The following is a 41,530-nucleotide window of genomic DNA, read 5'->3' as shown; positions in this document are numbered from 1 at the left end:
CGAGGAGATCAGGATGTCCCGGTTGTAGACGTGGCTGAGCTCATGGCCGATGACACCGCGCAGCTCGCGCTCGTCCAGCAGGCGCAGGATGCCCTCGGTGCAGCACACGGCCGCGTTGCGCGGGTTGCGGCCCGTGGCGAAGGCGTTGGGGGCCTCAGTGGGCGAGATGTACAGGCGGGGCATGGGCTGACGGGCCTGCGTGGACAGCTCGCGGACCATGCGGTACAGCGCCGGGGCCTCGAACTCGCTGACCGGGCGGGCGCGCATCGCGCGGAGCGCCAGCTTGTCGCTGTTCCAGTACGCGTACGCGTTCGTGCCGAGGGCGACCAGGACGGCGACGACCAGGCCGCCGCGACCGAAGAAGCTGCCGATGACGATGATGAGTGCGGACAGTCCCCCGAGGAGTACTGCGGTCCTGAGCCCGTTGTGCCGGCGGTGCACCGTACGCCCTCCAAGTCGTGCAGCTGGGGAACACTTTGGTCCAGTGGACCCTCCCGCTTGTGACAACGCCAGGCGGCGGCCACGAGTTCCCTGTTGCCTGCACGGGCGCCGGTCGGCCGTACGGGTGACGTGCTCGTTCGCGCTCACGCGCGCGTGGCGGCACGGGTGCGCTACGCGCGCGAGGCGGCTTCTCGCAATGGTCCGGTGTTGTTCTCGGAGCGGGCTCAGAACAAGCCGGTGGCCGCGAAGCGCAGGACCAGCTGGGGTGCTCCGGACAGGGCGACGCCGAGTACGCCGGTGAGGGCGAGGGCGGCCGTGAGGGGGGCGGGGACGCGGTGCCGGGCGGGTTCGCCCTCGGGGGCGCGGAACAGCAGGGCCGTCCACTGCAGGTAGTAGAAGAGGGCGATCACCACGTTGACGGCCATGACGACGGCGAGCCAGCCGAGGCCCGCGTCGACGGCTGCCGAGAACACGGTGACCTTGGCGAACAGCCCGATCACGCCCGGCGGCAGCCCGGCCAGGCACAGCAGGAAGAACGCCAGCAGAAGCGCGGTGAGCGGGTTGGTGGCGTACAGGCCCCGGTAGTCGGCGATCCGGTTGAGGGCCCGGCTACGGCCCACCAGGGCGGCCACCGCGAACGCGCCGAGGTTCACGGCGGCGTACATCAGCGCGTAGGCCACCGTGGAGCCGATCGCCTTCCGCGGGTCCTGGGCGTAGCCGGCGGCGGCGATCGGCACCAGCAGGTAGCCGGCCTGTCCGACGGAGGACCAGGCCAGCAGTCGTACCGCGCTGTACGCGCGCGTGGCCTGCTGGCGCAGGGCGCCGACGTTGCCGACGGTCATGGTGAGCGCGGCCAGCGCGGCGAGCGCAGGGCCCCAGACGTCGGCGTACGACGGGAACGCGACGACGGTGACGAGGATCAGGCCGGAGAAGCCGACCGCCTTGCCGACGACCGACAGGTACGCGGCGACGGGCAGCGGCGCGCCGACGTAGGTGTCGGGCACCCAGAAGTGGAAGGGGACGGCTGCCGTCTTGAAGGCGAAGCCGATCAGGGTGAGGACGACACCGGCCTGGGTGAGGGTGTGCAGCTGGCCGTCGACGTGTGTCAGACGCTGGGCGACCTGGGTGAGGTAGAGGGTGCCGGTGGAGGCGTAGACGAAGCTGACGCCCATCAGGCTGACCGCGGTGGCCGTCACCGAGGACAGGAAGAACTTCAGCGCGGCCTCGGAGGACCGCTTGTCGCCGTGCCGGATGCCGACGAGGGCGAAGGCCGGCAGGGAGGCGACCTCCAGGGCGACGATCAGGGTCGCCAGGTCGCGGGAGGCGGGCAGCAGGGCGGCGCCGGCCGCGGAGGACAGCAGCAGGAACCAGAACTCCCCCGGTGGGACGCGCGGCTGGTCGTCCTCGAGGTTCGTGACCGACAGCAGGGCTGCGAGCAGGGCGCCGCCGAGGACCAGGAACTGGATGACGAGCGTGAAGTGGTCGGCGGTGTAGCTGCACGCGCGCGTGGTGCCGGTCAGGCAGAAGGTGCTGCGGTCTCCGTCCAGGAGGGGCAGGAGCATCAGCGTGGCCGAGGCCAGTCCGGCGACCGAGATCCAGCCGAGGACGGGCTTGCGGGCCTCGGGCAGGAACAGGTCGGCGACCAGGACGACCAGTCCCACCGTGGCGGCGATGGTCGGCGGGGCGACGGCGAGCCAGTCGACGGACTGGACCAGCGACTCGGCGAGGGGCTGGGCGCTCATCGGGTGCCTCCTGCGAGGAGCTGGTGCACGGCCGGGTCGGTCAGGCCGAGCAGCGCCCTCGGCCACAGTCCGGCGACGACGGTGAGGGCGACGAGCGGGGTCCAGGCCGCGAACTCGTAGCCGTGGACGTCGGCGAGCTTCGGGACCTCGTGTTCGGCGCCGCCCATGCAGACGCGGCGGACCACGATCAGCATGTACGCGGCCGTCAGCAGGGTGCCGAACGCGCCGATCGCCATGAAGGTGAGGAACGCGGGCCGGCTGAGGTCGGCGGCGGGTTTGAACGCGCCGAACAGGGCCAGCATCTCGCCCCAGAACCCGGCAAGTCCGGGCAGGCCGAGCGAGGCGACGGCGCCGAAGGCGAGCAGTCCGCCGAGGCGCGGGGCCTTGCCGTAGAGGGCGGCTCCGGTCTCCTCGGCCAGGGTGTCCAGGTCGGTGCTGCCGGTGCGGTCCTTCAGCGCGCCGACCAGGAAGAAGAGCAGGCCGGTGATGAGGCCGTGGGCGATGTTGGCGAACAGGGCGCCGTTGACGCCGGTCGGGGTCATGGTGGCGATGCCCAGCAGGACGAAGCCCATGTGGCCGACGGAGGAGTAGGCGATCAGCCGCTTGAGGTCGCCCTTCGCACCCCGTTTGGCCAGGGCCAGGCAGGCCAGGGATCCGTAGATGATCCCGACCACGGCGAACGCGGCGAGGTACGGCGCGAAGGTGTGGAACCCGTGTGGCGCCACCGGCAGAAGGATGCGGACGAACCCGTACGTACCCATCTTGAGCAGGACACCGGCCAGCAGCACCGAGCCGACGGTCGGCGCCGCGGTGTGGGCGTCGGGCAGCCAGCTGTGCAGCGGCCACATCGGCGACTTGACCGCGAGCCCGATCCCGACCGCCAGAACGGCGATGACCTGCACGGATGTGGTCAGCGACCGGCCGTTGTCAGTGGCTAGTGCCACCATGTCGAACGTGCCCGCCTTGATTCCGATCAGGAGCAGGCCGAGCAGCATGACGACGGAGCCGAGCAGCGTGAACAGGATGAATTTCCACGCGGCCCGGGTCCGCCCCTCCCCGCCCCAGCGGGCGATGAGGAAGTACATCGGGATGAGCACCATCTCGAACGCGAGGAAGAACAGCAGCAGGTCGAGGACGGCGAAGGTCGCGAGGGTGCCGGACTCGAGCAGGAGCAGCAGCGCGACGAACGCCTTCGGGGAGCCGCCCGCGGGCGGCTTGAAGTAGGAGTACAGCGCGCAGAGGAAGGTCAGCAGCGCGGTCAGGACCAGAAGGGGGAGGGAAATGCCGTCGATGCCGAGGTGGATCCGCACGTCGAGCGCGGGGATCCAGCTGATGTCGGTCGTGGCCTGCATCTTCGACGGATGGTCGTGGTCGAAGCCGAGCGCCAGGGCGATCGCGGCGATGAGGATCGCGCCCGTCACGGTGACGCCGTGCCGCAGCACGGCCTGCTCGGGTGACTTCCCCTTCAGCCCGGGCGGGGCCGGGAGGAGAGCGGCGACGGCGCCGAGGAGCGGGCCGACGACGACGAATGCCAGAAGGAACTGCATCACGGACTCGTTGATATCGATCACGCCTGCTCACGCTCCCGTGGCGACGAGGACGACGGCGACCGCCAGGACGACGGTGCCGGCGAGCAGCGCGCTCACATAGGTCTGCACATTGCCGGTCTGCGCACGCCGCACGGCGGCCCCGAGCACTCGGGGCAGGGCGGCCGCGCCGGCTACGTAGGTCTCGACGACCTCGCGGTCGAGGAACCGGACGAGACTCGCTCCGGCCTGTACCGGGCGGACGAACAGCGCCGAGTACACGGCGTCCAGGTGGAAGCCGACGGCAGCGTGCCGGTACAGCGGGCCGAGCAGCATCCGCCCGGGATCGGCCAGGTCGGGCGCGTAGGCGATGTTGCCGTAGACCGGCTCGTGGCTGGCGATGGCCTCTGCCTCGACCAGCCCCGCGTCGCCCTCGGGATGCGCGGCGACCGCGCCCATCGGGATACGGGCGGCGAGTGCGCTGGTGCGTTGCCAGGCGCCGTAGGTGAGCAGCCCGCCGACCAGGGCGAGGCCCGTGCCGAGGATGGAGGTGAGCAGGGTCGGGGTCAGGTCGCGGCCGTCGAACCAGCCGGGCAGCGAGCGGTAGGCGAGCCCGCCGAAGGCCAGGGACGGCACGGCGAGGACCCACAGCACCACGGTCATCGTCAGGGGCTGGCGGCCGTGGTCGGGGGCCTCGGCGCCCCGGCCCCGGAAGGCCAGCAGCCACAGCCGGGCCGCGTAGGCGGCGGTGAGCAGCGCGGTGAGCAGACCGGCGACGAGGACGATCCAGCCGGCGGCGCCGGGGGCGTGGTCGGTGCTCCCGGTGGCGACGTGCTCGGCGGCGCCGAGGACGGACTCCTTGGAGAAGAAGCCGCTGAACGGCGGGATCGCGGCGAGCGCGAGGAGCGCCACGGTCATCGTCCAGTAGGCGTCCGGGACGCGGTCGCGCAGGCCGTTCATGCGGGACATCGCGGCCAGCGAGTTGGTGCCGGCGGCGTGGATGATCACGCCGGCCGCGAGGAACAGCAGCGCCTTGAAGGCGCCGTGCGACAGGAGGTGGAAGACGGCGGCACCGCGGTCGCCGACGGCGAGGGCGCCGGTCATGTAGCCGAGCTGGCCGATCGTCGAGTAGGCGAGGACGCGCTTGATGTCGTCCTGGGCGAGCGCGGCGAGCGCCGAGCCGACCATCGTGAGGGCGGCCATGACGGCCAGCACGGTCATCGCGGCCTGGGAGGCCTCGAACACCGGAAGGAGGCGGGCGATGAAGTAGACACCGGCGGCGACCATCGTCGCGGCGTGGATCAGCGCCGAGACAGGCGTCGGGCCCGCCATCGCGTCCGGGAGCCAGGTGTGCAGCGGGAACTGCGCCGACTTGCCCGCGACGCCCGCGAGGAGCAGCAGGGCGATCAGCGTCGGGTGGTGCAGATGGCCGCTCGCGACGGTGCCGAGGACACGGGTGATGCGGAAGGAGCCGGCGTCGGTGGCGAGGGCGAACAGGCCGATGAGGAACGGCACGTCGCCGAGCTTGGTGACCAGGAAGGCCTTCAGGGAGGCGGCGCGGGCCTCGGGGGTCTCCCAGTAGTGGCCGACCAGGAAGTAGGAGCAGATGCCCATGACTTCCCAGCCGACCAGCAGCACGATCAGGTCGCCGGAGTAGACGACCAGGAGCATCGCGGAGGTGAACAGGGAGACGAGGGCGGCGTAGGAGGGGTAGCGCGGGTCGTCGCGCAGATAGCCCGTCGAGTAGATCTGCACGCAGGCCGCGACGAACGCGACCAGGATCGCGACGAGCGCGGCGAAGCCGTCGATGTGCAGCGCCAGCTCGATCGGGACCGAGCCGGTGGGCGTCAGCTCGGTGTGGGCGTCGATGGCCTGGCCTCCGCCCTGGCGTACGGCGACCAGCGCGGCCAGGACGAGTGAGGCCAGCGGCGGCAGCACGGCGAGCGGCCGGACGAACCCGGGTGCGGTGCGGCCGAGGAGCAGTCCGGCGGCGGCGCCCAGGAACGGCAGGAGGGGGACGAGGGCGGCGAGGGTGGTCGTGGTCACGCGGTGGCCTCAGCCTTCTCGGCCGCGGAGGAGCCGGGGCTCCCGGAGTCGGGGCCCTCGGTGTCGGGGCCCTCGGCGGTGTCGCGGAGCTTGTCGATGTCGGAGGTGCCGCGGTTGCGGTAGACGGCGAGCACGATCGCCAGGCCGATGCCGATCTCGGCGGCGGCGATGGCGATGGTGAACAGGGTCAGCGCCTGGCCGGAGTGCAGCGTCTCCTTCGCGGCCCGGCTGAGCCAGACGTCGAAGGCGACCAGGTTGAGGTTGACGGCGTTGAGCATCAGCTCGACGGACATCAGCACCAGGATGGCGTTGCGGCGGGCGAGGACGCCGTACAGGCCGGTGCAGAAGAGGAGGGCCGAGAGTACGGCGGGGTAGGCGAGGTGCATCAGCGGGCGCCTTCCTGCTCGGCCGGGTGAATTCCGGAATCCGTGACGGAAGGGGAACTCTCGGTGACCGCCCGGGAGTTCACAGGGGGAGGGCTCGACTCCGCCTTCGCCTTGCGGGACAGGACGATCGCGCCGACCAGGGCCGCGAGGAGCAGCACGGACAGAGCCTCGAAGGGCAGCACCCAGTTCCGGAACAGGCTCGCGCCGGTGACCCGGGTACTGCCGGCGGCCGGGCCGCTCAGGTCGATCCAGGTGGTGCGGAAGGCGTCGACGACCACCCAGACCAGGGCGACGGCGGCGGCGACCGCGACGGTCAGCGCGGCCCAGCGGTTGCCGGAGTCGGCGTCCGGGGAGCGGCCGATGGGCGCCCTGGTGAGCATCAGACCGAACAGGAGGAGGACGACGACGGAACCGACGTAGATCAGGACCTGCACCCAGGCGATGAACTCGGCCGTGAGGAGGAGGTACTCCACGGCGAGACCCCCGAGGGCGACCACCAGCCACAGGGCGGCGTGCACCAGCTGGCGGGTGGTGACGGTGACCAGCGCGGCGCCGAAGGTGGCCAGGCCGACGAGGAGGAAGGCGATCTCGACACCGGTCGGGGACAGGAAGCCGGGATGGGCCGCGGCCAGAGGGGTGCCGTGCCCGGCGCCGGCGAGGCTCACCGCCGGGGCGAGGCCGAGGGTTGCGGTGGGGCTCACGATTCGCCTCCCTGCGGCTCCTGAGGCTCCTGCGGCTCGGCCTGCGCGGCCGCCAGCTTCTCGGCGGTCTTGCGGGCGGCGGCGATCTCCTTCGGCTCCTCCGCGGCGGGGTCCAGGGCCGGCGGGGCCGGGACGGTCCACATCCACTCGCGGAGCTTGTCCCGCTCGTGGGTGAGGTCGCGGATGTCGGTCTCGGCGTACTCGAACTCCGGGGACCAGAACAGCGCGTCGAAAGGACAGACCTCGATGCAGATACCGCAGTACATGCACAGGGAGAAGTCGATGGCGAACCGGTCGAGGACGTTGCGGCTGCGCTCGCGGCCACCGGGGGCGGCCGGCGGGACCGTCTCCTTGTGGGAGTCGATGTAGATGCACCAGTCCGGGCACTCACGGGCGCACAGCATGCAGACCGTGCAGTTCTCCTCGAACAGGCCGATCACTCCGCGGGTGCGGGGCGGCAGTTCGGGCTGGGCATCGGGGTACTGCTCGGTGACCGACTTCCTGGTCATCGTGCGCAGGGTGACGGCCAGGCCCTTGGCGAGGCCGGAGCCGGGGATGCCGGGCCGGGTGGGCGCGAGAGAACGGCGCCGGGAGGGCGGGGACGGCACAGCCATGGCTAGCTGATCACCACCTTGACAATGCCGGTGAGGGCGATCTGGGCGAGGGAGAGGGGGACGAGGAGGGTCCAGGAGAGCTTCTGGAGCTGGTCCTCGCGCAGGCGGGGATAGGTCACGCGGAGCCAGATGACGAGGAACGCGAGGATCGCCGTCTTCAGCAGGGTCCACAGCCAGCCCAGGCCGTCGTGGCCCCACGGTCCGTGCCAGCCGCCCAGGAAGAGGACGGTGGTCAGGCCGCACAGGACGACGATGCCGGCGTACTCGGCGAGGAGGAAGAGTGCGAAACGCAGGCCCGTGTACTCGGTGTAGGCGCCGAAGATAATCTCCGAGTCGGCGACGGGCATGTCGAACGGCGGGCGCTGCAGCTCGGCGAGTCCGGCGACGAAGAAGACGACCGCGCCGACGATCTGCCAGGGCACCCACCACCAGTGGAACGCGTGCAGGATGCCCGGCAGGGACACCGTGCCGGCCGCCATCGCGACCGAGGCCGCGGCAAGCAGCATCGGGAGTTCGTAGGCGAGCAGCTGGGCGGCCGTGCGCAGACCGCCGAGCAGGGAGAACTTGTTCGCGCTGGCCCAGCCGGCCATGAGCGAGCCGAGCACACCGACGCCCATCACGGCGAGCACGAAGAACACGCCCGCGTCGAGGACCTGGCCGACGGCGCCCTTGCTCGGACCAATGGGGATGGCGAGCAGAACGAGGAGGTACGGCAGCAGGGCGACGGCGGGGGCGAGCTGGAAGACACGGCGGTCGGCGCCGGCCGGGACCACGTCCTCCTTCTGCGCGAACTTCACGCCGTCGGCGATGAGCTGGGCCCAGCCGTGGAAACCGCCCGCGTACATCGGGCCTAGCCGGCCCTGCATGTGGGCCATCACCTTGTGCTCGGTCTGACCGATGATCAGCGGGAAGGTGAGGAAGACGCCGAACACGACCAGGAGTCGCAGGCCGACGTCCAGCGCGCCGTTCACTGCGGGCCTCCTGTGGGGTCGTCGTCGTTGGGGGTACGGGGAGCGGCCGGGCTCTCGCGGGTGGTCCGGCCGTTGCCGTCGGCGGGCCGGTCCTCACCGTCGGCGGGCCGGCTGGGTTGTTGCTCGATGCGGCCGGGTTCAGCGGGGGCCTGCGTGGGCTCAGCGGGGGTCCGCTCGGGCTCTGCCGGGCTCCGGTCGGGTTCTGCGGAGGTCCGCCTGGGCTCTGCCGCGGCCGGCTCGGGTTCTGCCGGGGCCTGCTCGGGCTTCGCAGAGGCCGACGTGGGCTCCACAGAGGCCTGCTCAGGCCCTGCAGAAGTCCCCTCAGGCCCCGCAGGGGTCTCCTCGGGTTCTGCAGAGGCCCGCCCAGCATCCGCAGAAGCCTGCTCGGGCTCCACAGAGGCCTGCTCAGGCCCCGCAGAAGTCCCCTCAGGCCCCGCCGGGGTCCGATCGGGCTGCGTTGGCTCCTCGAAGGCCGGGCGGGCGTGGTGCCACGGGGCGTCCGAGCTGCGCGGGGCTGTGCTCCGGCGGGCGGGGCGGGGCGCGCTGTCCGGTGTCGTCGGCTGTGCCTGGTCCGGGGCCGTGGGCTGTGTCTGGGCCGTGGGCTGTGCCTGGCCCGGGGCCGTCGGCTGTGCCTGGCCCGGGGCCGTCGGCTGTGCCTGGTCCGGGGCCGTGGGCTCGCCCGAGGTGGGTGCCGTCGGGTCCGGGGGCTGGGGCCGTTGTGAGGCCGAGCCCTGCGAGGCGCTGCGCGCTCGGCGCGGACGGGCCGGGGCCGGGGCGGGCTCGTGTGCGACGGAGGCCTCGGGGGCCGGACCTTCCGCCGCCGCGGGCTGGGGTGCGCCGGCCTCGGCCGAGGGCTGCTTGAGCTCGGCCGCGTCCTGAGGGGCCGGCGTCGGCGCCTGGCTCACCGAACCCTCGCTCGCACTCCGCATCCGCCGCGGCCGCGCGCCGGCGGGCCCGGTAGCTGCACCAGCATCAGCACCCGCTGCACCAACCGCGCCCTCACCCGCTGGGCCGGGCTGGCTCGCGGAGCCCTCCGCTGCCGTGCGGGCGCGTCGTACCGGACGGTCTGCGGCCGTGGCCGCGCGGCCCGCGCCACGCGCCGGGCGGGCCGGGGCCGGGGGCAGCTGGCCCTTCAGGGGGCCCCATTCGTTGGGGTCCGGTACGCCGGGGGGCAGCATCTGGCGGCGCTTCGGGCCGCCGTGCTCGGATTCGCCGGGCTCCTTCGCGCCGGGCCAGGCCTTGGCGACGCGCGCGGCGAGGACGAAGTCCTTGCGGAGCGGGTGGCCCTCGAAGGTCTCCGGGAGGAGCAGGTGCTCCAGGCCGGGGTGGCCCTCGAACACGACGCCGAACATCTCGTGGGTCTCGCGCTCGTGCCAGGCGGCGCCCGCGTAGACGCCGACGGCGGAGGGCAGCGCCGGCGCCTCGTGCGGGACGGTCGTCCGCACCAGCAGCCGCCGGACCGGCGAGAGCGCGACGACGTGCGCGGACACGCGGAAACCCGTGCCGGGTTCGTCGACCGCGCTCAGCCAGTCGAAGTAGGTGCAGCCCAGGGTCGTACGGGCCGTCTCCAGGGCGGTGAGCCAGGAGGACGGCGCCACGTCCACGGTCAGGAGGTCGTACGACTCCTCGGCCGTGGCGTCCGTACCGAAGAGGTCCTCGACCGGGGCGGGCAGCCAGCCGACCGTGCTCATCGGCCGTCCTCCTCACCAGCGGGGGCAGGCGGCTTCACCAGGTCGCTGGTCAGGGCGGCCGCGGACGGGCGGGAGTGGCCGTAGCGCTCCTCCAGCGACTCGCGGGCGATCTTCTCCTGGAGCTTGAGGATGCCCTGGAGCAGCGCCTCGGGGCGCGGCGGGCAGCCGGGGACGTACACGTCCACCGGGATGATCTGGTCGACGCCCTTGGTGACGGAGTAGGAGTCCCAGTAGGGGCCACCGCAGTTGGAGCAGGCGCCGAAGGAGATGACGTACTTCGGCTCGGGCATCTGCTCGTACAGGCGCTTCACGGCCGGGGCCATCTTGTCGGTCACCGTGCCCGACACCACCATCAGGTCGGCCTGGCGCGGGCCGGGCGCGAAGGGGATCACGCCGAGGCGGATGAAGTCGTGGCGGGCCATCGACGCGGCGATGAACTCGATCGCGCAGCAGGCGAGGCCGAAGTTGAAGACCCAGAGCGAGTAGCGGCGGCCCCAGTTCAGGATCACCTTCATCGGCTCGGGGGCCAGACGGGCGAGCGCGCCCAGCCGCTTCGGCTCGGGGAGCGACACAGGAGTAGGGGTCACGTCCATGTCAGGACGCCCTTCTTGTATGCGTACAGCAGGCCCACGGCGAGGAAGCCGAGGAAGATGAACATCTCCACCAGGGTCGTCGCGCCGTAGCCGGGGGCGGCGAAGACGGTCGCCCAGGGGAACAGGAAGATCGAGTCGACCGCGAAGATCACGTACAGGAAGGCGTAGACGTAGTAGCGGACCTGGGTGTGGGCCCAGCCCTCGCCGACGGGGTCGACGCCGCATTCGTAGGTCAGGAGTTTCTCGGGGGTCGGTACGACCGGGCGCAGCAGTCGGCCCGCGCCGAAGGCGACCGCGACGAACAGCACGCCGACGGCGGCGAGCAGGCCCACCACCGAGTAGGACCGGAAGTAGCCGGCCGCGATGACGTTCGCCGCGGCGGCCGTCGAGTGCCCCAACGTCTCCCGCACCGTGCGCCCCTCGCTCCCTGACTGGTGACCGGATCGACGAGATTCGACGATCTGTACGCACCGGAGTCTAGGCCCTGATAAAGACCCGGTAAGCAGCCCGTCACGGGGTGAGACAGGTGAGGTGCGCGAGGGTGGGGTTTTCCCCCGTCGGCGGAGGGCGGCGTACCGCATGGCGCGGAGGGCATCGCGCACGGCAGGCTGACCGGTATGACCGCTACCAGCTCCGCCACGGACCGGGCCGAAGGCACCGACCGGCTGCCCCCGATCCGGCCCGCGTACGACACGCACACCTGGAAGGAGATCGCGTATCTCCTGCTGAACCTGCCGGTGACGGTGTTCGGCTTCGTCTACGCGATCACCGTGCTGTCGGTCGGCGGGTCCCTGACGATCACCGTGATCGGTCTGCCGCTGCTGGCGCTCAGTCTGCTGGGCGCCCGCCAGCTGGGGAAGCTGGAGCGGGCCCGCGCCCGGTGGCTGCTCGGGGTGCGGGTCGAGGAGCCGACGCCGCTGCCGCTCGCGAAAGGCGGCGGGCTGATGCAGCGGCTGTGGATGGCGCTGAAGGACCCGGTGGGCTGGCGGACGCTGCTGTACGACGCCATCCGGCTGCCCTGGGGCGTCCTCACCTTCTGTACGGTGCTGACCTCGCTGTTCGTGCTGTGGCCCGTGCTGCCGTACCTGGCACGGGGGTTCACCAACGTGGACCGGTTCATGGTGCGCGGACTGCTGTCGCCCTCGGACGAGCTGGAACGCCGTATCGCCGAGCTGGAGTCGGACCGCGGGGTCGTGGTCGACACGGCCGCCGCCGACCTGCGGCGCATCGAGCGGGATCTGCACGACGGGGCGCAGGCCCGGCTGGTCAACCTGGCCATGGGGCTCGGTCTGGCCAAGGAGAAGCTGCTGGAGGATCCGGACTCGGCGGCGGCGATGGTGGAGGAGGCGCACGGCGAGGTGAAGCTGGCCCTCCAGGAGCTGCGCGACCTCGCCCGCGGCATCCATCCGGCCGTGCTCACCGACCGGGGCCTGGACGCGGCCCTGTCCTCGGTCGCCACCCGCTGCACCGTGCCGGTGAAGGTGACCGTGGACCTGCCGGACCGCCCCGCCCCGGCCATCGAGGGCATCGCCTACTTCACCGTCTCCGAGCTGCTCCAGAACATCAGCAAGCACAGCCAGGCCCGGTCCGCCTCGGTGGACGTCTGGCGCACGGAGGACCGGCTGCTCATCCAGGTCCGGGACGACGGCCGCGGCGGCGCCCGGCTGGAGGGCGGCACGGGTATGCGGGGCCTCGCGGAGCGGCTGGGCGCGGTGGACGGCCTGTTCGTGCTCGACTCCCCGGCCGGCGGCCCGACGACGGTCACGGCAGAGCTCCCGTGGCGTGACCGGACGCAGTAGCCGATGGCTCCGCATACGCGTACGGCGGCTGCAATCCCCTAGGGGCGCGGGGAACCGCGCGAGCAAGCACGACGCCCCCGCGGCCGCCCCACAAGCACAACCCCCCACGAAGATCGCGCACAGCGGCGCCCACAGCCGACCGCGCAAGAAGCCAACCGCACGGGGAGAACGGCCCGGCCGCCGGAGGCAAGGGGTGGGGAAAACCCCCGCTCCAAGACGCCGACGGACTCCATGGCCCGAAAAGCCCCGGCGCACGACTCTGGAGACACGGCTGATGCGCCGCTGCGACGAGGAGAACAGGACGGGATCGATGGCCACGGAGTACGGACAGGGGTACGGGTACGGGCGGGAGGACGGACGGTCCGCCGGCACCGGCCATCGGCTGCCCGCCGCGCTGCGGGCGCCGTTCGAGGCGCGCACCTGGCGCGAGTTCGGCTATGTCCTGCTGAGCCTGCCGCTCTCCATCATCCTGTTCACCTGGACGGTGACCATGGTGTCGCTCGGTGCGGGCCTGCTGGTGACCTTCATCGGCATCCCGGTGCTCGCGGCGGCGCTCGCCGGCTGCCGCGGCTTCGGCGCGCTGGAGCGGGCGCGGGCGCGCGGGCTGCTGCGGCTGGACGTGGCCGAGCCGGAGCCGCTGCGGATGCGCAAGCCGGGCGCGGCGGCCTGGATGGGCGCGGTGCTCAAGAGCGGCGGCTCCTGGCGGAACATGCTGTACGCGCTGCTGCAGTTCCCGTGGGTGGTGTTCTCGTTCTCGGTGGCGGTGAGCCTGTGGACGGTCGGCTGGGCGCTGCTGACGTACCCGCTGTGGTTCTGGGTCTTCCCCGCGTACGCCGGCCAGGGCGGGCTGCAGCTGTACGGCGACGAGCACCACAGCGTCTATCTGGACAACCCGTTCGAGATCACCGTGACCGCGCTGGTCGGTCTGCTGTTCACACTGGCCACGCCGTGGATCGTACGGGCCCTGACGACCGTCGACGGGCTGCTGGTCCGGGGGCTGCTCGGGCCGTCGCCGCTGTCGGCGCGGGTGGTGGAGCTGGAGTCGGACCGCGGGGTCGTGGTCGACACGGCCGCCGCCGACCTGCGGCGCATCGAGCGGGATCTGCACGACGGGGCGCAGGCCCGGCTGGTCAACCTGGCCATGGATCTGGGGCTGGCCAAGGAGAAGCTCCGGGAGGACCCGCGGTCGGCGGCGCGGATGGTGGAGGAGGCGCACGGCGAGGTGAAGACGGCGCTGCAGGAGCTGCGCGACCTCGCCCGCGGCATCCATCCGGCCGTACTGACCGACCGGGGTCTGGACGCGGCGCTGTCCTCGGTCGCCTCCCGCTGCACGGTGCCGGTGCGGGTCGAGGTCGATCTGCCGGCCCGCCCGGCGCCGGCCATCGAGGGCATCGCCTACTTCACCGTCTCCGAGCTGCTGCAGAACATCAGCAAGCACAGCCGGGCCCGGTCCGCGTCGGTGGACGTCTGGCGCTCGGAGGACCGGCTGATGCTGCAGGTGGCCGACGACGGTGTGGGCGGCGCGGACGTCTCCCGCGGCTCGGGCCTGGCCGGCCTCGCCGGACGCCTCGACGCGGTGGACGGCGTCCTCGTGGTGGACTCCCCGGCCGGCGGCCCCACCCGGGTGATCGCGGAACTGCCCTGGCGAACCTGACGCCGCGGAGGGGCGGCCCGGCGCCCTGAGGCGGGTGACACCGCCCTGCCGCACACCGAGGCCGACCGCCGACAAGCGGGCCCGGCGGCAACCGGCACCGGCCCACCAGCGGACCGGGGGTCGGCCCAAACCGGCGGACGGGGGGCGGCCCAAACCGGCGGACCGGGCATCGACCCAGACCGGCGGACCGGTCATCAGCCCAACCGAGAGCCCGGGCACCACTCCAGCGACAACCCCGACATCACCCCCACCAGCAACCCCGACATCACCCCCACCAGCAACCTGGACATCGCCCCCACCAGCAACCCAGGCACCACCCCACCGACACCCCGGACATCACCCCACCGGCCCCCACTCGCCCCCGACACCGGTCTCCTTGAACGCGATCGCCCGCATGGTCATGGTTCCGAACAGGCCCCGTACCGGCCGGTATTCCGGGGTGGGGCGGCGGCGCGTACCGAATGCTGGAATGCTGGACCCGCATACGGGACCTCCGTACGGACGAGTGCCGTCGGAGAGCGGGATCGGGCTTGGGGGGCCGAAAGATCGTGGAGGACAGGGTGCGGGTGGTCATCGCCGAGGACTCAGTGCTGCTCAGGGAGGGCCTGACCCGGCTGCTGACCGACCGCGGGCACGATGTCGTGGCCGGCGTCGGGGACGCGGAGGCGTTGGTCAAGACCGTCGCCGACCTTCAGGCGCAGGACGCGCTGCCCGACGTGGTGGTGGCGGACGTACGGATGCCGCCGACGCACACCGACGAGGGCGTACGGGCGGCCGTACGGCTGCGGAAGGCGTACCCGGGGCTCGGGGTGCTGGTGCTGTCGCAGTACGTGGAGGAGCGCTACGCCACCGAGCTGCTGGCCGGTTCCAGCCGGGGTGTGGGCTATCTACTCAAGGACCGGGTCGCCGAGGTGCGCGAGTTCGTGGACGCGGTGGTGCGGGTGGCCGAGGGCGGTACGGCGCTGGACCCGGAGGTGGTCGCGCAGCTGCTCGGCCGCAGCCGCAAGCAGGACGTGCTGGCGGGGCTGACCCCGCGGGAGCGCGAGGTGCTCGGGCTGATGGCGGAGGGGCGCACGAACTCGGCGATCGCCCGGCAGCTGGTGGTGAGCGACGGAGCCGTGGAGAAGCACGTCAGCAACATCTTCCTGAAGCTCGGCCTGGCCCCGAGCGACGGGGACCACCGGCGTGTTCTGGCGGTGCTGACCTATCTGAACTCCTGATCGACGGACACTGTGTCGGCAAGGTGTCGGATCGTCCGGCTTCCACGGGAGAGCGAGGGTGCCCGGATGGAAGACCGGAGGAGGGAACCGGGAAGGAAGTCCGACGCGTCGGCGCTGTACCTGGTGTGAGCACGCTCCAGGCCGGCTCAAGAGCGCTGGAGCACACTCGAAAGCGCTACAGGCCGGCTCGAAAATGCCGTCCAATCCGCGGATCGCCTCGGGAAGGCGACCCTAACCGACGTAGGGTTGATCTGGGATGGTCCGTGGCACGACCAGGCCCGGACAGCCGCCTCGAAGGAGGTCCAGTTCAGTGACCAGCCAGGTCAGTAGCCCAACGGAGCAGACCGACGGATCTGTCGTCGGAGAGCAGCGCAAACCCGGCGGCGCGAAGGATGTGCGGCGTCTGGACCGAGTGATCATCCGGTTCGCGGGGGACTCGGGTGACGGTATGCAGCTCACGGGTGACCGGTTCACCTCGGAGACCGCGTCCTTCGGTAATGACCTCTCCACGCTGCCGAACTTTCCCGCCGAGATCCGTGCGCCCGCCGGCACCCTGCCGGGTGTCTCCAGTTTCCAGCTGCACTTCGCTGATCATGACATCCTCACGCCGGGTGACGCGCCGAACGTGCTGGTGGCGATGAATCCGGCGGCGTTGAAGGCGAATGTCGGGGATCTGCCGCGGGGTGCGGAGATCATCGTGAACACGGACGAGTTCACCAAGCGTGCCCTGCAGAAGGTGGGCTATGCCGTCTCCCCTTTGGAGGACGGCTCGCTGGACGGCTACAGCCTGCACCCGGTGCCGTTGACCACGCTCACGGTGGAGGCGCTGAAGGAGTTCGACCTCTCCCGCAAGGAGGCCGAGCGCAGCAAGAACATGTTCGCCCTCGGTCTGCTGTCGTGGATGTATCACCGGCCCACGGAGGGCACGGAGAAGTTCCTGAAGTCGAAGTTCGCGAAGAAGCCCGAGATCATGGCGGCGAACATCGCGGCGTTCAGGGCAGGCTGGAATTTCGGTGAGACGACGGAGGACTTCGCGGTCTCCTTCGAGGTCGCCCCGGCCACCAAGGCCTTCCCGGTGGGTACCTACCGCAACATCTCCGGCAACCTGGCGCTGGCCTACGGCCTGGTCACGGCCTCGCAGCAGGCGGACCTGCCGCTGTTCCTGGGCTCGTACCCGATCACGCCGGCCTCGGACATCCTGCACGAGCTGAGCCGGCACAAGAACTTCGGTGTGCGCACCTTCCAGGCGGAGGACGAGATCGCCGGGATCGGCGCGGCTCTGGGTGCGGCGTTCGGCGGCTCGCTCGCGGTGACCACGACCTCCGGTCCCGGTGTGGCGTTGAAGAGCGAGACGATCGGTCTCGCGGTGTCGCTGGAGCTGCCGCTGCTGGTGGTGGACATCCAGCGTGGCGGCCCGTCGACGGGGCTGCCGACCAAGACCGAGCAGGCGGATCTGTTGCAGGCGATGTTCGGCCGCAACGGCGAGGCACCGGTCCCCATCGTCGCGCCGCGCACTCCGGCGGACTGCTTCGATGCCGCTCTGGAGGCGGCGAGGATCGCGCTGACCTACCGCACACCGGTGATGCTGCTCTCCGACGGCTACCTGGCCAACGGCTCCGAGCCGTGGCGGATCCCGGAGCTGGACGAACTGCCCGATCTGCGGGTGCAGTTCGCCACCAGCGCCAATCACACGCTTGCCGACGGCAGTGAGGTGTTCTGGCCCTACAAGCGGGATCCCAAGACCCTGGCCCGGCCGTGGGCCGTTCCGGGCACGCCGGGTCTGGAGCACCGCATCGGCGGCATCGAGAAGCAGGACGGCACGGGCAACATCTCCTACGACCCGGCCAACCACGACTTCATGGTCCGCACCCGCCAGGCCAAGATCGACGGCATCGACGTTCCGGACGTCGAGGTCGACGACCCCGACGGCGCGCGCACGCTGGTGCTGGGCTGGGGCTCGACGTACGGGCCGATCACGGCCGCGGTACGGCGGCTGCGCGGCGCCGGTGAGTCGATCGCGCAGGCCCATCTGCGCCACCTCAACCCCTTCCCCCGCAACCTCGGAAGCGTGCTGAAGGGGTACGACAAGGTGGTGATCCCGGAGATGAACCTCGGCCAGCTCGCCACCCTGATCCGGGCCAGATACCTGGTCGACGCCCACTCCTACAACCAGGTCAACGGCATGCCGTTCAAGGCGGAACAGCTCGCCGCCGCTCTGAAGGAGGCCATCGATGACTGACGCCACCAACGGGCTGCTGCAGCTGGTCCCCAAGGCCGAGGCCAAGCAGTCGATGAAGGACTTCAAAACCGACCAGGAGGTGCGCTGGTGCCCCGGCTGCGGTGACTACGCCATCCTCGCCGCCGTCCAGGGCTTCATGCCCGAACTGGGACTGGCCAAGGAGAACATCGTCTTCGTCTCCGGCATCGGCTGCTCCTCCCGCTTCCCGTACTACATGAACACCTACGGGATGCACTCCATCCACGGCCGCGCCCCCGCCATCGCCACCGGCCTGGCCACCAGCAGGCGGGATCTGTCCGTGTGGGTCGTCACCGGCGACGGCGACGCCCTCTCCATCGGCGGCAACCACCTCATCCACGCCCTGCGCCGCAACGTCAACCTCAAGATCCTGCTCTTCAACAACCGGATCTACGGCCTGACCAAGGGCCAGTACTCCCCGACCTCCGAACTGGGCAAGATCACCAAGTCCACCCCGATGGGCTCCCTGGACGCCCCCTTCAACCCGGTGTCCCTGGCCATCGGCGCGGAAGCCTCCTTCGTCGCCCGCACCATCGACTCCGACCGCAAACACCTCACCGAGGTCCTGCGCCAGGCCGCCGACCACCCCGGCACCGCCCTGATCGAGATCTACCAGAACTGCAACATCTTCAACGACGGCGCCTTCGACGCCCTCAAGGACAACCAGCAGGCCCAGGAGACACTGATCCGCCTGGAACACGGACAGCCGATCCGCTTCGGGGCGGACGGTTCACGTGGGGTCGTACGCAACCGGTCCACCGGTGACCTGGAGGTCGTCACGGTGACGGACGAGAACCAGGAGGACATCCTCGTCCACGACGCCCACGCCGCGTCCCCGACGACCGCCTTCGCCCTCTCCCGGCTCGCCGACCCCGACACCCTGCACCACACCCCCATCGGCGTCTTCCGCGACATCGACCGGCCCGTCTACGACACCGCCATGGCCGACCAGCTCGACACCGCGATCGAACAGAAGGGCAAGGGCGACCTCGCCGCACTGCTCGCCGGCGGCGACACCTGGACCGTCGTCGGCTGAGGCCGCCGTCGCCCATTGCAAGGCTCCTCTATGTGCAAGGCTCGCCTATTGCAAGGCTCGTCCATTGCAAGGCTTGTCGCTCACGAGGCCCGGGACTGGATTTCCCGGGCCTCGTCGTATGCCCGACGGGCGCTGAGCACGTCGTCCATGCGCTGCGCGGTCCACTGCGCCAGCGCCCGCACCTGCTCCGCCGCCTCGCGGCCGAGGTCCGTGAGGGAGTAGTCGACGCGCGGCGGGATGACGGGCTTGGCGTCCCGGTGGACAAGACCGTCGCGCTCCAGGGTCTGGAGGGTCTGCGTGAGCATCTTCTCGCTGACGCGACCGATCGCGCGGCGCAGTTCGCTGAAGCGGTACGGGCGGTCGAGGAGCTGGATCAGCACCAGCACCCCCCACCGGCTGGTGACGTGCTCCAGGACCAGGCGCTGGGGGCACATGGCCTCGCCGCCGCCCTTCCACTCACTTACCGACATGCCTGTACCTTACTTCAAAGTGGGTACTTTCCAACAGTTAGCGCCCCTCTTAGGGTTAGCGATAGACGCACCCGAGAAGGAGATCGCAATCATGAGCATCGTCGTCACCGGAGCCACCGGACACCTCGGCCGGCACGTAGTGGAGCAGCTGCTGGAGAAGGTTCCGGCGGAGCAGATCACCGCCGTCGTGCGCGACGAGACGAAGGCCGCCGACTTCGCGGCCCGCGGGGTGAGGCTGGCCGTCGCCGACTACAACACGCCCGAGACCTTCGACGACCTGTTCGCCGCCGGCGACAAGGTGCTGCTGATCTCCGGCAACGAGTTCGACAAGGGCCGGGTACAGCAGCACAGGGTCGTCATCGACGCGGCGAAGGCGGCCGGCGTGGCGCTGCTCGCGTACACCAGCGCCCCGGGCAGCCTCACAGCCGCGCTCGCGGACGACCACCGGGCGACGGAGGAGGCACTGCTCGCCTCCGGCCTGCCGTACACCCTGCTGCGCAACGGCTGGTACTTCGAGAACTACACCGAGAACCTGGCCCCGGTGCTGGAGCACGGCGCCGTCGTCCAGGCCGCCGGTGACGGCCGGATCTCCGCCGCCTCCCGCGCCGACTACGCCGCCGCCGCGGTCGCGGTGCTGACCGGCGAGGGCCACGAGAACAAGACGTACGAGCTGGGCGGCGACGAGGCGTTCGGCTTCGCCGAGTACGCGGCCGAGCTGAGCCGGCAGACCGGCAAGGAGATCGTCTACAACCCGGTCTCCGTCGAGGCCTTCGCCGGCATCCTGACCGGCGCCGGGCTGCCCGGGCCGCTGGCCGCGATCCTGGCCGGCGTGGACGTCTCGGTCGAGAAGGGCGAGCTGGTGATCTCCTCCGGCGACCTGTCGCGCCTGACCGGCCGTCCGACCACCCCGCTGGCGGAGGCGGTCGCCGCCGCGCTCAAGGGCTGATCCGTCCGCCACAACGGCAGCTCTCTCCGGGACCACCCCCGCCTGTCATGACCGTATGCCGATACACACATGACAGGCGGGGGTGCCCGGCGCTACCTTCTTTCTCGCGTGTCTGACGTGAGAGGGAGGGGCTGTGGCAGCGGAGTCCAAGGGTGAGCACCGGGCAGGCCTGCTGAACGGCTTCGTCGCGTACGGTCTGTGGGGCCTGGTGCCCCTGTTCTGGCCCCTGTTGAAACCCGCCGGGGCGGTGGAGATCCTTGCCCACCGCATGGTGTGGTCCCTGGTCGTCGTCGCCGTCGCGCTGCTGTTCGTGCGGCGCTGGGCCTGGGCCGGAGAGCTGCTGCGCCAGCCGCGCCGGCTGGGGCTCGTCGCGGTGGCCGCCGCCGTCATCACCGTGAACTGGGGCGTCTACATCTGGGCCGTGAACTCCGGCCATGTGGTCGAGTCCTCCCTCGGGTACTTCATCAACCCGCTGGTGACCATCGCGATGGGCGTGCTGCTGCTGAAGGAGCGCTTGCGGCCCGTGCAGTGGGCGGCGGTCGCGACCGGTTTCGCCGCCGTCCTCGTCCTGACCGTCGGCTACGGCCGCCCGCCGTGGATCTCGCTCGTCCTCGCCTTCTCCTTCGCCACCTACGGCCTGGTCAAGAAGAAGGTCGGCCTCGGCGGGGTCGAGTCGCTGGCCGCCGAGACCGCTGTCCAGTTCCTGCCCGCGCTCGGCTATCTGCTGTGGCTCGCCGCGCACGGCGACGCGAGCTTTCTGAACGACAGCGCCGGGCACGCCGCCCTCCTCGCCTCCACCGGTGTCGTCACCGCGCTGCCGCTCGTCTGCTTCGGCGCGGCGGCGATCCGCGTGCCCCTGTCCACGCTGGGCCTGCTGCAGTACCTGGCCCCCGTCTTCCAGTTCCTGTGCGGCGTCCTCTACTTCCACGAGGCCATGCCGCCCGAGCGCTGGGCCGGCTTCGCCCTGGTCTGGCTGGCGCTGCTCCTACTCACGGGCGACGCGCTGCGCTCCGCGCGGCGGGCGCGGGGATCCGTTGTGGTGGCGTGCGCCGAGCGGACCGAGTCCGCCGCGGTGGACGCCTGACGGCTGCTGCACGGCTGCTGTACGGCTGGTGTGCGGCCGCTGTGCAGTGCTGTACGGCTGCTGGGCGGCCATTGTCAGTGCCGCGCGCTATAAGTGACGACCATGTCGACACAGACGCCCGCACCCTTGCACTGGAAACTCGTCATCGACGCGGCCGACCCGCACACGCAGGCCGACTTCTGGGCCGCCGCGCTGCACTACACGGCCGAGGACAACAGCGCGCTGATCGAACGCCTGCTGTCTGCCGGCGCGCTGCCCGGCGAGGCCACGGTCGAGTACCACGGCCGGCCCGCCTTCCGTGACCTGATCGCCGTACGGCACCCCGACGACCCGTACGACCCGGAGACCGGCACCGGGCTCGGGCGGCGGCTGCTGTTCCAGCGCGTGCCCGAGCCGAAGACCGTGAAGAACCGCCTCCACCTCGACCTGCATCCCGGCCCGGAGCGGCGCGCGGCGGAGGCGGCGCGACTGGAGGCACTGGGCGCGCGGGTGGTGCGCGAGGTGAAGGAGCGCGGTGGGGAGTGGCTGGTGATGACGGACCCGGAAGGCAATGAATTCTGCCTGCAATAGGCGGGAGTGTGTGGGTAGACGGGGTCGTGCGGCGTTGCGCGGGTGCAGCCGTTACGGCTGTGCCGCGCGTGCCGCTCGGTCGGTGAGGCGGACCATGCGGGCGCGGGCGGACTCCAGGGGGCCCGGGTCTGCGGCGGCGGGCCCCGGCTCGGTGGTGAGGTCCGTCCACAGCTCGATCAGGTCGCGGCCCAGCCGCAGCCCTTCCTCGGGATCACGCACGGCGCGCCACGCGGTCGCCGCGCTCTGTACGTTGCCGTACGCGGCCTCCGTGTCCCGCGCCTGCCGGCGCAGCCGGGCGAGGTCCAGGGACTGCTGGAAGGCCCGGACCGGCTCGCCCCCCAAGTAGGCGATGTAGGCGGACAGTTCGCGCAGGTGCAGCACCTCGGCGTGGCGGGGGCCCAGCATGGTGGTCGCCTCGGCGACCGTACGGTCGGCGAGGTCCGCCGCCGCCTCGATACGACCGGCTCGCACGGCCTCGTTGATCCGTGCCATCGGCTCGGCGAGCAATTCGGCGCCCTCCGCGGTCTCGGTCACGGGCCCGTCCCCGAGCACCTCCTCGGCGACGGCGTCGAACCCTCGGGGCGGGGTGGGTGTGGCAGTGGATGCGGAGGCCGCGGGGGCGGGCTCGAACTCCGGGATGAGGGCCGTGGGAAGCGGCGCGGGCTCCGGGACTGCGGCCGCGGGAAGCGGCGCGGGCTCCGGGGCAACGGGCGCGGGAATCGGCGCAAGCTCCGCGACAACAGCCGCGGGAATCGGCGCGGGCTCCGGGACTGCGGCCGTGGGGACGGGCGCGGGCGCCGCGGTTTCGGTGACGGGCGCCGGGGCCTGACCCACCGACATGACCGGCGGGGGGCCGAACTGTCCCGTCGGCGCCTGCACCGTCCCGGCCGGCACGGGCTCCGGCCGCTTCGCCGGGGGTACATCCGGCGTCCCCGCGCGCGAAGGCACCTCGCTCACGCCCCCCGGCGGAGCCACCCGTACCGCCTTCCCCGTGACCCGGCTGGAGCCGTCCGCCGAGACCTCCAGGGGAACCACGCAGCCCGCGAGGTCGTCGTGGATCGTGGCGCTTATGGGGGCACCGAGGCTGATGGCGAGGCGCTGGAGGTGGTTGAGCACGGCCTGCTGGATCTCCTGGCCGGGCTCCGCCACCACCGTCGTCCCGCCCACCGACGCACCTCCCGCGCCGAACACCCGGACGGCCACCACCGCCGGATGCGCCGCGGGCTGCTGCGCCCGCTTCTTCTCGAAGCTGAGTCGAGACATCGGTTTTCCCTCGCTCCCCCGGCGTCACGATCCGGTCGTACGCGTCCTGCCAACCAGTGTGTCGGTTCCCTTCGGCTTCCGCGTCACCGCAGCGTCACAGCCTCGCACCAGCCGCACCCTGAAACACCCTGGCGCGAATTGCTTGCGTGTGCATAAAATGCATACGCCTTTATCGACCGTACGACAGCACACACCTGGGGGACCCATGAGCCGTCGTTTCCTCTTCGTCCTGGGCAGCGCCCGCGCCGAGGGCAACACCGAGCTGCTGGCCCGCGCGGCGGCCGAGCAACTGCCCGGTGACGTCGAACAGCGCTGGATCCGCCTGGCCGAGCACCCGCTGCCCGACTTCGCGGACCTGCGGCACGACAGCGAGCACGTACGGCCGTCGGCGGACAGCACCGCCGGTCTGCTGCTGGACGCCACGCTCGCGGCCACCGACATCGTGATCGCCTCGCCGCTGTACTGGTACTCGGTGTCCGGCCTCACCAAGCGCTACCTGGACCACTGGTCGGGCTGGCTGCGCATCCCCGGCGTCGACTTCAAGGCGACCCTGGCCGGCCGCACGCTCTGGGGCATCGCCGCGCTGGCGCACGACGAGACGTCCGTCGCCGACCCTTATGTCGGCACGCTCAACAACTCCGCCGCCTACATGGGGATGCGCTTCGGCGGAGTACTGCTCGGCAACGGCACCGCGCCCGGTGACGTCCTGAAGGACACCGACGCGCTGACGCGCGCGAAGACGTTCTTCACACAGGACGCGCCCCTCGCCCGCTTCCCGTACCACAGCACCTGACGGGGCCTATGCGCTGATGTCCTTCGTCGTGAACCGCGCCCAGGCCGCCGAGCCGAACACGGCCGCGTACAGCGCCTGGAGGCCGAGGTTCCTCACCAGGTCGTCCCAGTAGACGGGGTCGCGCATCAAGTCGGCGAAGGACAGCCAGTAGTGCGAGAAGAGGTACGGCTGGAGCGCGTGCAACTGGGGTATCTGGTCGAGGATCTGGACGGTGATGAGCAGACCGACCGTGGTCGCCATCGCCGCGATGCCGCTGCCCGTGAGGGTCGACACGAACAGGCCGAGCGCCGCCACGCCGACCAGTGAAGCCGCGACCACCAGGGCTATCAGCAATGCCCGGCCGAGACCCTCGGTGAAGCTGATCCGGGTGCCGGATATGGTCGTGAGGTCGCCCAGCGGGAACAGCAGCGCGCCCACGGCCAGCGCCGAGACGGCCACGACCAGCGTGGCGAGCACACAGAAGGCCATCACGGTCGTGTACTTGGTGAGCAGCAGCCGGGTACGCCCCGCCGGGGCGACCAGCAGATAGCGCAGGGTGCCCGCGCCCGCCTCGCCGGCTATCGCGTCGCCCGCTACGACCCCGACGGCCATCGGCAGGAAGAACGGCAGGGTCGCGGCCAGCGCCGTGAACACCAGGAACAGGCCGTTGTTGGTGATCTGCGTGATGAACGCCGGGCCCTGGCCGCTGTGGTCCGCCGCGCCACCGCCCCGCGTCTGGATCTTCACGGCGATCCCGACCAGCACCGGCACCGAGGCCAGCACCCCGAGCAGGGCGAGCGTGCGCCAGCGGCGGACGGTCATGACCAGTTCGCTGCGCAGCAGCCCGAACGTCCACACAGGACTCGGCCGGCGTACGGCGGAGACCGGGACCGTATCGGATCCGGGGGCCGCCTCGGATCCGGGGGCTGTCTGGGATCCGGGGGCCGTCTCAGCCCGCGACATCGAAACCCTCCCCCGTCAGTGCCACGAACGCGTCCTCCAGCGAGGCCCGTTCGACCGTGAACCCGCGGACCCGGATCCCCGCCGCGACCAGGGCCGCGTTCACCTCGGCGAGGTCCCGCGCGGGTGGTTCACCGGTGACCCGGTCGCCGTCGGCGGTGACATCACCGGCGCCCTGTTCCTTCAGCACCCGGGCCGCCTCGGCCGGATCCGGGGTGGTCACCACGAGCCGGCCGCGCGCCCCGGCGGCCAGGTCGGCCACCAGGCCCTGGGTGACGAGCCGGCCCCGCGCCATGACCGCCGCGTGGGTGCAGACCTGCTCGATCTCGTCGAGGAGGTGGGAGGAGAGGAAGACGGTCGTGCCGTCGGCGGCCAGCTCCCGGATCAGGGTGCGGATCTCGCGCATGCCCTGCGGGTCGAGGCCGTTGGTGGGCTCGTCCAGGACGAGCAGCCGGCGCGGCTGGAGCAGCGCGGCGGCGAGACCGAGGCGCTGTTTCATACCGAGCGAGTACGCCTTCGCCTTCTTGCCCGCTGCCGCCCCGAGGCCCACCCGGTCCAGGGCGGCGGCGACGCGGACACGCCGGGTGCGGGGGTCGGCGGTCGGGTCGGCGGCGTCGTAGCGCAGCAGGTTGTCCCGGCCGGAGAGGAAGCCGTACAGGGCCGGGCCCTCGATGAGCGCGCCGACCTGCGGCAGGACGGCACGGGCCGCCCGGGGCATCGGGCGGCCCAGCACGCGGGCGGTGCCCGCCGTCGGCTCGATCAGGCCCATCAGCATGCGGATGGTGGTGGTCTTGCCCGAGCCGTTCGGTCCGAGGAAGCCGAAGACGCTGCCCGCCGGGACGGTCAGGTCGAGGCCGTCGACGGCGAGCTGTCCACCGCGGTAGCGCTTGGTGAGGCCGCGGGTGACGATGACACTCGCCTCCGCCCGGTCCGGGGCACGCCGTTCGGCGTCCCCGGCCTCCCCCGTGGCCCCCGCGTCCCGCTCCGTGGCGGACGGTCCGTCCATCGGCTCCCCCTCGATCCGCACTCCCTGAAGGGTCAACGCACGATCACGGCCCGTAGTGCCCGGACCGGATCACTTCCCCTCGTTCGCCGCCTTCACCAGGGCGTCCTTGGTCACCGCGCCGGCGTAGACCTTGCCGTCGTCGGTGATCAGGGCGTTGACCAGGCGGGTGGAGAAGACCGTGCCCTTGCCGAACTTGCCGGAGACCTTGTCGCCGATCGAGCCGAGGAAGCCGCCGAGGTCACCGGCCCTGGAGCCGCCGGTGGGCAGGCCGGCCTTGGAGCCGGTGTCGAAGGTGGCGATGGACGTCCAGCCCTTGCCGAGAACGGTGCCCCCGTCGTGGCCTTGGAGGAAGCCCTCGCCGGCCTTCGGAGCGTGCTCCCGCGCCGCGGGGTCCCGCTTCTCCTCCGTCACCTTCGCGCCCTTGGGCGGGGTGAAGTCGAAGGTGGACGCGGCCGGTTCGGCGAAGGAGACCTGCGTGAAGCCCGCGTCGAGGACGGCGGCTCCGCCGCTCTTCGGCGTCAGCGTGAACTTCAGCGGCATGCCCGTCTTCGCGTCGACGGCGATGCTGATCGCGCCGACCGTCGTGCCGGACTGCCGGGGCTTGATCAGCAGCTTGTAGGCGTCGCGGCCGGCCACCCGCTCGGTGCCGTCGACGGTGACGGACGTGGTGTCGTCCACCGACTTCAGCGCCTGGTCGGCGAAGTCCTTCGGCGTGGCCGGGGGCTCGGCCTTGCGCTCCTTGCCGGAGTCGGCCGAGGTGCCGTGAGAGACCTCGTTGCTCTTGCTGTCGTAGCCCCACACGTTCTTGCCGTTGTGGATGAGGCTGTACTCGGAACCGCTCTCCAGCAGCGACAGCTTCTGCTTCTCGGGGCCGTCGGCGGCCACGCGCAGCGTGTGCGTGCCGGAGACCAGCGAGGTGAGCTTGGACTGCGGGTCGGCGGAGGAGCCGTCGCCGGAGCCCTTGGCTGCGCCGGAGGCCAGGCTGTCCTCCAGGCCGCCGAGGTTGGGCAGGCCGAGGTCGGTGTTGATCCGCACGGTGCCGGACAGCTGCTGCACGTCCGACTTGGCGATCTTCTCGATGAGCTGCTGTGCGGTGATCTTGGGCAGGTCGGGGTCACCGGAGGCGGCGAGCGCCGGGACCAGCCCGATCGTGGCCGCCGCCACCCCCACCACCGCGACCGGGACCGCGTAGCGGGCGGCCTTGCGGCGTCCGGCGTGCGGGGCCGCGTCCCGCGCGACGTCCCCTCGCGCGGCGTCCACTGCGTCGTCGGATTCGTACGGTGCCATGTGTGCCTTACCTCCGTCGTCGGCGGCGGCTGTCCTCACGCTGGTCCACCAGAGCCGCCATTCTCACCCGAATCGGTGAGGAGTGGTGATTTCCGTGGCTTCCATCTCACCAAATCGGCCATGAGGAAGCGTCAGACCACGGAGCCAACTCCGTGTACGCCTGCGGTATGACACGTAGGGGCAACGACTCCCCCGACCCGTAAGGGTCTCACCGGAACGGGCGGAGCCGGACGGGGTCGCCTGGGCTCGTGCGGCTGGTTGCACCGGGGGTGCCGAGTGTGGCGGGCAGCCGGGGGCGGCGGAGGTCACGGCTCGGCGGATGGCCGCGGGGCCGCAGGACGTGGCTCGGCGGGCGTGGCTCGATAGGTGACCGGTGGGCGTGGCTCGATGGGTGACCGGTGGGCGTGGCTCGGCGGGCGGCCGGAGGGCGGAGCTCGGCGACCGACCAGCGGGCGGAGCTCAGCGGCCGACCGGAGGGTATAGCTCGGCGGGCGGCCGGAGGACGTAGCTCGGCGGGCGGCCGAGGTCGGCCGATGCAGCGTCCGGAGACGCGGTACGGCGGCGAGCCGGGGTCAGCCCGGCACGGGCCGGATGGTGTGGTGCGGCAGGCAGCCGGGGGTCGGCCGACGCGGCGCCGGGGAGCCGCGGCGCGGCGGACACCCGCAGTCAGCCGACCGAGCCGGAAGGCGTGCCGCGACAGGCAGCCGGGCTGTCAGCCGACCCCACGCCGAAGGCGTGCGCCGCAGGCATGGCGCCGCAGGCGGCGAGGGTTCAGCCGGCCCGCCACCGGAAGGCGTACCGCACCAGGCGGCCGGGCTCAGCCCGCGCGGTGCACCACCGCGTCGCACAGCTCCATCAGCGCGGCCTTGGCGTCGCATTCCCGCAGCGGTGCCAGCGCCGCGCGGGCCTCCTCCGCGTACCGGACCGTGTCCCGGCGGGCCTGCTCCAGCGCGGGGTGCGTGCGCAGCCCGGCCAGTGCCTCGGCGTGCCGGGCGTCGTCGCTGAGGTCGGAGTCGAGCAGCTCGCACAGCGCGATGTCCTCGGCCAGACCGAGGCGGGCGGCGCGCTCGCGCAGCCGGAGCACGGGCAGGGTCGGGATGCCCTCGCGCAGGTCGGTGCCCGGGGTCTTGCCGGACTCGTGCGAGTCGGAGGCGATGTCCAGGACGTCGTCGGCGAGCTGGAAGGCGACCCCGAGCCGCTCGCCGTACTGGGTGAGCACGTCGACGACCGTCTCGTCGGCGCCGGACATCATCGCGCCGAACCGGCACGACACCGCCACCAGCGAGCCCGTCTTGCCGCCGAGCACGTCCAGGTAGTGCTCGACCGGGTCGCGGCCGTCCGAGGGGCCGGCGGTCTCCAGGATCTGGCCCGTGACCAGCCGCTCGAACGCGAGGGCCTGCACCCGGACCGCCTCCGGACCGAGGTCGGCGAGGATCTGGGAGGCGCGCGCGAAGAGGAAGTCGCCGGTGAGGACCGCGACGGAGTTGCCCCAGCGGGTGTTGGCGCTGTCCACGCCGCGCCGCACCGCGGCCTCGTCCATGACGTCGTCGTGGTACAGCGTGGCCAGATGGGTCAGCTCCACGACCACGGCCGACGGCACGACACCCGGCGCGTAGGGGTCGCCGAACTGGGCCGCGAGCATCACGAGCAGCGGCCGGAACCGCTTCCCGCCGGCCCGAACGAGGTGCTGCGCGGCCTCCGTGATGAACGGGACCTCGCTCTTGGTGGCCTCGAGCAAGCCTTCCTCGACAGCCGCCAATCCGGCCTGGACATCGGCTTCCAGAGCCTGGTCCCGCACGCTCAGCCCGAACGGCCCGACGACGGTCACGAGGGGTCTCCTGTCTGCTGGTGTCTGCTGGCGATTACACGGTTTGTCGATAGGTCGCTGCCATCACTCAAGTCAGCGTATCCGGTCCTCTTTCGATCACCGATAGCGCCCACCGGTCCAGCCCGGGCGGTATCGAATCATGGCCGGTATGTTTTTGATCAAGTGGTAAGAACGGACATTTATCGACTTAACAGGAATCCGCACACTTTGTCGCGAACCGAGGGGCGAGCGGAGTAACGCCGACACCCCCCTCCACGCCGCGACGATCATGCATGACACGGCGGCCGCCGCGATCACTGCGGCCATCAGGACAACGACGGGCATCGCATCACGGCTTCCACCACCCGGCCGATCCACCCGAATCCCTCATGTCCGATTTGAAATACTTTGCTATTTCGTGAGTTGGGTCACGAAGGCCCATCGGTGCCCCGACCCCGCCGAACCACCCTTCCCCCTTGCCCCGTCGGCGACTTGAGGGTTGGCAACCGCAAAGGATCAAGCACCACATACGGCACAGACCAAGGTCAAATGGCACGTTGTGTGACTCCGGCACTTGTTCCGGACATGTGCTCTCGCATACGTTCCGGGCCGTCGGGCGGACGCCTAATCCTGCCGCCGCCCGCGTAACCCATCGACGAACTCATTCGTACGGCAGGAGCGGGGGACCCAGGTAAGTCGCCGGACCGGACGGCACACGTCGCACCGGAACGGCTAGGGGTGAAGCCGTGCCTTCCCGGGCACGGCCGGGCACCTCCCCGCCCGAACCCGACAGCTCACCTCGCAGGCGCCGGAGAGGAATTCCCCATGTCTGCTGCCGCTCAGCCCCGCCGTACCCGGACCAGCCGTCTCTTCCGCACCCTCGCCGTCGCCGGCACCGGTGCCGGCGTCCTCGCCCTGCCGCTCATCGGCGCCACCAGTGCCTCCGCGGCCACCCCCACGGCCGCCACGACGGCCTCCACCACCGTCGCCGGGTACCCGAACAACCTCGACGGCTGGATCCGCGAGTCGCTCGCGATCATGGCCCAGAAGGGCATCCCGGGCAGCTACAACGGCATTTACCGCAACATCATGCGGGAGTCCTCCGGCAACCCGTTCGCCATCAACAACTGGGACTCCAACGCCGCCGCCGGCACCCCGTCCAAGGGCCTGCTCCAGGTGATCGACCCGACCTTCAACGCCTACCACGTGGCCGGCACCGCGTTCTCCCCCTACGACCCGGTCGCCAACATCACCGCGGCCTGCAACTACGCCGCCGCGCGGTACGGGTCGATCGACAACGTGTTCAGCGCGTACTGACAGTCCCCGAGGACCGGCGGGACCGCCTGTCCGGCCGCGCCTCGGTGAAGCGGCACGGCATCGGCCGCCCGGCACGTTCCCGCACCTGACGGACGGGGCGTGCGGGGCGGCCGCCGCGTCTTCCCGGACGGCCGGATACTGATGTGCCGGTCAGTCGGTCGGGAACAGTTTTTCGAGGACGACGGCGATGCCGTCGTCCTCGTTCGACAGAGTGACCTCGTCGGCCGCCGCCTTGAGTTCGGGGTGCGCGTTGGCCATGGCGACCCCGTGTCCGGCCCAGTCGAACATCGGGATGTCATTGGGCATGTCGCCGAACGCCAGGGCCTCCTGCGCGGCGATCCCGAGCCGCTCGGCGGCGAGCGCGAGACCGGTCGCCTTGGTCACCCCGGACGGCTGGAGCTCCACCGTCCCCGGCCCCGACATGGTGACCGTCGCCAGCGAGCCCACCACCGCGCGCGCGACGGCCGCCAACTCGTCGTCGGACAGGGCGGCATGGCGCAGCAGCACCTTGCTGATGGGCTCGCACCACAGGTCGTCGCGCCGGCCGACCCGCACCGCGGGCAGGGTCGGGTGCGGCATCCGATAGCCGGGTTCGATGAGCGTGAGCCCGTCGACGCCGTCCTGGTCGACCGCCGCGTAGACCTGCCCCACCTCGGCCTCGATCTTGCCGAGCGCGGTCTCGGCCAGCTCCCGGTCCAGCCGGACCGACCACAGCAGACGGCCGGACGCGGCGTCGTAGACCTGTGCGCCCTGCCCGCACACCGCGAGCCCCGTGTAGCCGAGGAGCTCGAGGAGGGGCCGTACCCGCGGGGCCGGGCGGCCCGTCACCACCAGGTGCCGGGCACCGGCCCGCGCCACCCGCGCGAGCGCGGCGAGCGACCGGTCGGAGACGGTGTCGTCGCCGCGCAGCAGTGTTCCGTCCAGGTCGGTGGCGATCAGTGAATACGCGGGGGAGGCTGCCATGATCAGAGAATACGGATACCGCGCCCCGCCGACTCACCTTGTGACCCTGGGCACTTACGTACTGATCGTCCCCAAGTGGTGCCTGCCAGGCCCTAGATGAGGGGGCCGTAGGCTTCAGCCGTGGGCCGCCGCCAGGTGTTTCGCCAGGCGTGGGGAGGCGAACTCCGTACCGCAGACGAAACGCATCACCGGGCCGTACGACGACGCCGCCGGCAGACCGGTGAAGTACAGGCCGGGGACGGACGAGACGAAGCCGGAACCGAGCTTCGGCGTGCCGCGGCTCACCGCGAGCCGGGTGCGCAGTTCATGACCGAGGAAGTCCATCGCCGCTATGTCGACGCGGTAGCCGGTGGCGGCGATGATGTGGTCGGCGGTGAGCCGCTCGGCCTGTCCGCCGTGGGTGCGGACGGTGAGGACGGGGCTGCCGTCCGGCGCCTCGGCGGCCACGACCCGCTCGACATCCTGCACCTGCACGGCGCTCTCGAAGCGCTCGCGCAGCCACCATGCGCCGAGCGGTCCGAGGACGCGGCGGACCAGGTAGTGGCGGGTGGCCTCGGGCAGATAGCGGTAGGGGTGCGGGTAGTAGCTGAGCGCCCACAGCGACCAGGCGTTGCCGAAGGGGGACTCGGGGCGCAGCTTCGGCTGGTCCCAGGGCGGGGCGCCGAAGGCGACCCGGCCGCGGCCGCGGGCGACCACACGCACGCGTGCCCCTGCCTCCGCGGCGAGCGCCGCCGTCTCCAGCGCGGACTGGCCGGCACCGACCACGATCAGCCCCTTGCCGGCGAACCGGCTCAGGTCGTGATGCTGGGAGCTGTGCGAGACCGGACCCGTGGGCGCCGGTCCGTCGGCCGCGGCTCCCGCGAGCTCCGCCGGGAGGTGCGCCAGGCCCGACAGGCCGGTGGCGACGACGACCGCGCGCGCGGTGAACATCTCCCCCGAGTCCAGCTTCAGTTCGAAGCCGCCGCTCTTGTCACGGTCGACGGAGACGACCCGCACCCGCTCCAGCTCGGGGACCAGCTTCTGCTGGAACCACTCGCCGTAGGCGATGAACGTCTCCGCCGGGATGATGTCCTCGTCGGTCACCAGGCGGCGGATCCCGGCCGCGTCGCAGTAGTCGGCGAGGGTGTGGCCGGGCTGCGGGCAGTCGAAGTTCGAGGCGGCGGGCGTCGACTTCAGGAGCATGCCCTCGGGCATGTGGTCGCGCCAGCTGACCATGGGGTCGCCGAAGACGCGGACGGGGATGCCGCGCGCCCGCAGATGGGCGGCGGTGGACAGGCCGAACGGCCCGGCCCCGATGACTGCAACCGGTCGAGTCACGAAGTCCCTCCCCAGGACACGGTGCGCCACTCTCGGTGGCCTTGCCTACTTCGTGGAGGTGGTGCTGCTGCCGCGGCGGTTGGTCCGCCACAGCTGATAGAGGTGCTTCGCGCCCGGGCGCACGAAGCGGGCGAGCATCGTGAGGAACGGCAGCGGGTCGTCACCCGCGAGCCAGGCCAGCTCCGTCCCGCTCGCCTTCGCCGGCGCGTGCGGCGTCGTATAGCCGCTGCGGCGGTAGGCGAGGAGGGCGGGGAGGTCGATGTTCTCCACGATGTAGCGGTGGCCGGCGCGCTGTTCCCCCTCCGGAACGGGGCGGCCGGTCAGGTTCAGATGCATGGCGCGTACGACGTCCACTCCCGACTCGTTCTCGAACAGCCGGAACTGGGCGCCCATGCGCGGGTTGAAGTCGAGGAGCTTGTACTGTCCGTCGCGCCGGTCGAAGCGCAGGTCGAGGTCGATGATGCCGCTGTAGCCGATCTGTTTGATGAAACGCGCGGCGAGGTCGGTGAGTTCCGGGTTGTCGACGACGTACGCGTTCGCCGTCATGCCGGCGTGCGGCGGCCATGAGCGGACCTTGACGCCGGTGAACAATGCGAGGGGGCTCGCGTCCTGGTCGAAGCAGGCGTGCACGATCCAGTCCTCGGCCTCCTCGCGCGGCAGGTACTCCTGGAGGATCACGCCCGGCTGCGCGCCCCAGTCACGGGCGAGGGCGAGCAGGCCTTCGCGGGTGGCGATCCGTGTGGTGCCGCCGACCGCGGGCCGTGTGCGCCGCACGAACGCCTCGCGGTTCTTGGCCACCACCGGGAAGCGGGCCGTGTCGGCGAAGGCGACGATGTCCTCGTACGACTCCGGGAACGCCGACGCGGGGCTCGCGATGCCGTGCTCCACGCACAGTTCGTGCAGGCCCTGCTTGCTGGCGAGGCGGCGCGGCAGCCCGGGGTCGACACGCGGAAACAGAAAGGATCCGGCCAGATCGTCCTGGTGCTCGGCGATCAGTACGGCGGCCTCTTCGTCGGTCGGGATCAGGACAGCGGGGCGGCCGATGCGGCGGCCGATGCGCAGCAGGCCCTCGACCAGGTGGCCCGGGTCCTCCGCGCCGGTCGTCGGCCACACGAAGGCCTTCTTCAGATAACGCGAGGAGGCCGCGGGCGTGTACGCGTCCTCGGTGATGGCATACATGGGCACGCCGAGCCGGCCCAGGCTGCGGATCGCACCGACGCCGCCGTGGTGCAGCGGATAGTCGCCGAACTTGACGATCAGTCCTGGTACGTCCCGGTCCGCCTCGAACGGCACACCGACGGTGTTTCCGGCCACGGGTCCCCCCACGTGTCCCCCCAATGGAACGGACCCACCCCGTCCGTGTCCCCAAAGGACGCTAAGCCGGAATTGCCGCCTCCGACAAGGCCTATTCGGACATTGCGAACTCTTTAGACAGGGTGCGAGCAACCTTTCGAAGACCCTCCGACACGCACCTTTCGGACACCCTTCGGGGTACCGCATGGGGCACTGCCCAAGACACGCGTCACGGCCGTAACGTGTGGCGCGACCACATGGAACGAGCGCCATGCACGGCCTGGATGAGAGTGAGGCAGTACCCCATGCCCCCCTTCGACGTCCCCGAGGGCGACCCCTTCGGCCCGCACAACCTTCCCTATGGCGTGTTCTCGCCCTCCGGCAGCACGGAGCGGAGGGTCGGCGTCCGGCTCGGGGACCACGTCCTCGACGCGGGCGCCGCAGCCGCCGCCCTCGGCTCGCCGCACCACGCGCTGCTCGCGCGGCCCACCCTCAACAAGCTGCTCGCCGCCGGCCGTCCGACCTGGTCCGAGGTGCGGCGCGCCCTCACGGACTGGGTCACGAACCCCGCGCACCGCGAGACCCTCGAGCCGCTGTTCCACCCCCTGTCCGAGGTGAGCCTGCACCTTCCCTTCGAGGTGGCGGACTACGTCGACTTCTACGCCTCGGAGAACCACTCCCGCAATGTCGGCCGGATCTTCCGCCCGGACGCCGAGGACTCCCTCACCCCCAACTGGAAGCATCTGCCGATCGGTTACCACGGCCGCTCCGGCACGGTGGTCGTCTCGGGCACGGACGTCGTACGGCCGTCCGGACAGCGCAAGGCGCCGGCCGACCCGGCGCCCGTCTTCGGCCCGTCGATCCGGCTGGACATCGAGGCCGAGGTCGGCTTCGTCGTGGGCGCGCCTTCCGAGATGGGCAGCCCGGTCGCGCTGGCCGACTTCCGCGAGCACGTCTTCGGGCTGTGCCTGCTCAACGACTGGTCCGCGCGGGACATCCAGGCCTGGGAGTACGTCCCCCTCGGCCCGTTCCTCGGCAAGTCCTTCGCGACCTCGGTGTCGGCGTGGATCACGCCGCTGGAAGCACTGGAGCACGCGCGCGTGGCGCCCCCGGAGCGCACGCACCCGCTGCTGCCCTATCTGGACGACTCGGCGCCCGGCATCGAGCCCGGCGGCTACGACCTGCGTATCTCCGTCGCGATCAACGGCCACGTGGTCTCCGAGCCGCCTTTCTCGACCATGTACTGGACCGCGGCCCAGCAGCTCGCCCACATGACGGTGAACGGCGCCTCGCTGCGCACCGGCGACCTGTACGGCTCGGGCACGGTGAGCGGCCCCGAGGAGCGCCAGCGCGGCTCGCTGCTGGAGCTGACCTGGAACGGCCGCGACCCCCTCGATCTCCCCGATGGCAAGCGGACCTTCCTGGAGGACGGCGACGTGGTGACCCTGTCGGCCTGGGCCCCCGGCGCGGACGGGCGCCGTGTCGGACTCGGGGAGGTCAGCGGGCGGGTCGTAGCGGGGTGAGTGATGTCGGGGTGAGCGGCGCCTTGTAGGCAGGAACGAGCAGTCCCGCCGCGACCGCTCGCCGGCGATCGTGGCCGCATGGGGGGACGTCGTGTCCACCTCCCTGCTGGGCGCGGCAGATCCCCGCCCTGATCAGCAGCGGCCTGCTGACCGAGGGCGAGCGGCCGCCGACGGTACGGCAGCCACGGCAGCCGCTCGCGGGCCTCGGCCTGGCGGCGGGCACCGTGGCTCGTACCTTCCGCGAACTGGAGGCGGCGTCCCTGATCCGGACCCGGCGCGGCGCGGGGACGCGGGTGACTCCTCGGACATAAGACCTCTGCTCCCGGAGGCGGGCCGGACGGCGGGAAGGAAGCGGGCGGCAGGAACTGCGGGACGGATCACCGCCGAGAACTGCCTCGCGCCGCCCCGCACCGTCATACTGGGCGGACACGCACCACGCGACGCGCCCTCGGCGCGTCGCCCCGCACCACCCGTCACCCGCACAACTCTCCGATCAGGAACCGGAGCCCCGGCATGACCGTCTGCCTGCTCCTGCTGAGCGTCGTCGCCCTGACGGCCGCCCTGCCGGCACCACGCGCGCTGACCCGTGCCGCCTGGCCCGAGCGGGAACCCGTGGTCGCACTGTGGGTGTGGCAGTGCCTGGTCGCCACGGTCCTGCTGTGCTGCCTGGCCGCACTGATCCTGGGCACGGCGGCCGTCTTCCACACCGTCCGCGACCGCGTGTTCGCCCCCGCGCCGCCCTCCGTCACCGCCGCCTACGACCTCTCCGCCGCGCCGGTATGGGCCGCCGCCCTCACCGTGCTGCTGGCCTGCGGGGCCGCCTGGACGACGGCGATGCTGGGCCGGGAACTCGTCGAGGCCCGGCGCAGCCGCGGCCAGGCCCGTGCGCAACTGCGCGAACGCGCCCCCGACCTGCCGGCCGGGCTGCCGGCGGCGCGCGGCCCCATGCTGGTGCTGGAGGACGAGTACCCGGACGCCTGGTGGATGCCGGGGCACCCGCCGCAGCTGGTCGTCACCACCGGCGCACTGCACCGGCTCACCGACCACCAGCTGGACGCCGTCCTCACCCACGAGCGCGGGCACGCGCGTGCCCACCACGACTGGCTGCTGCACCTGTCCACCGCGCTCGCCACGGGCTTCCCGCGCGTGCCGCTGTTCGCCCACTTCTGCGACCAGACGCACCGTCTGGTGGAACTCGCGGCCGACGACACGGCGTCCCGGCGCTGCGGGCACCTCACTACGGCCCTCGCGCTGATCGAGCTGAACCAGCACCGGGGCGTCCTGTCCTGCGACTCCAGCAGGCGCCTCCTCGGCGAACGCGTGGACCGCCTGCTTGAGCCGCCGCCGCGGCTGCTGCGCCGGCACCGCGCCCTGACGACCACGGTGGCCGCTCTGGTGCCGTTGCTGCCGCTGCTGATCACGTTCGCTCCGGGGCTGACGGCACTGTCCTGACCGCCCGGCCGGGTGGCAGATCTTCCCGCCCGGGGAGGAAAACCCGCAGCTCAGCGAGGTATCCAACGCTCCCTCACCTGGCGCAACACTTCGGCAACACGCCTTTCCCTATCGCATCGGTATGGTTCCAGCCATGCCACCCACCGACCGCCCCCGCGACCACGCCGGTCAGGGCGCAGCGACCACCGTCGCCGCCCACCGTGCGCGTCGACGGCTGCGTGCGGACCGGGCCAGGCAGCTCGCCGACCTGCTGCGCCGCCAGATCCTCACCGGCGCCTTCCAGAACGGCCCCCTCCCCCACGAGTCCACCCTCGCCGCCGACTACCGAGCCTCCCGCAACACCGTCCGCCAGGCCCTGGACCTCCTCAGGGCCGAGGGCCTGGTGGAACGGCTGCCCGGAGTCGGCACCGTGGCCGTCGCCCGGAAGTACCCGCACGGGCTCGACCGCTTGATGGGCCTCGCGGAAACCCTCCGCGAACACGGCCGCGTCATCAACGAGGTCCGCACCATGGCCCCCGCCCCCGCACCCGCCCCGGTGGCCGACCGCCTCCACGTCCCCGCCGGCGCCGACGTCCTCTACATCGAACGCCTGCGCCGCCTGAACGGCCTCCCGCTCTCCCTCGACCTCACCTACATCCCGCTCGACATCGGCACCGCGCTGCTCGGCGCCGACCTGGAGAACACCGATGTCTTCCGCCTCCTGGAAGCCATCACCGGCCGACGCCTCGGCCACGCCGAGATCACCCTGGAGGCGGTGACCGCGGACGCCCACTCCGCCGCCGTACTCCAGGCCCCGCGCGGCGCCGCCGTACTGATGCTGGAACGCCTCACTCACCTCGCCGACGGCCGCCCCGTCGACCTGGAGTTCATCCGCTTCCGCGGCGACCGGATCACCATGAGCGGCCTGCTCCACCGGTCGTAGACACCCCGCCCCCGCTCACCCCTGCCTGCACGTTTCCTGGAGACAGCCATGCCCTTGGCGCCCCAGCGGGCCGACGTGCCCGTGACCATCGACGAGTCGAAGTGCATCGACGGCTGCACCCTCTGCGTGGACATGTGCCCGCTGGACTCCCTCGCCATCGACGAGACCAACGGCAAGGCGTACATGCACGTCGACGAGTGCTGGTACTGCGGCCCGTGCGCGGCCCGCTGCCCCACCGGAGCCGTCACGGTCAACATGCCCTACCTGCTCCGGTGAAAGGCACAACCACCATGAAACGAACGGCAGTTGCCGCATCCGCCGCCGCCCTCCTCCTGCCCCTGTCCGCCTGCGGCGGCAGCGCCGAGGCGGGCAGCGGCTCCACGGTCACCGTGACCGTCGGCTACCAGTCCAAGACCATCAACACCGTCACCGCGGGCACACTCCTGCGCTCCCTCGGCTCCTTCGAGAAGCAGCTCAACTCCCTGCACGACGGCCACACCTACAAGGTCGACTGGCAGGACTACGCGACCGGAGCCCCGATCACCGCCCAGATGACCGCCGGCAAGATCGATATCGGCTCGATGGGCGACTTCCCGCTGCTGCTGAACGCCGCCCGCGGCAAGCAGCTCGGCCGCCCTACCCACCTGGTCTCAGTGACCGGCTACAACCTGCACGGCGGCCTCAACACCGTCGTCACCACACCCGATTCGAAGCTGACCTCCCTGAAGGACCTGAAGGGCAAAAAGGTCTCCACGAGCATCGGCTCCGCCGCCGACGGCACTCTCGTACGGGCCCTGCAACGCGCCGGCATCGACCCCGACAAGGGCATCGCCAAACTCAACCAGCAGCCTGCCGTGGGCGCCTCGGCACTCTCCTCCGGCAGCGTGGACGCCCTGTCGCAGTTCGTTGCCTGGCCGGGCCTGCTCACCTATCAGGGCAAGGCGAAGGCCCTGTACGACGGCGCACAGCTGAACCTGCCCACCTTCCACGGCGTCACCGCCCGCGAGGACTTCGCCGAGCAGCACCCGGCCGTCCTCGAGGCCTTCCTCAAGGCCCAGGCGGAGGCGACGGACTACCTCAACACCCAGCCCGTCGCCGCGGCCGAGAAGGTCGCCGAGGCCACCGGCCTTCCCGCCGAGGTCGTCTACCTCTACAACGGTGCCCACGGCATCGCCACCTTCGACCCAGCCGTCAAGCCGCAGCTCGTGTCCGCGCTGAAGCAGGACGTCTCCGTGCTGAAGGCCGCCAAGCTGACCGGCGACATCGACGTGGACTCCTTCGTCGACGACCAGTACGTCAAGAAGGCCCTCGGCGCCTCCTACGACAAGAGGATCACCGCCGCGCCCGCACCGGCCGCGGGCGAAGTGTGGCCCAAGGGCAGCGAGAAGACCGTCTCCTTCAAGTCCGCGAAGGAGCTGCTGGCCTACGTGTCCGGGCACCAAAACGGCATCCGCGCCGCCTACGTACCCGACGCCACCACGGGCACCCTCTGGTTCGCCGACAAGGCGGTTTGGGTGGCCGACGGCGACCAGCTGCTGCCCTTCGTCACCCCGTCGACCGCGCAGGCCTACGTCACCGCCCACCGCGGTGCCCGCACAGTGTCGTACCGCGAGGCTCTGGAGCGGGCCTCATGACCCGGCGGCCCCTCGCCCGGTATGCGCTGCGGACGGCCTCCCTGGCCGCTTTCCTCGGCCTGTGGCAGTTGCTGACCAGCCTGAACGTCGATCTGTGGCTGCGCTTCTCGCAGTTCCCGACGGTCACCGACGTGGCCCGCGCCTTCGCGGGCCGGCTCTCCGGCGGCGACTACTGGACCGACCTCACCGACAGCCTCACCCGCATCCTGACCGGCTTCGCCCTGGCGGCCGTCCTGGGGGTGGCCACGGGCGTGCTCGTCGCCCGCTCGCGCCTCGCCGAAGATCTGCTCGGCCCGGTCCTGGAAGTGATCCGCCCGATCCCGGCCATCGCCCTGGTCCCGGTCGCGATCCTCCTCTTCCCTTCCAACGAGCAGGGCATCGTGTTCATCACCTGCACCGCCGCCTTCTTCCCGGTGCTGGTCTCCACCCGGCACGCGGTCCGCGCGCTGACCCCCGTCTGGGAGGAAGCGGTGCGCACCATGGGCGGCCGCCGGCTGCGGATCCTCGGTTCGGTCGTGCTGCCGGGCGCGCTGCCCGGCATCTTCGGCGGGCTGTCGGTCGGCATCGGCGTGTCGTGGATCTGCGTGATCTCCGCCGAGATGATCTCCGGCCAGTACGGGGTCGGCTACCGCACCTGGCAGGACTACACGGTGGTGAACTACCCGGGCGTCTTCGTCGGCATGGTCACGATCGGCGTTCTCGGCTGGGTCACCTCCACGGCCGTGGAACTCCTCGGCCGGCGCCTGACCCGCTGGCTGCCCCGCACCTCGTACGTCCCCGGCGGCCGCACCCGCGTGCCCCGGCCTGTCGCCGCCCCCGTGCGTGCCGACGGCGATTCCGAGCATCAAGCCCAGCCCGAGCAGCAGGGCCAGAAGGACACCGAGGAGGCCCGCGATGAGCACCTCGTCTGAGACCGTCACCGCTCCCGTCGCGCCGGCATCGGGGGCCGTACGCGGCACCCGGCTCACTTTCCGGGCCGCCGTGCTCGGCCGCCCGGACGCGCCCGTACTGTACGACGTCGACCTGGACGTCTCCCCCGGCGAGATCCTCACCGTCGTCGGCCCGTCCGGCTGCGGCAAGTCCACGCTGTTGCGGACCCTCGCCGGGCTGCTGGCTCCGCTGGGCGGCGCGGCCGAGGTGGACGGCGTGCCGCTCACGGGGCCCTCGGCCGACCGCGCGCTGGTCTTCCAGGAGGACGCGCTGCTGCCCTGGCGCACCTTGCGCGGGAACGTCGAACTGCCGCTCGCCATCAGCGGCGTACCGCGCTCCGAACGCCGCGCACGGGCCGAGTCCTGGCTCGCTCGCGTCGGCCTCAGTGCGCAGGCAGGGCAGTTGCCGCACCGGGTGTCCGGCGGGCAGCGCCAGCGCGCCCAGTTGGCCCGCGCCCTCGCCGACAGCCCGCGCGCGGTCCTGATGGACGAGCCTTTCGGCGCCCTCGACGCACAGACCCGCTCCGGCATGCAGGACCTGCTGGTGGAGGTGTTGCGCGGTACGGGCGCGACCGTCGTCTTCGTCACGCACGACGTGGACGAGGCCCTCTTCCTCGGCGACCGCGTGGCCCTGCTCGGCTCCGGACGGGTGGTCGCCGTACGCGACGTACCCGGGCCCCGTGACCGCGGGGCCCTCGACGACCCGGCCCGCGTGGCCCTGCGCCGCGACATCCTCACCTCGCTCGGCTCCTGAAAGGCACCCCGGTGACCACCCCCGCGTCCACTTCCCCGGAGATTCCCGCCGTCACCGACGCCGAGGAGCTGACCTGCGACGTCCTCGTCATCGGCGGCGGCACCGCCGGCACCATGGCCGCCCTGACCGCCGCCGAGCGCGGTGCGAGTGTCCTGCTGCTGGAGAAGGCCCACGTCCGGCACTCCGGCGCGCTCGCCATGGGCATGGACGGCGTCAACAACGCGGTCATCCCGGGTCGCGCCGAACCCGACGACTACGTCGCCGAGATCACCCGCGCCAACGACGGCATCGTCGACCAGTCCACCGTCCGCCAGACCGCCACCCGCGGGTTCGCGATGGTCCAGCGGCTGGAGTCGTACGGGGTCAAGTTCGAGAAGGACGAGCACGGAGAGTACGCGGTCCGCCAGGTCCACCGCTCCGGCTCGTACGTACTGCCGATGCCAGAGGGCAAGGACGTCAAAAAGGTCCTCTACCGGCAGTTGCGGCGGCGCGAGATGCGGGAGCGGATCCGGATCGAGAACCGGGTGATGCCGGTCCGGGTCCTGACCGCCGGGGGGCGGGCCGTGGGCGCCACCGGCTTCCAC

General features: G+C 71.5%; 38 protein-coding genes and 1 riboswitch (1 of these 39 only partly in view). Of the genes, 18 read left to right on the top strand and 20 right to left on the bottom strand.

All coding sequences use genetic code 11. The features are described from left to right. The 11 genes from ACWC0C_RS24205 to ACWC0C_RS24155 form a co-directional block, all read right to left on the bottom strand. The coding region (locus tag ACWC0C_RS24205; RefSeq protein WP_450865806.1) for a M48 family metalloprotease at positions 1-441 on the bottom strand (441 nt) is incomplete at its 3' end. Between the two features lie 224 nt (positions 442-665). Further along, a complete protein-coding gene (locus tag ACWC0C_RS24200; protein WP_450865804.1) occupies positions 666-2,183 on the bottom strand; it encodes an NADH-quinone oxidoreductase subunit N in 1,518 nt (505 codons plus the stop codon). Next, the gene (locus ACWC0C_RS24195; protein WP_450865802.1) at positions 2,180-3,754 is read right to left on the bottom strand and encodes an NADH-quinone oxidoreductase subunit M; all 1,575 of its coding nucleotides are present in this window, start codon (positions 3,752-3,754) and stop codon (positions 2,180-2,182) included. Before ACWC0C_RS24195 ends, ACWC0C_RS24200 begins: the two co-directional genes overlap by 4 nt. A gap of 6 nt (positions 3,755-3,760) precedes the next feature. Next, a complete protein-coding gene (locus ACWC0C_RS24190) occupies positions 3,761-5,755 on the bottom strand; it encodes an NADH-quinone oxidoreductase subunit 5 family protein (RefSeq protein WP_450865800.1) in 1,995 nt (664 codons plus the stop codon). Continuing rightward, positions 5,752-6,141, bottom strand: a complete 390-nt coding sequence (nuoK, locus tag ACWC0C_RS24185) for an NADH-quinone oxidoreductase subunit NuoK (protein WP_449196335.1) — start codon at positions 6,139-6,141, stop codon at positions 5,752-5,754. The genes ACWC0C_RS24190 and nuoK overlap by 4 nt, the downstream gene beginning before the upstream one ends. After that, positions 6,141-6,806: an NADH-quinone oxidoreductase subunit J family protein gene (locus ACWC0C_RS24180; protein ID WP_450865818.1), complete on the bottom strand. Its 666-nt coding sequence runs from the start codon at positions 6,804-6,806 to the stop codon at positions 6,141-6,143. The genes nuoK and ACWC0C_RS24180 overlap by 1 nt, the downstream gene beginning before the upstream one ends. 32 nt (positions 6,807-6,838) lie before the next feature. After that, on the bottom strand, positions 6,839-7,456 hold the full coding sequence (locus tag ACWC0C_RS24175) for a NuoI/complex I 23 kDa subunit family protein (RefSeq protein ID WP_449196336.1): 618 nt from the start codon (positions 7,454-7,456) through the stop codon (positions 6,839-6,841). A 2-nt stretch (positions 7,457-7,458) separates the two neighbouring features. Then, positions 7,459-8,427 (bottom strand): complex I subunit 1/NuoH family protein, encoded by a 969-nt coding sequence (locus ACWC0C_RS24170; protein ID WP_449196337.1) that lies wholly within the window; start codon positions 8,425-8,427, stop codon positions 7,459-7,461. Next, a complete protein-coding gene (locus ACWC0C_RS24165) occupies positions 8,424-10,118 on the bottom strand; it encodes an NADH-quinone oxidoreductase subunit C (RefSeq protein ID WP_450865797.1) in 1,695 nt (564 codons plus the stop codon). The genes ACWC0C_RS24170 and ACWC0C_RS24165 overlap by 4 nt, the downstream gene beginning before the upstream one ends. Then, entirely contained in the window at positions 10,115-10,711 is a 597-nt protein-coding gene (locus tag ACWC0C_RS24160) for an NADH-quinone oxidoreductase subunit B (protein WP_449196339.1), read from the bottom strand. The genes ACWC0C_RS24165 and ACWC0C_RS24160 overlap by 4 nt, the downstream gene beginning before the upstream one ends. After that, complete coding sequence (locus tag ACWC0C_RS24155; RefSeq protein WP_449196340.1) at positions 10,702-11,121, bottom strand: NADH-quinone oxidoreductase subunit A; 420 nt, start codon at positions 11,119-11,121, stop codon at positions 10,702-10,704. Before ACWC0C_RS24155 ends, ACWC0C_RS24160 begins: the two co-directional genes overlap by 10 nt. Before the next feature lie 207 nt (positions 11,122-11,328). Between ACWC0C_RS24155 and ACWC0C_RS24150 the strand changes: the two genes are divergently transcribed. The 5 genes from ACWC0C_RS24150 (at position 11,329) to ACWC0C_RS24130 (ending at position 18,677) form a co-directional block, all read left to right on the top strand. Next, the gene (locus ACWC0C_RS24150; RefSeq protein WP_449196341.1) at positions 11,329-12,510 is read left to right on the top strand and encodes a sensor histidine kinase; all 1,182 of its coding nucleotides are present in this window, start codon (positions 11,329-11,331) and stop codon (positions 12,508-12,510) included. Between the two features lie 310 nt (positions 12,511-12,820). Further along, positions 12,821-14,164, top strand: coding sequence for a sensor histidine kinase (locus tag ACWC0C_RS24145; protein WP_449196342.1), 1,344 nt, complete (start codon positions 12,821-12,823; stop codon positions 14,162-14,164). Positions 14,165-14,724: 560 nt separating this feature from the next. After that, positions 14,725-15,384, top strand: coding sequence for a LuxR C-terminal-related transcriptional regulator (locus ACWC0C_RS24140; RefSeq protein ID WP_450865816.1), 660 nt, complete (start codon positions 14,725-14,727; stop codon positions 15,382-15,384). Positions 15,385-15,694: 310 nt separating this feature from the next. Continuing rightward, positions 15,695-17,623 carry a 2-oxoacid:acceptor oxidoreductase subunit alpha gene (locus tag ACWC0C_RS24135; protein WP_450865794.1) on the top strand — a complete coding sequence of 643 codons (1,929 nt, stop codon included), beginning with the start codon at positions 15,695-15,697 and terminating at the stop codon, positions 17,621-17,623. Next, positions 17,616-18,677: a 2-oxoacid:ferredoxin oxidoreductase subunit beta gene (locus ACWC0C_RS24130; protein WP_449196344.1), complete on the top strand. Its 1,062-nt coding sequence runs from the start codon at positions 17,616-17,618 to the stop codon at positions 18,675-18,677. The genes ACWC0C_RS24135 and ACWC0C_RS24130 overlap by 8 nt, the downstream gene beginning before the upstream one ends. Before the next feature lie 80 nt (positions 18,678-18,757). Here the strand turns inward: ACWC0C_RS24130 and ACWC0C_RS24125 are convergent, their stop codons facing one another. Further along, positions 18,758-19,147, bottom strand: a complete 390-nt coding sequence (locus ACWC0C_RS24125; RefSeq protein WP_449196345.1) for a winged helix-turn-helix transcriptional regulator — start codon at positions 19,145-19,147, stop codon at positions 18,758-18,760. Positions 19,148-19,238: 91 nt separating this feature from the next. Between ACWC0C_RS24125 and ACWC0C_RS24120 the strand changes: the two genes are divergently transcribed. The 3 genes from ACWC0C_RS24120 (at position 19,239) to ACWC0C_RS24110 (ending at position 21,747) form a co-directional block, all read left to right on the top strand. Continuing rightward, positions 19,239-20,093, top strand: a complete 855-nt coding sequence (locus ACWC0C_RS24120; RefSeq protein WP_449196346.1) for an SDR family oxidoreductase — start codon at positions 19,239-19,241, stop codon at positions 20,091-20,093. Between the two features lie 133 nt (positions 20,094-20,226). After that, positions 20,227-21,177, top strand: a complete 951-nt coding sequence (gene rarD, locus ACWC0C_RS24115) for an EamA family transporter RarD (RefSeq protein ID WP_450865791.1) — start codon at positions 20,227-20,229, stop codon at positions 21,175-21,177. A gap of 102 nt (positions 21,178-21,279) precedes the next feature. Continuing rightward, on the top strand, positions 21,280-21,747 hold the full coding sequence (locus tag ACWC0C_RS24110) for a VOC family protein (RefSeq protein WP_449196348.1): 468 nt from the start codon (positions 21,280-21,282) through the stop codon (positions 21,745-21,747). Between the two features lie 51 nt (positions 21,748-21,798). Here ACWC0C_RS24110 and ACWC0C_RS24105 read toward each other — a convergent pair whose 3' ends face one another. Then, complete coding sequence (locus ACWC0C_RS24105; RefSeq protein ID WP_450865789.1) at positions 21,799-23,010, bottom strand: hypothetical protein; 1,212 nt, start codon at positions 23,008-23,010, stop codon at positions 21,799-21,801. A gap of 205 nt (positions 23,011-23,215) precedes the next feature. On the opposite strand from ACWC0C_RS24105, the gene ACWC0C_RS24100 reads away from it, so the two are divergent. Further along, positions 23,216-23,803, top strand: a complete 588-nt coding sequence (locus ACWC0C_RS24100) for a flavodoxin family protein (protein ID WP_450865788.1) — start codon at positions 23,216-23,218, stop codon at positions 23,801-23,803. A gap of 6 nt (positions 23,804-23,809) precedes the next feature. Here ACWC0C_RS24100 and ACWC0C_RS24095 read toward each other — a convergent pair whose 3' ends face one another. The 4 genes from ACWC0C_RS24095 to ACWC0C_RS24080 all read right to left on the bottom strand — a co-directional run bounded on the left by ACWC0C_RS24095 (position 23,810) and on the right by ACWC0C_RS24080 (position 28,863). Beyond that, the gene (locus ACWC0C_RS24095; RefSeq protein ID WP_450865786.1) at positions 23,810-24,745 is read right to left on the bottom strand and encodes an ABC transporter permease; all 936 of its coding nucleotides are present in this window, start codon (positions 24,743-24,745) and stop codon (positions 23,810-23,812) included. After that, positions 24,732-25,748: an ABC transporter ATP-binding protein gene (locus ACWC0C_RS24090; protein WP_450865784.1), complete on the bottom strand. Its 1,017-nt coding sequence runs from the start codon at positions 25,746-25,748 to the stop codon at positions 24,732-24,734. The genes ACWC0C_RS24095 and ACWC0C_RS24090 overlap by 14 nt, the downstream gene beginning before the upstream one ends. Positions 25,749-25,817: 69 nt before the next feature. Then, a complete protein-coding gene (locus ACWC0C_RS24085; protein WP_450865783.1) occupies positions 25,818-27,035 on the bottom strand; it encodes a LolA family protein in 1,218 nt (405 codons plus the stop codon). 817 nt (positions 27,036-27,852) lie between these two features. Then, a complete protein-coding gene (locus ACWC0C_RS24080) occupies positions 27,853-28,863 on the bottom strand; it encodes a polyprenyl synthetase family protein (protein ID WP_449196354.1) in 1,011 nt (336 codons plus the stop codon). 622 nt (positions 28,864-29,485) lie between these two features. After that, a riboswitch (cyclic di-AMP (ydaO/yuaA leader) is annotated at positions 29,486-29,663 on the top strand. 4 nt (positions 29,664-29,667) lie between these two features. Here ACWC0C_RS24080 and ACWC0C_RS24075 point away from each other — a divergent pair. Beyond that, complete coding sequence (locus ACWC0C_RS24075; RefSeq protein WP_450865781.1) at positions 29,668-30,159, top strand: transglycosylase SLT domain-containing protein; 492 nt, start codon at positions 29,668-29,670, stop codon at positions 30,157-30,159. A gap of 150 nt (positions 30,160-30,309) precedes the next feature. Here the strand turns inward: ACWC0C_RS24075 and ACWC0C_RS24070 are convergent, their stop codons facing one another. The 3 genes from ACWC0C_RS24070 to ACWC0C_RS24060 form a co-directional block, all read right to left on the bottom strand. Next, on the bottom strand, positions 30,310-31,122 hold the full coding sequence (locus ACWC0C_RS24070; RefSeq protein WP_449196356.1) for an HAD family hydrolase: 813 nt from the start codon (positions 31,120-31,122) through the stop codon (positions 30,310-30,312). Positions 31,123-31,236: 114 nt separating this feature from the next. Then, positions 31,237-32,439: an FAD-dependent oxidoreductase gene (locus tag ACWC0C_RS24065; RefSeq protein ID WP_450865779.1), complete on the bottom strand. Its 1,203-nt coding sequence runs from the start codon at positions 32,437-32,439 to the stop codon at positions 31,237-31,239. 45 nt (positions 32,440-32,484) lie between these two features. Next, entirely contained in the window at positions 32,485-33,732 is a 1,248-nt protein-coding gene (locus ACWC0C_RS24060; RefSeq protein ID WP_450865815.1) for a carboxylate--amine ligase, read from the bottom strand. 305 nt (positions 33,733-34,037) lie between these two features. Here ACWC0C_RS24060 and fahA point away from each other — a divergent pair, with 305 nt between their 5' ends. From fahA to ACWC0C_RS24020, 8 genes are all read left to right on the top strand, one after another. After that, positions 34,038-35,255 carry a fumarylacetoacetase gene (fahA, locus tag ACWC0C_RS24055; RefSeq protein ID WP_450865778.1) on the top strand — a complete coding sequence of 406 codons (1,218 nt, stop codon included), beginning with the start codon at positions 34,038-34,040 and terminating at the stop codon, positions 35,253-35,255. A gap of 513 nt (positions 35,256-35,768) precedes the next feature. Continuing rightward, positions 35,769-36,707 (top strand): M56 family metallopeptidase, encoded by a 939-nt coding sequence (locus ACWC0C_RS24050; protein ID WP_450865776.1) that lies wholly within the window; start codon positions 35,769-35,771, stop codon positions 36,705-36,707. A 133-nt stretch (positions 36,708-36,840) separates the two neighbouring features. Beyond that, positions 36,841-37,629: a GntR family transcriptional regulator gene (locus ACWC0C_RS24045; RefSeq protein WP_450865775.1), complete on the top strand. Its 789-nt coding sequence runs from the start codon at positions 36,841-36,843 to the stop codon at positions 37,627-37,629. Between the two features lie 48 nt (positions 37,630-37,677). Continuing rightward, entirely contained in the window at positions 37,678-37,905 is a 228-nt protein-coding gene (locus ACWC0C_RS24040; protein WP_031166915.1) for a 4Fe-4S dicluster domain-containing protein, read from the top strand. Positions 37,906-37,919: 14 nt separating this feature from the next. Then, positions 37,920-39,263, top strand: a complete 1,344-nt coding sequence (locus ACWC0C_RS24035; RefSeq protein ID WP_450865773.1) for an ABC transporter substrate-binding protein — start codon at positions 37,920-37,922, stop codon at positions 39,261-39,263. Continuing rightward, positions 39,260-40,174, top strand: coding sequence for an ABC transporter permease (locus ACWC0C_RS24030; protein ID WP_450865772.1), 915 nt, complete (start codon positions 39,260-39,262; stop codon positions 40,172-40,174). The genes ACWC0C_RS24035 and ACWC0C_RS24030 overlap by 4 nt, the downstream gene beginning before the upstream one ends. Further along, positions 40,158-40,946, top strand: a complete 789-nt coding sequence (locus ACWC0C_RS24025; protein WP_450865770.1) for an ABC transporter ATP-binding protein — start codon at positions 40,158-40,160, stop codon at positions 40,944-40,946. Before ACWC0C_RS24030 ends, ACWC0C_RS24025 begins: the two co-directional genes overlap by 17 nt. An 11-nt stretch (positions 40,947-40,957) precedes the next feature. Beyond that, positions 40,958-41,530 carry the beginning of a fumarate reductase/succinate dehydrogenase flavoprotein subunit gene (locus ACWC0C_RS24020; RefSeq protein WP_450865768.1) on the top strand. The gene runs 2,193 nt beyond the window's last position, so the window shows 573 of its 2,766 coding nt (coding positions 1-573); it begins with the start codon at positions 40,958-40,960; its stop codon lies beyond the right edge, outside the window.

The organism is Streptomyces sp. NPDC001709 (assembly GCF_053596375.1).
Note: the sequence above shows the minus strand (reverse complement) of the source record. Positions and strands in the feature narration are given on the sequence as shown.

Excerpts from the sequence above, each read along its gene's own strand:
- ACWC0C_RS24200 (WP_450865804.1), bottom strand. The coding sequence starts at position 2,183 with ATGAGCGCCCAGCCCCTCGCCGAGTCGCTGGTCCAGTCCGTCGACTGG.
- nuoK (WP_449196335.1), bottom strand. The coding sequence starts at position 6,141 with ATGCACCTCGCCTACCCCGCCGTACTCTCGGCCCTCCTCTTCTGCACC.
- ACWC0C_RS24175 (WP_449196336.1), bottom strand. The coding sequence starts at position 7,456 with ATGGCTGTGCCGTCCCCGCCCTCCCGGCGCCGTTCTCTCGCGCCCACC.
- ACWC0C_RS24165 (WP_450865797.1), bottom strand. The coding sequence starts at position 10,118 with ATGAGCACGGTCGGCTGGCTGCCCGCCCCGGTCGAGGACCTCTTCGGT.
- ACWC0C_RS24160 (WP_449196339.1), bottom strand. The coding sequence starts at position 10,711 with ATGGACGTGACCCCTACTCCTGTGTCGCTCCCCGAGCCGAAGCGGCTG.
- ACWC0C_RS24150 (WP_449196341.1), top strand. The coding sequence starts at position 11,329 with ATGACCGCTACCAGCTCCGCCACGGACCGGGCCGAAGGCACCGACCGG.
- ACWC0C_RS24145 (WP_449196342.1), top strand. The coding sequence starts at position 12,821 with ATGGCCACGGAGTACGGACAGGGGTACGGGTACGGGCGGGAGGACGGA.
- ACWC0C_RS24130 (WP_449196344.1), top strand. The coding sequence starts at position 17,616 with ATGACTGACGCCACCAACGGGCTGCTGCAGCTGGTCCCCAAGGCCGAG.
- ACWC0C_RS24125 (WP_449196345.1), bottom strand. The coding sequence starts at position 19,147 with ATGTCGGTAAGTGAGTGGAAGGGCGGCGGCGAGGCCATGTGCCCCCAG.
- ACWC0C_RS24120 (WP_449196346.1), top strand. The coding sequence starts at position 19,239 with ATGAGCATCGTCGTCACCGGAGCCACCGGACACCTCGGCCGGCACGTA.
- ACWC0C_RS24110 (WP_449196348.1), top strand. The coding sequence starts at position 21,280 with ATGTCGACACAGACGCCCGCACCCTTGCACTGGAAACTCGTCATCGAC.
- ACWC0C_RS24105 (WP_450865789.1), bottom strand. The coding sequence starts at position 23,010 with ATGTCTCGACTCAGCTTCGAGAAGAAGCGGGCGCAGCAGCCCGCGGCG.
- ACWC0C_RS24100 (WP_450865788.1), top strand. The coding sequence starts at position 23,216 with ATGAGCCGTCGTTTCCTCTTCGTCCTGGGCAGCGCCCGCGCCGAGGGC.
- ACWC0C_RS24095 (WP_450865786.1), bottom strand. The coding sequence starts at position 24,745 with ATGTCGCGGGCTGAGACGGCCCCCGGATCCCAGACAGCCCCCGGATCC.
- ACWC0C_RS24090 (WP_450865784.1), bottom strand. The coding sequence starts at position 25,748 with ATGGACGGACCGTCCGCCACGGAGCGGGACGCGGGGGCCACGGGGGAG.
- ACWC0C_RS24085 (WP_450865783.1), bottom strand. The coding sequence starts at position 27,035 with ATGGCACCGTACGAATCCGACGACGCAGTGGACGCCGCGCGAGGGGAC.
- ACWC0C_RS24075 (WP_450865781.1), top strand. The coding sequence starts at position 29,668 with ATGTCTGCTGCCGCTCAGCCCCGCCGTACCCGGACCAGCCGTCTCTTC.
- ACWC0C_RS24070 (WP_449196356.1), bottom strand. The coding sequence starts at position 31,122 with ATGGCAGCCTCCCCCGCGTATTCACTGATCGCCACCGACCTGGACGGA.
- fahA (WP_450865778.1), top strand. The coding sequence starts at position 34,038 with ATGCCCCCCTTCGACGTCCCCGAGGGCGACCCCTTCGGCCCGCACAAC.
- ACWC0C_RS24050 (WP_450865776.1), top strand. The coding sequence starts at position 35,769 with ATGACCGTCTGCCTGCTCCTGCTGAGCGTCGTCGCCCTGACGGCCGCC.
- ACWC0C_RS24045 (WP_450865775.1), top strand. The coding sequence starts at position 36,841 with ATGCCACCCACCGACCGCCCCCGCGACCACGCCGGTCAGGGCGCAGCG.
- ACWC0C_RS24040 (WP_031166915.1), top strand. The coding sequence starts at position 37,678 with ATGCCCTTGGCGCCCCAGCGGGCCGACGTGCCCGTGACCATCGACGAG.
- ACWC0C_RS24035 (WP_450865773.1), top strand. The coding sequence starts at position 37,920 with ATGAAACGAACGGCAGTTGCCGCATCCGCCGCCGCCCTCCTCCTGCCC.
- ACWC0C_RS24030 (WP_450865772.1), top strand. The coding sequence starts at position 39,260 with ATGACCCGGCGGCCCCTCGCCCGGTATGCGCTGCGGACGGCCTCCCTG.
- ACWC0C_RS24025 (WP_450865770.1), top strand. The coding sequence starts at position 40,158 with ATGAGCACCTCGTCTGAGACCGTCACCGCTCCCGTCGCGCCGGCATCG.